This window comes from Streptomyces sp. NPDC002785 (assembly GCF_040295565.1).
In the GTDB taxonomy this organism is placed as follows: Bacteria; Actinomycetota; Actinomycetes; order Streptomycetales; family Streptomycetaceae; genus Streptomyces.
This window is the reverse complement of the sequence record NZ_JBEOVN010000018.1, coordinates 1-56,421: the sequence shown is the minus strand read 5'-3', so window position 1 is coordinate 56,421 and position 56,421 is coordinate 1. Positions and strand designations below refer to the sequence as shown.

Annotated in this window: 52 protein-coding genes and 1 pseudogene (1 of these 53 only partly in view); 20 read left to right on the top strand and 33 right to left on the bottom strand. The window is 69.1% G+C overall.

Annotation, left to right across the window (positions count from 1 at the left end):
• Positions 1 to 758 carry the 3' portion of a LuxR C-terminal-related transcriptional regulator gene (locus ABTZ94_RS07805; protein WP_351198576.1) on the top strand. Its footprint begins 229 nt before the window's first position, so only the last 758 of its 987 coding nucleotides appear in the window; its start codon lies off the left edge, out of view; the stop codon is at positions 756 to 758.
• Positions 759 to 872: 114 nt separating this feature from the next.
• On the opposite strand, the gene ABTZ94_RS07800 is transcribed toward ABTZ94_RS07805, so the two are convergent.
• Positions 873 to 2,564, bottom strand: a complete 1,692-nt coding sequence (locus tag ABTZ94_RS07800; RefSeq protein WP_351198574.1) for a fumarate hydratase — start codon at positions 2,562 to 2,564, stop codon at positions 873 to 875.
• Positions 2,565 to 2,750: 186 nt separating this feature from the next.
• On the opposite strand from ABTZ94_RS07800, the gene ABTZ94_RS07795 reads away from it, so the two are divergent.
• On the top strand, positions 2,751 to 3,413 hold the full coding sequence (locus ABTZ94_RS07795; protein ID WP_351198572.1) for a DUF1707 SHOCT-like domain-containing protein: 663 nt from the start codon (positions 2,751 to 2,753) through the stop codon (positions 3,411 to 3,413).
• 223 nt (positions 3,414 to 3,636) lie between these two features.
• Positions 3,637 to 4,020 (top strand): WhiB family transcriptional regulator, encoded by a 384-nt coding sequence (locus ABTZ94_RS07790; RefSeq protein WP_351198570.1) that lies wholly within the window; start codon positions 3,637 to 3,639, stop codon positions 4,018 to 4,020.
• Between the two features lie 129 nt (positions 4,021 to 4,149).
• Here ABTZ94_RS07790 and glpX read toward each other — a convergent pair whose 3' ends face one another.
• Complete coding sequence (gene glpX, locus ABTZ94_RS07785) at positions 4,150 to 5,181, bottom strand: class II fructose-bisphosphatase (protein WP_351198568.1); 1,032 nt, start codon at positions 5,179 to 5,181, stop codon at positions 4,150 to 4,152.
• A gap of 142 nt (positions 5,182 to 5,323) precedes the next feature.
• On the opposite strand from glpX, the gene ABTZ94_RS07780 reads away from it, so the two are divergent.
• Complete coding sequence (locus tag ABTZ94_RS07780; RefSeq protein WP_351198566.1) at positions 5,324 to 5,842, top strand: DUF4245 domain-containing protein; 519 nt, start codon at positions 5,324 to 5,326, stop codon at positions 5,840 to 5,842.
• Positions 5,843 to 5,920: 78 nt separating this feature from the next.
• Here the strand turns inward: ABTZ94_RS07780 and ABTZ94_RS07775 are convergent, their stop codons facing one another.
• From ABTZ94_RS07775 to xseA, 3 genes are all read right to left on the bottom strand, one after another.
• Positions 5,921 to 6,511 carry a malonic semialdehyde reductase gene (locus tag ABTZ94_RS07775; RefSeq protein WP_351198564.1) on the bottom strand — a complete coding sequence of 197 codons (591 nt, stop codon included), beginning with the start codon at positions 6,509 to 6,511 and terminating at the stop codon, positions 5,921 to 5,923.
• A gap of 318 nt (positions 6,512 to 6,829) precedes the next feature.
• Positions 6,830 to 7,096, bottom strand: coding sequence for an exodeoxyribonuclease VII small subunit (locus tag ABTZ94_RS07770; protein ID WP_351198562.1), 267 nt, complete (start codon positions 7,094 to 7,096; stop codon positions 6,830 to 6,832).
• Between the two features lie 110 nt (positions 7,097 to 7,206).
• Positions 7,207 to 8,418: an exodeoxyribonuclease VII large subunit gene (gene xseA / locus ABTZ94_RS07765; RefSeq protein WP_351198560.1), complete on the bottom strand. Its 1,212-nt coding sequence runs from the start codon at positions 8,416 to 8,418 to the stop codon at positions 7,207 to 7,209.
• A 205-nt stretch (positions 8,419 to 8,623) separates the two neighbouring features.
• Between xseA and ABTZ94_RS07760 the strand changes: the two genes are divergently transcribed.
• Positions 8,624 to 9,613: a 4-hydroxy-3-methylbut-2-enyl diphosphate reductase gene (locus ABTZ94_RS07760; RefSeq protein WP_351198558.1), complete on the top strand. Its 990-nt coding sequence runs from the start codon at positions 8,624 to 8,626 to the stop codon at positions 9,611 to 9,613.
• Positions 9,614 to 9,680: 67 nt separating this feature from the next.
• On the top strand, positions 9,681 to 10,421 hold the full coding sequence (gene ppgK, locus ABTZ94_RS07755; RefSeq protein ID WP_351198556.1) for a polyphosphate--glucose phosphotransferase: 741 nt from the start codon (positions 9,681 to 9,683) through the stop codon (positions 10,419 to 10,421).
• Between the two features lie 83 nt (positions 10,422 to 10,504).
• Here ppgK and ABTZ94_RS07750 read toward each other — a convergent pair whose 3' ends face one another.
• The gene (locus ABTZ94_RS07750; protein WP_502967202.1) at positions 10,505 to 11,101 is read right to left on the bottom strand and encodes a DUF6542 domain-containing protein; all 597 of its coding nucleotides are present in this window, start codon (positions 11,099 to 11,101) and stop codon (positions 10,505 to 10,507) included.
• 241 nt (positions 11,102 to 11,342) lie between these two features.
• On the opposite strand from ABTZ94_RS07750, the gene ychF reads away from it, so the two are divergent.
• Positions 11,343 to 12,431: a redox-regulated ATPase YchF gene (gene ychF / locus ABTZ94_RS07745; RefSeq protein WP_351198554.1), complete on the top strand. Its 1,089-nt coding sequence runs from the start codon at positions 11,343 to 11,345 to the stop codon at positions 12,429 to 12,431.
• A gap of 108 nt (positions 12,432 to 12,539) precedes the next feature.
• On the opposite strand, the gene ABTZ94_RS07740 is transcribed toward ychF, so the two are convergent.
• Positions 12,540 to 12,815, bottom strand: a complete 276-nt coding sequence (locus tag ABTZ94_RS07740) for a tyrosine-type recombinase/integrase (RefSeq protein WP_502967201.1) — start codon at positions 12,813 to 12,815, stop codon at positions 12,540 to 12,542.
• Between the two features lie 102 nt (positions 12,816 to 12,917).
• Between ABTZ94_RS07740 and ABTZ94_RS07735 the strand changes: the two genes are divergently transcribed.
• Positions 12,918 to 13,601, top strand: coding sequence for a maleylpyruvate isomerase family mycothiol-dependent enzyme (locus ABTZ94_RS07735; protein WP_351198592.1), 684 nt, complete (start codon positions 12,918 to 12,920; stop codon positions 13,599 to 13,601).
• Positions 13,602 to 13,627: 26 nt separating this feature from the next.
• Here the strand turns inward: ABTZ94_RS07735 and ABTZ94_RS07730 are convergent, their stop codons facing one another.
• The 8 genes from ABTZ94_RS07730 to ABTZ94_RS07695 all read right to left on the bottom strand — a co-directional run bounded on the left by ABTZ94_RS07730 (position 13,628) and on the right by ABTZ94_RS07695 (position 23,251).
• A complete protein-coding gene (locus ABTZ94_RS07730; RefSeq protein ID WP_351198550.1) occupies positions 13,628 to 14,089 on the bottom strand; it encodes a hypothetical protein in 462 nt (153 codons plus the stop codon).
• Positions 14,086 to 16,287, bottom strand: coding sequence for a site-specific integrase (locus tag ABTZ94_RS07725; RefSeq protein WP_351198548.1), 2,202 nt, complete (start codon positions 16,285 to 16,287; stop codon positions 14,086 to 14,088). Before ABTZ94_RS07725 ends, ABTZ94_RS07730 begins: the two co-directional genes overlap by 4 nt.
• On the bottom strand, positions 16,284 to 17,999 hold the full coding sequence (locus ABTZ94_RS07720; protein ID WP_351198546.1) for a hypothetical protein: 1,716 nt from the start codon (positions 17,997 to 17,999) through the stop codon (positions 16,284 to 16,286). The genes ABTZ94_RS07725 and ABTZ94_RS07720 overlap by 4 nt, the downstream gene beginning before the upstream one ends.
• Positions 17,999 to 19,462 (bottom strand): site-specific integrase, encoded by a 1,464-nt coding sequence (locus ABTZ94_RS07715; RefSeq protein WP_351198544.1) that lies wholly within the window; start codon positions 19,460 to 19,462, stop codon positions 17,999 to 18,001. The genes ABTZ94_RS07720 and ABTZ94_RS07715 overlap by 1 nt, the downstream gene beginning before the upstream one ends.
• Positions 19,463 to 20,244: 782 nt before the next feature.
• Positions 20,245 to 20,802: an HAD domain-containing protein gene (locus tag ABTZ94_RS07710; RefSeq protein ID WP_351198542.1), complete on the bottom strand. Its 558-nt coding sequence runs from the start codon at positions 20,800 to 20,802 to the stop codon at positions 20,245 to 20,247.
• Positions 20,803 to 20,817: 15 nt separating this feature from the next.
• Complete coding sequence (locus ABTZ94_RS07705; RefSeq protein ID WP_351198540.1) at positions 20,818 to 21,510, bottom strand: class I SAM-dependent methyltransferase; 693 nt, start codon at positions 21,508 to 21,510, stop codon at positions 20,818 to 20,820.
• Entirely contained in the window at positions 21,511 to 22,422 is a 912-nt protein-coding gene (locus ABTZ94_RS07700) for a phosphotransferase family protein (RefSeq protein ID WP_351198538.1), read from the bottom strand.
• 79 nt (positions 22,423 to 22,501) lie between these two features.
• Complete coding sequence (locus tag ABTZ94_RS07695; protein WP_351198536.1) at positions 22,502 to 23,251, bottom strand: hypothetical protein; 750 nt, start codon at positions 23,249 to 23,251, stop codon at positions 22,502 to 22,504.
• A gap of 194 nt (positions 23,252 to 23,445) precedes the next feature.
• Here ABTZ94_RS07695 and ABTZ94_RS07690 point away from each other — a divergent pair, with 194 nt between their 5' ends.
• Complete coding sequence (locus ABTZ94_RS07690; protein WP_351198534.1) at positions 23,446 to 24,801, top strand: NsdA family TPR-like regulatory protein; 1,356 nt, start codon at positions 23,446 to 23,448, stop codon at positions 24,799 to 24,801.
• 1 nt (position 24,802) lies between these two features.
• On the top strand, positions 24,803 to 25,333 hold the full coding sequence (locus tag ABTZ94_RS07685; RefSeq protein WP_351198533.1) for an NUDIX domain-containing protein: 531 nt from the start codon (positions 24,803 to 24,805) through the stop codon (positions 25,331 to 25,333).
• Between the two features lie 187 nt (positions 25,334 to 25,520).
• On the opposite strand, the gene ABTZ94_RS07680 is transcribed toward ABTZ94_RS07685, so the two are convergent.
• The 6 genes from ABTZ94_RS07680 to ABTZ94_RS07655 all read right to left on the bottom strand — a co-directional run bounded on the left by ABTZ94_RS07680 (position 25,521) and on the right by ABTZ94_RS07655 (position 28,815).
• Positions 25,521 to 25,844 carry a hypothetical protein gene (locus ABTZ94_RS07680; protein WP_351198531.1) on the bottom strand — a complete coding sequence of 108 codons (324 nt, stop codon included), beginning with the start codon at positions 25,842 to 25,844 and terminating at the stop codon, positions 25,521 to 25,523.
• A gap of 41 nt (positions 25,845 to 25,885) precedes the next feature.
• Positions 25,886 to 26,824 (bottom strand): coiled-coil domain-containing protein, encoded by a 939-nt coding sequence (locus ABTZ94_RS07675; protein WP_351198529.1) that lies wholly within the window; start codon positions 26,822 to 26,824, stop codon positions 25,886 to 25,888.
• A gap of 64 nt (positions 26,825 to 26,888) precedes the next feature.
• Positions 26,889 to 27,275, bottom strand: a complete 387-nt coding sequence (locus ABTZ94_RS07670) for a CPCC family cysteine-rich protein (protein ID WP_351198527.1) — start codon at positions 27,273 to 27,275, stop codon at positions 26,889 to 26,891.
• Between the two features lie 288 nt (positions 27,276 to 27,563).
• Entirely contained in the window at positions 27,564 to 27,827 is a 264-nt protein-coding gene (locus ABTZ94_RS07665; RefSeq protein ID WP_351198525.1) for a type II toxin-antitoxin system RelE family toxin, read from the bottom strand.
• The gene (locus tag ABTZ94_RS07660; protein ID WP_072483971.1) at positions 27,820 to 28,089 is read right to left on the bottom strand and encodes a type II toxin-antitoxin system Phd/YefM family antitoxin; all 270 of its coding nucleotides are present in this window, start codon (positions 28,087 to 28,089) and stop codon (positions 27,820 to 27,822) included. The genes ABTZ94_RS07665 and ABTZ94_RS07660 overlap by 8 nt, the downstream gene beginning before the upstream one ends.
• Before the next feature lie 219 nt (positions 28,090 to 28,308).
• The gene (locus ABTZ94_RS07655; RefSeq protein ID WP_351198524.1) at positions 28,309 to 28,815 is read right to left on the bottom strand and encodes a DUF2004 domain-containing protein; all 507 of its coding nucleotides are present in this window, start codon (positions 28,813 to 28,815) and stop codon (positions 28,309 to 28,311) included.
• A 310-nt stretch (positions 28,816 to 29,125) separates the two neighbouring features.
• Here ABTZ94_RS07655 and ABTZ94_RS07650 point away from each other — a divergent pair, with 310 nt between their 5' ends.
• A complete protein-coding gene (locus ABTZ94_RS07650) occupies positions 29,126 to 30,544 on the top strand; it encodes an ATP-binding protein (protein WP_351198523.1) in 1,419 nt (472 codons plus the stop codon).
• Positions 30,545 to 30,718: 174 nt separating this feature from the next.
• On the opposite strand, the gene ABTZ94_RS07645 is transcribed toward ABTZ94_RS07650, so the two are convergent.
• The 8 genes from ABTZ94_RS07645 to ABTZ94_RS07610 all read right to left on the bottom strand — a co-directional run bounded on the left by ABTZ94_RS07645 (position 30,719) and on the right by ABTZ94_RS07610 (position 38,044).
• Positions 30,719 to 32,059 carry a hypothetical protein gene (locus ABTZ94_RS07645; protein WP_351198521.1) on the bottom strand — a complete coding sequence of 447 codons (1,341 nt, stop codon included), beginning with the start codon at positions 32,057 to 32,059 and terminating at the stop codon, positions 30,719 to 30,721.
• The gene (locus ABTZ94_RS07640; protein ID WP_351198519.1) at positions 32,056 to 34,044 is read right to left on the bottom strand and encodes a hypothetical protein; all 1,989 of its coding nucleotides are present in this window, start codon (positions 34,042 to 34,044) and stop codon (positions 32,056 to 32,058) included. The genes ABTZ94_RS07645 and ABTZ94_RS07640 overlap by 4 nt, the downstream gene beginning before the upstream one ends.
• Positions 34,041 to 34,832 (bottom strand): toll/interleukin-1 receptor domain-containing protein, encoded by a 792-nt coding sequence (locus tag ABTZ94_RS07635; RefSeq protein WP_351198517.1) that lies wholly within the window; start codon positions 34,830 to 34,832, stop codon positions 34,041 to 34,043. The genes ABTZ94_RS07640 and ABTZ94_RS07635 overlap by 4 nt, the downstream gene beginning before the upstream one ends.
• A gap of 293 nt (positions 34,833 to 35,125) precedes the next feature.
• On the bottom strand, positions 35,126 to 36,382 hold the full coding sequence (locus tag ABTZ94_RS07630; protein WP_502967200.1) for a helix-turn-helix domain-containing protein: 1,257 nt from the start codon (positions 36,380 to 36,382) through the stop codon (positions 35,126 to 35,128).
• 52 nt (positions 36,383 to 36,434) lie between these two features.
• A complete protein-coding gene (locus ABTZ94_RS07625; RefSeq protein ID WP_351198596.1) occupies positions 36,435 to 36,893 on the bottom strand; it encodes a hypothetical protein in 459 nt (152 codons plus the stop codon).
• Positions 36,802 to 37,026 carry a CPCC family cysteine-rich protein gene (locus ABTZ94_RS07620; RefSeq protein ID WP_351198590.1) on the bottom strand — a complete coding sequence of 75 codons (225 nt, stop codon included), beginning with the start codon at positions 37,024 to 37,026 and terminating at the stop codon, positions 36,802 to 36,804. Before ABTZ94_RS07620 ends, ABTZ94_RS07625 begins: the two co-directional genes overlap by 92 nt.
• Positions 37,027 to 37,400: 374 nt before the next feature.
• Positions 37,401 to 37,793, bottom strand: a complete 393-nt coding sequence (locus tag ABTZ94_RS07615) for a DNA-binding protein (protein WP_351198513.1) — start codon at positions 37,791 to 37,793, stop codon at positions 37,401 to 37,403.
• Positions 37,793 to 38,044, bottom strand: coding sequence for a hypothetical protein (locus ABTZ94_RS07610; RefSeq protein ID WP_351198511.1), 252 nt, complete (start codon positions 38,042 to 38,044; stop codon positions 37,793 to 37,795). The genes ABTZ94_RS07615 and ABTZ94_RS07610 overlap by 1 nt, the downstream gene beginning before the upstream one ends.
• Before the next feature lie 744 nt (positions 38,045 to 38,788).
• On the opposite strand from ABTZ94_RS07610, the gene ABTZ94_RS07600 reads away from it, so the two are divergent.
• From ABTZ94_RS07600 to ABTZ94_RS07590, 3 genes are all read left to right on the top strand, one after another.
• Positions 38,789 to 39,718, top strand: a complete 930-nt coding sequence (locus ABTZ94_RS07600; protein WP_351198509.1) for a GNAT family N-acetyltransferase — start codon at positions 38,789 to 38,791, stop codon at positions 39,716 to 39,718.
• Positions 39,719 to 40,495: 777 nt separating this feature from the next.
• Complete coding sequence (locus ABTZ94_RS07595) at positions 40,496 to 41,242, top strand: IPT/TIG domain-containing protein (RefSeq protein ID WP_351198507.1); 747 nt, start codon at positions 40,496 to 40,498, stop codon at positions 41,240 to 41,242.
• A gap of 242 nt (positions 41,243 to 41,484) precedes the next feature.
• A complete protein-coding gene (locus ABTZ94_RS07590; RefSeq protein ID WP_351198505.1) occupies positions 41,485 to 42,792 on the top strand; it encodes an IPT/TIG domain-containing protein in 1,308 nt (435 codons plus the stop codon).
• Between the two features lie 152 nt (positions 42,793 to 42,944).
• Here the strand turns inward: ABTZ94_RS07590 and ABTZ94_RS07585 are convergent, their stop codons facing one another.
• Together ABTZ94_RS07585 and ABTZ94_RS07580 are read right to left on the bottom strand one after the other, a co-directional pair.
• A complete protein-coding gene (locus tag ABTZ94_RS07585; protein WP_351198503.1) occupies positions 42,945 to 45,581 on the bottom strand; it encodes a discoidin domain-containing protein in 2,637 nt (878 codons plus the stop codon).
• Positions 45,582 to 45,659: 78 nt separating this feature from the next.
• Entirely contained in the window at positions 45,660 to 46,769 is a 1,110-nt protein-coding gene (locus ABTZ94_RS07580) for a threonine synthase (protein ID WP_502967199.1), read from the bottom strand.
• A gap of 329 nt (positions 46,770 to 47,098) precedes the next feature.
• On the opposite strand from ABTZ94_RS07580, the gene ABTZ94_RS07575 reads away from it, so the two are divergent.
• Positions 47,099 to 47,851, top strand: a complete 753-nt coding sequence (locus ABTZ94_RS07575; protein ID WP_351198499.1) for a GntR family transcriptional regulator — start codon at positions 47,099 to 47,101, stop codon at positions 47,849 to 47,851.
• An 86-nt stretch (positions 47,852 to 47,937) separates the two neighbouring features.
• On the opposite strand, the gene ABTZ94_RS07570 is transcribed toward ABTZ94_RS07575, so the two are convergent.
• Positions 47,938 to 48,174, bottom strand: a complete 237-nt coding sequence (locus ABTZ94_RS07570) for a hypothetical protein (RefSeq protein ID WP_351198497.1) — start codon at positions 48,172 to 48,174, stop codon at positions 47,938 to 47,940.
• A 263-nt stretch (positions 48,175 to 48,437) separates the two neighbouring features.
• Here ABTZ94_RS07570 and ABTZ94_RS07565 point away from each other — a divergent pair, with 263 nt between their 5' ends.
• From ABTZ94_RS07565 to ABTZ94_RS07550, 4 genes are all read left to right on the top strand, one after another.
• Positions 48,438 to 48,635: an SPOR domain-containing protein gene (locus tag ABTZ94_RS07565; RefSeq protein WP_351198495.1), complete on the top strand. Its 198-nt coding sequence runs from the start codon at positions 48,438 to 48,440 to the stop codon at positions 48,633 to 48,635.
• Positions 48,636 to 48,680: 45 nt separating this feature from the next.
• Entirely contained in the window at positions 48,681 to 49,109 is a 429-nt protein-coding gene (locus ABTZ94_RS07560; protein ID WP_351198493.1) for a (deoxy)nucleoside triphosphate pyrophosphohydrolase, read from the top strand.
• Positions 49,110 to 49,296: 187 nt separating this feature from the next.
• Positions 49,297 to 49,725: an ATP-binding protein gene (locus tag ABTZ94_RS07555; RefSeq protein WP_351198491.1), complete on the top strand. Its 429-nt coding sequence runs from the start codon at positions 49,297 to 49,299 to the stop codon at positions 49,723 to 49,725.
• 194 nt (positions 49,726 to 49,919) lie between these two features.
• On the top strand, positions 49,920 to 52,484 hold the full coding sequence (locus ABTZ94_RS07550) for a SpoIIE family protein phosphatase (RefSeq protein WP_351198588.1): 2,565 nt from the start codon (positions 49,920 to 49,922) through the stop codon (positions 52,482 to 52,484).
• 130 nt (positions 52,485 to 52,614) lie between these two features.
• Here ABTZ94_RS07550 and ABTZ94_RS07545 read toward each other — a convergent pair.
• Positions 52,615 to 53,349 (bottom strand): annotated as a pseudogene (locus tag ABTZ94_RS07545) (TPM domain-containing protein); the annotation flags it as partial.
• A gap of 324 nt (positions 53,350 to 53,673) precedes the next feature.
• Here ABTZ94_RS07545 and ABTZ94_RS07540 point away from each other — a divergent pair.
• Positions 53,674 to 55,989 (top strand): ABC transporter family substrate-binding protein, encoded by a 2,316-nt coding sequence (locus ABTZ94_RS07540; protein ID WP_351198489.1) that lies wholly within the window; start codon positions 53,674 to 53,676, stop codon positions 55,987 to 55,989.
• Positions 55,990 to 56,421: the final 432 nt, after the last annotated feature.

Genomic DNA, 56,421 nt, shown 5'->3' with positions numbered 1-56,421 from the left:
GGCCCATCGAGGAGGCGATCGCCCGCGAGCGCCGCACGCTGCGCTCGGCCCGCGCCGCGCTTGCCGTGTTCGAGGGCCTGTACGCCGATGCGCACCGGCTAGAACAGCCCGCCCTCACCCGGCTCCGCGGTGCGGCCGTCATCGGCAAGGCGCTCGACGCGGGCGTCGCGGGCTGCCGTGAGGAGGTCCGCACCGCCCACCCCGGCGGCGGCCGTCCCGCGCACACCCTCGAGGAATCGCTGCCCAGGGACCTGCGCAATCTGCGGCGCGGCATCCGGCAGCGGACGATCTACCAGCACACCGTCCGCTCGGACCGTACGACGCTCGCCTACATCGAGCGGGTGACCACCGAGGGTGCCGAGGTCAGAACGCTGGCCGAGGTCGTCGACCGGATCATCGTCTTCGACCGGAACCTCGCCTTCGTCCCGTACTCCGACGAGCCGCACAGCGCCCTGCGTATCCAGCACCCGTCCCTGGTCCGCTTCCTGGTCCGTCACTTCGACGAAGCCTGGGCCCGCTCGGTCCCGGTTCACCCGGAACGCGTGCCGCTGCGCACCCCGGTCGTCACCTCCGACCTGCAACGGACCATCCTGCAGGCGGTCGTTGGCGGCGAGACGGATGAGTCGATCGCGCGCCGGCTCGGGATGAGTCGCCGCAGCGTCGCCGAGCATGTGCGGAGGGTCTCCGGGCAGCTGGGCAGCAACAGCCGCGCCCAACTCGGCTATCTGGTCGCGACGTCGGGCTTGCTGGAGGAGTGAGAACGGCCAGCGGGGGCGCCCCGGCCGATGGAATGCGGCCGGAACGCCCCCGCAGGACCGTACTTGTCGTGCCCTCGGTACGGCTCAGAGGTTGCCCGACGGGCTCTCAGCCCATCAGGCGAGACCAGGACCCCGCACCGGAATGCTGGTGAACGTCGGTGCCGGGGCGGGCTCGGTGAAGAAGTCGTTGCCCTTGTCGTCGACGACGACGAACGCGGGGAAGTCCTCGACCTCGATCCTCCAGACCGCTTCCATGCCGAGCTCCTCGTACTCGACGACCTCGACCTTCTTGATGCAGTCCTGCGCGAGGCGCGCCGCCGGTCCGCCGATCGAGCCGAGGTAGAAACCGCCGTGCGCGTCGCACGCGTCAGTGACCTGCTTGGACCGGTTGCCCTTGGCCAGCATCACCTTGGAGCCGCCCGCCGCCTGGAACTGCGCCACATAGCTGTCCATACGGCCGGCCGTCGTCGGACCGAAGGAGCCGGAGGCGTACCCCTCGGGCGTCTTCGCCGGGCCCGCGTAGTAGACCGGGTGGTCCTTCAGGTACTGCGGCATGTCCTCGCCCGCGTCCAGCCGCTCCTTGATTTTTGCGTGCGCGATGTCGCGCGCCACGACCAGCGGTCCGGTCAGCGACAGTCGGGTCTTGACCGGGTACTTGGTCAGCTCGGTGAGGATCTCGTCCATCGGCCGGTTGAGGTCGATCTTCACACTGTGTCGTTGAGCGGCTTCGCCGCGGGCCCCGGACTCGTCCAGGTGCTCGTCGGTGGTGTCGGGCAGGAAGCGCGCCGGGTCCTTCTCCAGCTGCTCCAGGAAGACGCCCTCGGCGGTGATCTTCGCGGTGGCCTGGCGGTCCGCCGAGCAGGAGACGGCGATCGCCACCGGCAGCGAGGCGCCGTGCCGGGGAAGGCGGACGACACGGACGTCGTGGCAGAAGTACTTGCCGCCGAACTGGGCGCCGATACCGATCTTCTGCGTCAGCTCGAAGACCTTCTCCTCCAGCTCCTTGTCACGGAAGCCGTGACCGGTGGGGGAGCCCTCCGCGGGCAGCTCGTCCAGGTAGTGCGCGGAGGCGTACTTCGCCGTCTTCAGCGCGAACTCGGCCGACGTACCGCCGACGACGATCGCCAGGTGGTACGGCGGGCAGGCGGCCGTACCCAGCGAACGGATCTTTTCTTCCAGGAACTTCATCATGGAGGCCTCGTTCAGCACGGCCTTCGTCTCCTGGAAGAGGAACGATTTGTTGGCCGAGCCGCCGCCCTTTGCCATGAAGAGGAATTTGTAAGCGCCGCCGTCGGTGGCGTACAGGTCGATCTGCGCGGGCAGATTCGAGCCGGTGTTCTTCTCCTCCCACATGGTGAGCGGAGCCATCTGCGAATAGCGGAGGTTGAGCTTGGTGTACGCGTCGAAGATGCCGTGCGACAGGGCCTCTTCGTCACCGCCCTCGGTGAGTACGTTCTGCCCGCGCTTGCCCATGACGATCGCGGTGCCGGTGTCCTGGCACATCGGCAGGACGCCCGCGGCAGCGATGTTCGCGTTCTTCAGCAGGTCGAGCGCGACGAACTTGTCATTGGACGACGCCTCGGGGTCGTCCACGATCCGCCGCAGCTGCGCCAGGTGGGCGGGGCGCAGGTAGTGCGAGATGTCGTGCATGGCCTCGGCGGCCAGGGTGCGCAGCGCCTCCGGGGCGACCTTGAGGAACGTACGACCGTCGGCCTCGAAGGTGGAGACACCCTCGGAGGTCACCAGACGATACGGCGTGGTGTCCTCTCCCAGGGGGAGCAGATCGGAGTACGCAAACTCTGGCATTACGGCCATTCCTCACTCGGCAGACGGCGGCTGGCCTCCCTTGGGCAGCGCACCCACCAGGGTAGAGCGCCGCGCGGACACCGAAGCTGTGAGGTAAGGCTCAGTTCCGGCATCCACGAGGGGGCGACACGGCGGAGGCGTGGCGGGGGCTAGTCGCGATCTATCGCGTTTGGGTACCCTGGGTCGGTGGACCTCGAAAAGCAGCCCCAGCAGCCCGTAACCCCGGCGGAGCCGACCGGTATCCGCGCCTCCGACGCGGACCGGGACCGGATCGCGGACATCCTGCGCGAGGCCATGGCCGAGGGCCGGCTCACCGCCGAGGAACACGCCGAGCGGGTCGATGCGGTCTACCGCGCCAAGACCATCGGTGAACTGGAGCCGCTGGTACGGGACCTGCCCGCCCCTGGAGGCGCCTCCCGCTCGGCCGCCGAGTCCGGCGCCTATGGCCACGAGAGCCCCACGGGCCCGGCCGAGAACCTGGTGGCGATCTTCAGCAGCTCCACCCGCAAGGGTCGTTGGCGGGTCGGCGGCCGTACGAACGCCTTCGCGCTCTTCGGCAGCGTGGAGATCGATCTGACCGAGGCGCTTTTCGGTCAGAGGCTCACGGTGATCCATGCGACCGCCATCTTCGGAAGTGTCGAGATCAAGGTCCCCGAGAACATCTCGCTGCGCGGCAGCGGCACGGGCGTCTTCGGTAGTTTCGAAGTCGCCACACTGGAATCCGCGGACCCCGAGGCACCAGTGATTGTCGTCAACGGCTATGCGGTGTTCGGTAGCGCCGAGGCGAAGCCCAAGCGAGGGAAGTTCATTGCGGACCTCCAGGACCGGCTGCGCAAATACCTCGGCTAGTACGGCAATGTTGCAGTACCGGGACTCGGCAGGGAACGGCGTGGTCCGCCCTCCCGTGAACTCTTCCGAACTGCTCTGAACTCCTTCGAGAACAAGCCATATTCCTGAACTGCCACAATTCCGCAGCACGGAACCAGGTGCCACTCAGTGCATAGGCGCGCGCACAGCGGGTAGGGAGTGCTGCATCGTCTCTCGCTCGCGAAGCCGTCGTCAGGAGTAGACCGTGCTGCAACTGCCGCATCAGCCCCTGCAGGTCGCCGCCGTCCCTCCCCAGCGCACCTGCGCGCGGGAGGGCCAGGCCGGCCCCTGGCACTCGGAGGCGGTGTGCCGCCGGGACGAAGCCGGGCTGTTCTTCGCCCCGTCGAAGGAGCCAACTGCTGCCAGACTCGCGCGCGAGGAGTCCGCGAAGCGGGTCTGCGCGCGCTGCCCGGTGATGGTCGAATGCCAGGAACACGCCCTCGTACAGCCGGAGCCGTACGGGGTGTGGGGCGGCCTCACCGCCGCTGAACGCCGGGTGGTGCTCGCCCGTCGCAGACGGCGCGAGATGGAGCTCAAGGCATCATCCGCATCCTCCGCCGCGACGAGCCGCATAGCCGCGGCGGGCTGACCGTCACCGTCCGGCTCGGTGCCCGGTGCCTGAACCGGCGCCCCCGCGTCCGTACACGCGAAGAGGCGCCCCCACCGCACACGGGGGCGCCTCTTCGCGTGTCGCTCCCCGAACCCCGGGGGGCGGGGCCTACTTCGCGCGGTCGAAGTCGATCGCGCTGTAGGCACGCAGCTTCGACAGCCGGTGGGTCGAGTCGATCTTCCGGATGGTGCCGGACTTGGACCGCATGACGATCGACTCGGTGGTCGCCGTCTCCGCGCGGTAGCGCACGCCGCGCATCAGCTCACCGTCCGTGATGCCGGTCGCGACGAAGAACACGTTGTCGCCGCTGACCAGGTCGTCGGTGGACAGGACCCGGTCCAGGTCGTGCCCGGCGTCCAGCGCGCGCTGCCGCTCGGACTCGTCCTTCGGCCAGAGCTTGCCCTGGATGACACCGCCGAGGCACTTTATGGCGCAGGCCGAGATGATGCCCTCGGGGGTGCCGCCGATGCCCATCAGCAGGTCGACGCCGGTCCCTTCGCGGGCGGCCATGATCGAGCCCGCGACATCGCCGTCGGAGATGAATTTGATCCGGGCGCCGGTCTCCCGGATCTCCTTGACGATCCCGTCGTGGCGGGGGCGGTCGAGGACGACGACGGTGACGTCCTCGGGGGAGGAGTTCTTCGCCTTCGCGACACGGCGGATGTTCACCGAGACGGGCGCATTGATGTCGACGAAGTCGGCGGCCTCGGGGCCGGTGACCAGCTTGTCCATGTAGAAGACCGCGGACGGGTCGAACATGGCGCCGCGGTCGGCGGCGGCCAGCACGGCGATCGCGTTCGGCATGCCCTTGGCGTTCAGGGTCGTACCGTCGATCGGGTCCACGGCGATGTCGACCTCGGGACCGGTGCCGTCCCCGACGCGCTCGCCGTTGAACAGCATGGGGGCTTCGTCCTTCTCGCCCTCGCCGATGACGACGACGCCGTTCATCGAGACGGTGGAGACGAGGGTCCGCATGGCCTTCACGGCGGCGCCGTCGGCGCCGATCTTGTCGCCGCGGCCGACCCAGCGACCCGCTGCCATGGCGGCGGCCTCGGTGACCCGGACCAACTCCAGGGCGAGGTTACGGTCGGGGGCCTCCGGGGAGACCTCGAGCTGAGACGGCAGATGATGCTCGGACATCGGAGCGCACCTTTCTGTACGGCGACGACCGGAAGAGGGTGCTGTGACTCTATCGCCAGGTCGACAAAATGAGCAGACCGGGTCACGTATGAGCGGGCTGCCCGCGGATCGGGTCCCTCGGGCCTAATGCGACCATGGACCCGTGGCTAGCAAGCGAGGCAAGCAGACAGTGCGGGACATGTTCCTGTCGATGGCGGTGATCTCCGCTGCGGCAGGGGTTGTTTACATCTTCGTTCCGCACGACGAGAACGCCAACCCGGTCAAGGCGGTCGACTACCGGGTGGAGCTCCTGACGGCGCGGCGCGCGGCGCCGTACCCGGTGGCAGCCCCGGACGGACTGGCCAAGGAGTGGAAGCCGACCTCGGTCAGTTACGACCGCAAGGCCGGTAACAGCTGGCACCTGGGCTTCATCGACCCGGAGGGCAAGTACGTCGCGGTGGAGCAGTCCACGTCCCCGGCGAAGAAGTATGTGACCGAGGTCAGCCAGGACGCCAAGAACACCGGGCGTACGCAGCAGGTCGCGGGCGAGACCTGGCAGCACTGGAAGGGCGAGAAGTACGACGCCCTCGTGCGCCAGGACAAGGGTGCGACCACGGTGGTCACGGGTTCCGCCTCGCCGGATCGGCTGGCGGAGATGGCGGCCGCGCTCAAGTCGGCCTGATCGTCGTACACGACATACGGCGAAGGCCCTGGGGCAGCACACAGTGCTCCAGGGCCTTCGCCGTACGCGTGGAGACGATCAGACGGTCGTGACGACCTCGTCGTAGGCGAGGCGCGGCAGGCGCGGGAACCAGGCGTCCTCGCCCGGCTTGCCGATGTTGACGACCATCAGCACCTTGTGGTCGCCGTCCAGGAACTCCTTCTCGATGCCCGCGGCGTCGTAGCCGGTCATCGGGCCCGCGGCCAGGCCGGCGGCGCGGACGCCGATGATGAAGTACGCGGCCTGCAGCGAACCGTTGAGGGCGGCGGACGACTCGCGGACCGGGCGCTCGGAGAAGAACGCGTCCTTGGCCTGCGGGAAGTGCGGCATCAGGGCCGGGAGCTCCTCGTGGAACTCGTTGTCGGCGACCAGGATGGCGACCAGCGGGGCGGTCGAGGTCTTCGGCCGGTTGCCCTCGGCCATGTGCTTGACGAGGCGCGCACGGGCGTCGTCGGAGCGGACCAGGACGACGCGCAGCGGCGACTGGTTGAACGCGGTGGGGCCGTACTTGACCAGGTCGTAGATCGCCTGGACCTGCTCCTCGGTCACCGGCTCGTCGGCGAAGGTGTTGGCGGTGCGGGCCTCACGGAAGAGGAGGTCCTGGGCGGCGGGGTCAAGAGCGAGGGACATCTTGCGTTTTACCTTCCGGGCGTACACGGGGATCAAGCAACGACGGCCACGGTACGGGAGAGGTAGGTTAACTTTCAACTAAACCTGGAGCGGAGTGACCTGTTCCACAGTCCGGGCCTCTTGCGCCAGTCGCGGGCAGGGCTCCGATCGTGGGCGCCACCTGCCCCGCGCCCGCCTCGCCATGGTCGGCCTCGTCCGAAAAGCCGGGAAGCCGAGGAAGCTGGGAAGTCGGGAAGGCCAGGGAAGCCGAGGAAGCTGGGAAGTCGGGAAGGCCAGGGAAGCCGAGGAGGCCGGGAAGTCGGGAAATCCGGGGCGGCCTCAGCCGCTGTCGGCTGTCGTGCCGCCGCCGTTCTCCTGGGGGTCGGCCGGCCCCGCGAGGGCCGCGTCCAGCCGTGCGCGCGCGCCTTCCAGCCAGTGCCTGCACACCTTCGCCAGCTCCTCGCCCCGCTCCCACAGCGCGAGGGACTCTTCCAGCGTCGTACCGCCCGCCTCCAGGCGGCGCACCACCTCGATCAGCTCGTCACGGGCCTGCTCGTATCCGAGCGTGCCCGCGGCACCAGCTGTCGTAGTCCCGTCGTCCGTCATGCGCCCCACCCTACGTTCCGGCCCACCAGGAGCCTGAGACTTCGCCCGTCATCACCTTCGAGCCGCCGCGGCCGCCCGTCCGCCCCCGTATAGAACCCCCGCTCGCTCACTCACTCGCCTACCCGCACCGCGAACTCGCCCCCCGAAACCCGCGCCCGAAGCACATCGCCCGGCGCCCCCGCGTCCGCGGGAGCCCGCACCACATGGCCGTCCGCCCGCTGCAGCACCGCGTACCCGCGCTCCAGCGTCGCCGCGGGCGACAACGCGACCACCCGCGCCCGGGTGTGGGCGAGCTCCGAGTCCGCCCGGTCCAGCAGATGCCCCAGCACCCGCCGACCCCGCCCGATCAGCGCATCGATCTCCGACGCCCGCTCGTCCACCATCCGCCGGGGATGCTCCATCGCGGGCCGGCCCAGCGCATGAGCCAGTCCCCGCTCCTCCCGGTCCAGCAGCCCCCGTACCGTCCGCAGCGCACGGTCCCGCAGCTGCTGCACCCGGTCCAGCTCCTCGCCCACATCGGGCACGACCTTCTTCGCCGCGTCCGTCGGAGTGGAGGCACGCAGATCCGCGACCAGGTCGAGCAGCGGCGAGTCCGGCTCATGACCGATCGCCGACACCACCGGCGTACGGCACGCGGCGACCGTACGGATCAGCTGCTCGTCCGAGAACGGCAGCAGATCCTCCACGCTGCCGCCGCCCCGCGCCACGACGATCACGTCGACGTCCGGGAGGTCGTCCAGCTCCTTCACGGCCTGGACGACCTGATTCACCGCGTGCACCCCCTGAACCGCCGTGTTGCGCACCTCGAACCGCACCGCGGGCCACCGCCGCCGTGCGTTCTCCAGGACGTCGCGCTCGGCCGCCGAGGCCCGGCCACAGACCAGTCCGATCAGCTGCGGCAGGAACGGCAGCGGCTTCTTCCGGTCGAGCGCGAAGAGCCCCTCCCCGGCCAGCGATTTCTTCAGCTGCTCAAGGCGGACCAGCAGCTCACCGATGCCGACCGGCCGTATCTCCGTGGCCCGCAGGGACAGCTGGCCACGCGGCGCGTACCACTCGGGCTTGGCGAGGACGACGACCCGCGCCCCCTCCGTCACGACATCCGCGATCCGGTCGAAGACCTGGCGGAAGCACGTCACACTCACCGAGATGTCCTGTGACGGGTCGCGCAGCGTCAGAAACACCACGCCGGCGCCGGGCCGCCGCGACAGCTGGGTGATCTGCCCCTCGACCCAGACGGTGCCGAGACGGTCGATCCACCCCCCGATGAGCCGCGACACCTCACCGACGGGCAGCGGAGCTTCCGCGGACGTTTGGAGAGCCATGCGAGCGAGCGTATCCGCCCCCACCGACAATCAGCCGCCCACGACAGCCGCCACGTCCCGTCGGCGGTCTTTACCCCACCGCTCCTTCGGACCGTGCGCCGCCCCACTGCAGCGCCGGCACCACCAGCCGACAACCCTCCGTTGATCGCATACGCATCAATCTCGCGACCCGGCCGATCTTCTGCGCGTTCGGCTCGGCCTTACGATGGGACGCATGACTGCTACGACACCCCGCCGCGTCCTGCTCGCCGCTCCCCGTGGCTACTGCGCGGGCGTGGACCGTGCCGTGATCGCCGTGGAGAAAGCCCTGGAGCAGTACGGCTCCCCGGTGTACGTGCGCCACGAGATCGTCCACAACAAGTACGTCGTACAGACCCTGGAGAAGAAGGGTGCGATCTTCGTCGAGGAGACGGCGGAGGTTCCCGAGGGCTCGATCGTGATGTTCTCCGCGCACGGCGTCGCGCCGACCGTGCACGAGGAGGCGGCGGAGCGGAAGCTCGCCACGATCGACGCGACCTGCCCCCTGGTCACCAAGGTCCACAAGGAAGCCGTCCGCTTCGCACAGGACGACTTCGACATCCTTCTGATCGGCCACGAGGGCCACGAGGAGGTCATCGGCACCTCCGGCGAGGCCCCCGAGCACATCACGCTGGTCGACGGCCCCGAGGACGTCGCCGATGTCGAGGTGCGCGACCCGTCGAAGGTCGTCTGGCTCTCCCAGACCACGCTCTCCGTCGACGAGACGATGGAGACCGTCGGCGCGCTCAAGGAGAAGTTCCCGCTCCTGGTCTCGCCGCCCAGCGACGACATCTGCTACGCCACGCAGAACCGCCAGATCGCCGTGAAGCAGATGGGCGCGGACGCCGACCTCGTGATCGTCGTCGGCTCCAAGAACTCCTCCAACTCGGTCCGCCTGGTCGAGGTCGCCCTGGGCGCCGGTGCCAACGACGCCCATCTGGTCGACTTCGCCGACGAGATCGACGAGGCCTGGCTGGACGGCGTCTCCACGGTCGGCGTCACCTCGGGCGCATCCGTCCCCGAGGTCCTGGTCGACGGCGTCCTGGCGTGGCTCTCGGAGCGCGGTTTCGAGGACGTGGAGATCGTGAAGGCGGCCGAGGAGTCCATCACGTTCTCGCTGCCCAAGGAACTCCGCCGCGACCTGCGCGCCGAGGCCGCGGCACTTGTGGAGAAGTGACGGCTTCGCGTCGACGGCTTCCCGTTCCGGGAAGTGAGCCGGGTCACCTGCCCGTACCGTGGATTGCATGCAGATCTTCGGAGTGGACATCGGCGGATCCGGGATCAAGGGGGCCCCTGTGGACCTGGACCGCGGAGACCTGGCGCAGGAGCGCCACAAAGTCCTGACACCGCACCCGGCCACGCCCAAGGACGTGACCGATTGCGTGGCCGAGGTGGTCGGTCATTTCGACTGGTCGGGCCCGGTGGGCATCACCTTCCCAGGCGTTGTCACCGGCGGCTGCACACGCACCGCGGCCAATGTCGACAAGGGCTGGATCGACACGGACGCCCGCGGACTGCTCGGCGACAGACTCGGCCTGCCCGTCACCCTCCTGAACGACGCCGACGCGGCCGGCATCGCGGAGATGGCGTTCGGCGCCGGCCGCGGTCGCGGGGGGACGGTGATCGTACTGACACTCGGTACGGGGATCGGCAGCGCCCTCTTCATCGACGGCAAGCTTGTTCCGAACACCGAGCTGGGCCACCTGGAGCTGGACGGCCACGACGCGGAGAAGCACGCCTCCACCAAGGCCAAGGAGGACGAGGGGTTGAGCTGGCACCACTGGGCGCACCGGGTACAGAAGTACCTGACCCATGTGGAGATGCTGTTCTCGCCCGAGCTCTTCATCATCGGCGGCGGAGTCAGCCGCAAGGCTGACAAATTCCTGCCGCTGATCGAGCATGTACGGGCCGAGATGGTGCCGGCGGAGCTGCAGAACAACGCGGGCATCGTGGGAGCGGCGATGGCGGCGGCGAACACGGCGTAGGGCCCACCCGGCCGCCCCGCCGCCCTGTCCTGCGGCCCCCGGCTACCGCCGGGGGCGACGCCTCCGCCCTTCTCGGTCCCCGGTCAGCGCTGGGGGCGACGGGGCGACTGCGCGGGCCGCGTGGCGAGCAGCATCCGACGCTGACGTTGCCTCTGCCGCATCAGCCGTACCTTGCGTACGGTCGCGACGAGCCCGGCGATGAGCGTCCCGCCGTACAGCCACCCGGCATGTACGGCGAGCGCGGTGACGAGCGCCATGGTCTGGCCGCCGAAGCCGCCGGTGCCGCCGGAGATCGGGATGACGCCGACGGCGAATGCGATCGGCACGATGATCGGCGCGGTCACCAGGTCCACGGGCCGTACCCACAGGGCGGTCAGCGCGCTGACCGGCAGGAACAGCATCCCGAACACGGTGGATGAACCGTCGAGGAGCAGCTCGTCGAGGCACGCCAGTACGAACATGGAGGCGACGGCGAAGAGTCCCGCACCGATGCCGGTCAGCCGCGGATTCGGCAGCCTGCGCAGCGCGAGAACAACGGGTGGCACCGGCCGGGACCGGCCCCCCGGCTTCGCGTCCATCACCCGATAGACGGCGGCGGCTTCGTCGATGGTGCTCTGCGGGGACAGCGGGGCCTGCCGAGACTGCCTGCGCTGCGGGGGTCGTGTCCTGTGCTGCTCCACCGGGACAACGTAGGTCGCCGGGCGGGAGGAAACAGGTGCGGGACACGCGCTTTGGGCGACCTTGGGGGTGAGTTCGATGCCACACGGCCGAACGGGAACCGGATCGACGCCCGACCGGACCCGTGGTTACCCGGTTGCCCCCGCCCGTAAACTGGAGAATCGGCCCACCCGGGCCCGATGTATTTCCGCCCGTCCCACCGCCTGCTCATTCCGCCTCCTCACTCTTCAGGAAGTCGCCAACGTGTCGCTCACGATCGGAATCGTCGGCCTGCCGAATGTCGGCAAGTCGACCCTGTTCAACGCCCTGACCAAGAACGACGTGCTGGCGGCCAACTACCCGTTCGCCACGATCGAGCCGAACGTGGGCGTCGTCGGCGTCCCGGACGCCCGCCTGAACAAGTTGGCCGAGATCTTCGGCTCGCAGCGCCTGCTCCCGGCCACCGTCGACTTCGTCGACATCGCCGGCATCGTCCGAGGCGCTTCGGAGGGTGAGGGCCTGGGCAACAAGTTCCTCGCGAACATCCGCGAGTCCGACGCGATCTGCCAGGTCATCCGCGCCTTCAAGGACGAGAACGTCGTCCACGTCGACGGCAAGGTCTCGCCCAAGGACGACATCGAGACGATCAACACCGAGCTGATCCTCGCCGACCTCCAGTCCGTCGAGAAGGCCGTGCCGCGCCTCACGAAGGAGTCCCGCCTCCAGAAGGAGAAGGTCGCGGTCCTCGCGGCGGTCGAGGAGGCCCAGAAGATCCTCGAGTCCGGCCAGACCCTCTTCGCCGCGGGCATCACCGCAGGCACGGAGAAGGGCAAGCTCCTCCACGAGCTGCACCTCCTCACCACCAAGCCCTTCCTCTACGTCTTCAACGTCGACGAGGACGAGCTGGTCGACGAGGACTTCAAGAACGAGCAGCGCGCCCTGGTCGCCCCCGCCGAGGCGATCTTCCTCAACGCCAAGATCGAGTCCGAGCTGATCGAGCTCGACGACGACGAGGCCCTCGAGCTCCTCCAGTCCATGGGCCAGGAAGAACCCGGCCTCGCCACCCTCGGCCGCGTCGGCTTCGACACCCTGGGCCTGCAGACCTACCTCACCGCAGGCCCGAAGGAAGCCCGAGCCTGGACGATCAAGAAGGGCGCCACGGCCCCCGAGGCGGCCGGTGTGATCCACACCGACTTCCAGAAGGGCTTCATCAAGGCGGAGATCATCTCCTTCGAGGACCTGGTCGAAACGGGCTCGGTCGCCGAGGCCCGCGCCAAGGGCAAGGCCCGCATGGAGGGCAAGGACTATGAGATGCAGGACGGGGACGTGGTGGAGTTCCGCTTCAACGTCTAATACGTCCGGCGAAAGGCCGTCTGACCTGCGGTGGAGCGGGTTGGGCGGCCTTTGCGGTCCGCACAGAGTCCGCAGCGTGCTGGATGAGTCCGGCACGCGGGGGAGCGGCTACGCCGCTTCGTCGACCTGCGGCTGGGCATCGGCGGACTGGTCCGCGTACGCCTTGTCGACGGCGGCCCGGGTCCGCTCCTCGGAGTCGGGCCACAGGTGGGTGTAGATGTTCAGCGTCATGGCCGCATTGGTGTGGCCGAGGCGCTCGGAGACCGTCTTCACGGACTCGCCGTGCTTGATCAGCAGGCTGGCGTAGTAATGCCTTATGTCCGCAGAGGCCGTGTGCGGTGGAGTCCGTGTCGCGATTGAGCAGGCGTCCTCGCCGAGGGGCAATTCGCGACGCTCATGGTCGGTGGTGTTGCAATCAAGCCTCGCTAAGGTGATGCAGATCACCCTCGCGGGTGCGAGGTAGAGGCCGCTGATAGCTTGATCGACATGGATCAGGGTCGTGTGCTGGAAGCGTTCCGCCTCGAAGCCGGGGAGCTCACCCAGGCGGTTGCCGGGCTGTCCGAGTCGGAGTGGGATCGTCCGACGCGGTGTGAGCCCTGGTCCGTGCGCGAGTTGTTGGGTCACGTCCGAGTTGTGATCGCGTGGCTGCCGCAGATGCTGGACGGTCCTGCTCCGGACAAGGCCGAGGTCAGTGCAACGGAGTACTACCGGCCCGACGATCGGTTCAGCCCGCAGACCAACGCTGCCCGCATCGACCTGGCCCGGAACCACGCGGCCGAGCATGCCAACGGCGCCGTCCTCGCTGCCGACTTCGCTGTGACGTGGCAGCAGGTGGATCAGATGTGCCGGGACGAACCGGAAGACCGAGTCGTGCGTACTCGTCACGGTGACGCGATGCTCCTCTCGGAGTTCCTGCTCACCAGAGTGGTGGAGGTTGCGGTTCACGGCCTGGACTTGGCAGACGCGCTGGGACGCGATGCGTGGCTGACTCGAGAGGCCGGTGCGGCAGTACTGGAACTTCTGCTCGGGGCGGACCAGTTGGACGCCGCGCGTGAACTTGGCTGGGACGGGCCGACCTTCCTGCGCAAGGTCACCGGTCGCGCGACGCTTGACGCGACGGAGACCGCCCAGGTCGAGCGGCTCGGCATTCGGTGGATCACGCTGGGCTGACACCGCGTCGAGTGCGGATCCTGCGGTCAGCTGCATGAGCCGATCACAGTTGTTCGCGGTGCGGGGAGGCGGCTGACGCGACTGGTTCCGGTGGCGGCTTCGCGGAGCCGGACGATCTCTTCGTGCTGGGCGGCGAGCCGGGCCAGCGCCTGGGTGCGGAATTCCGTGAGCTCGTCGATCGTTTGCTCTGATCTGACCAGTCGCTCCTTGAACTTCGCGTTCGCCGCCTTGAGGCGGGCGATCTGAGCCTCGCGAGGGTCGGGAATGTCGCCGGCCTGCTGCAGGTCCTGCAGGCGTCGTTCGAACTCGACGCGGAGGTGCGCGTAGGGGCGGGTGCCGTAGAAGGCGGTGCGGTCGACGCCAGCTTCGTGGGCGAGGGTCTTGATGTCGCACTTGCCGCCGGGCGGGAGTTCGCCGCGCAGGAGGCGGTCCATGGCGGCCCGGATGCGGTTCTCGTTCTCGGTTCGCTGGGCTGCGGAGATTCTCATGCGGATGCCTCGTTCATGGTGCTGGTGGCGTCGATTTCGGCGACGACGCGGAGGGCTCGGTCGCGGTCGGCTTGGAGCCGGGTGTGTTCGGTCTTGCGCGTCGCGCCGAGCTGGCCGAGGAAGATCTCGGTGCGTTCGGCGTGCTCGGCCCAGACGGGCCGGTGGCACGGGTGGTGGGTAGCCTGCGGGCAGCGGGCCGAGTCACACATCCCGATCAGCGGCCGGTCCGCGCTGGGGGTGCCCGCGAGTTTGAGGCAGAGCGCCCTGGAGGGGTCAGTGAACCAGCAGTAGTTCGCCGGTCCGAGGTGCAAAGTTTTGGCGCGCTTGGTCAGCAGGTTGAGGACGTCGCGGTCGTTGCGCTGGACTTTTGGGGCTGCGGTCGAGGACGTATCGACCTGGGCGTCGATGCTGGCGAAGAACTCCGTGAGGCTGCGGGCGCCAGGACCGGCGGGCAGGACACCCTGCTGGTAGTTTCGGAACTCCTCCAGGACCAGCTGGAGGTTGCGTTCGCTCTCGTGCTTGTTGACCTCGGCCAGAAGTTCGGCCTGAGCCCCGCCAGGACGCGAGGCGTAGCCCTCTGTCGTGGCCACGGCGATATGTTTCATGTGGATCTTGGTGGCCAGGAGGCCGCCGGGCCGGTAGGCCATTTCCAGGGACAAAGTGCGCCGTAGCATCCGCAGGTTGATCGGCCCCTCGGGGATCGATGCCAGGCCAAGTCTCTTCCCGGCCTGGGAGTTGACCCAGTTCTTGAACCACTTGAAGCGGACGTTGAAGGAGAACCTGCCGATCAGCAGGGCCCCTTCTGTTGGGGCGTCGTGCAGTTGCTCGAGGAGTTCGATCGCGCGATAGACCGGTTCGATGACGACCCACTCGTCATGGGTGCCGCCCAGCGGCTGCCCTTTGACGATCTTGCTTGCGATCCGGTAGCGGGTCAGGCCCGGGACGGATTCTTCGGGCGGTCGTCGGCAGCCGATGCGCAATTCCATCAGCTCACTCGCGCGCATGCCCGAAATGGCAGCCGCGGTGATGATCGCGGCGGTGCGGACGATGCCGACCAGAGCGACGGCCTGGAGCCGGGAGAGCGGCAGGGTCCAGGGCAGTGACGCTGTTCCGTCGGCCGTGGGGATCAAGTCGGCATCCCGGCCGAACGGTCTCTCGACGCCGACCTGGGCGAGGGCATCTTCCAGCGCCGGCCGCATGGTGGGCAGCCAGGGATGGCAGAACTGGCTCAGCCCGGCCCGGCGGGCGAGGGTGCCCATGGCCACCGGGAGAAGGGGATCGTCCTCGGCCCAGCCTTGTTCGAGGCGTTTCGAGATGTAATGGTCCTCCAGCATGGGCAGGGCTGTGCACGTTCGTGTGTACTCGGCAAGGATTTCGCTGAGCTCTCGGACCGGGACGCGGTTCTTGGGGCCGACGCGCCGTAGTCCTTGGGCTCGCCGTGCCGAGTGAAGGTCGGATTCGCGGACCTTGTCGGCGAGATCGACGGCGTGCGGGCCCAGTGTGGACATCAGGTAGAGGGCGGCCGCGAGCACCGGTTGCATGATGTCGTCCGTGACTGGTTGGGTCTTGTTCTCCTCTCGGCCGCTGGGCATCTCGGCGACGGCGGAGGCGGTGGCGCCGCCCCAGGGCCGCAACTCGGCGGAAACGCGGTCGGCGGTGAACAGGTCGCGGTAGTTCACCAGGTCGACGACGACCTGGGCAGCCGATCGCCTGGTCGCGTGGCTGTTCTCGCCGATCACGGCTCCGTTCTCATCGAGCACGTAGCGGCGGTGAGCCAGGTATGCCTCGCAGTCATGGGTGGTGATCTGCTGCAGGCTGCTGGTCGCCCGGCCGTTCAGCCAGTTGAAGAAGCGGACGAGTTCGTCGAGACGACCGCGACAACTCGTCACGTGGAGCGGGTTGCGGAAGGCACGGGGCAACGGGGCGACCGTCTGGTGGCGTGGTGCGAGCATCGCCAGGACCAGTTCCTTGGCCACCAGTCGCCAACGCGAGTCCGTGATCGGCGTGAAGTCGAAGCGCCTCACCGAGGGGCTCAGCTGGGTCGGCAGTCCGATGACGTGGGTGAAGTCCCAGATGTCGTCCTCCAACACCGGGCGAGCGGCATTGCCGGGCAGCGTCAGACCCGCTTCGCTGCAGATATCGGCGCCAGCAAAGACGGCCGAGCGTCCGTCGAAAGCGGGCGAGAGAGCGGTGCTCATGCAGTCATCTCCTCGGGCCGCAGGGGAAGTTCATCGTCCCGGTCGGTGACGTGGGCGGCGGCCGCGGCGACCACGGCCGGATCGAAGCGCTCCAGGACCTGCTGGATGCGGGTGGCGTAGGGGCCGAAGACCGCCATGAAGTGGGCGGCGGGCATCTGCTGCCACTGCCGGGAGAAGAACGCCTTCAGCCGCAGCAGGCTGACCGCATGCCGTGGTGCGAACACCGCCAGGGGACACAACAGGCAGACCCAGGGGCGGGCCGGACAGGGCTTGCCTTTCGGGCCATGCAGTCCGGACAGCTGATCGCCGCAGGCAGCAGTGAACACATCCCGCTGTCCGCCGACGAGCTCGGCGATCACGTCGTCGTCCAGTGCAAGGTCCGTCACCAGCTGCGGATAGCCCTCGGCCAGGGCGGCGGCCTCCTCCTCGGTGATTACCGTCGGCGGATGGGACCTGCGCAGCAGGTCATGCTGGGCGTCTTCGATTACGGCCTCGACCGCGCGGTGCTGAGCCGGTGTCGTGGCTGTCAGATAGTGGTCGCCTTCGACGGCGGGGGTGTGGTTCGGGTCGATGGTTGCCCGGCCGCTGCCGGTCCACGTGCTCTTGTCCCGCATCGCCGCGTGCGTGGTGCGGATCCTGGACCGGTGGATCTTCAGGGGCTGCCCGTCGTCCCCGATCAGCTGGTGCCGCTGGACCCATCGCTGGATGGCGACGCGGTCGAACTGTCTCACCCGGCGGTCACCGCCGGCCCGGCTCAGCCCCAACCACAGTTTGCGGCCCTCGTCCGGCGGAACGAAGCTCCGCAGCAGCGTGGTGTGGGCCAGCCACTGCTCCAGCAGGCGCACGGCCCTGCGTGGCAGATTCAGGCTCTCGGCCGCGGTGCGGCCCTTGACGTAGGAGAGCAGGATCGTGGAGTCCCCGGCCCAGTCGACGTCCTGCGTGACCAGGTCCTCGATGCCGTCCGGCACGATGCCGGAGTAGATGCCGAACAGCAACCGGTAGGCGATCAGGACTTTCAGGTGCGGGAACAGGGCCTGCGTCGCGTCGTGGAAACCGCCGCGGCGGTGGACCACAACGGCCGAGATGCCGACGTTGCGGCCGAACTCGGAGATGTTCACCGGCCCGATGGTGGCCAGCAGCCAGCGAAGGTTCTGGGGAGTCCATCCGCCCTCTGCGGGGTGCTGTCCGTGAGCGACAGCGGTCAGGGCCTGCCGGTGGGCCGTGTACGACTCCTCGACGAGCCGTCGGCAGAGGTCGCCCAGCCGCTGCCACTCGGTCTCCGAGTAGGGAGGCAGAGCGTGGTGGTTCGGCTGAACGTTGAAATTCCGTCCGGCCGCGAGCTCCAGCACGCCATCCGCCAGCGAGCCGCCGACCTGGCCGAACGCCTCGACCATCGCGCGGGTGCACGCCTCCCGGCCGCCCGAGCATCCCATCAAGTACTCGGCCAGCCTGCCCCGTCTGAGCTGGTCAAGGCCACCGGTGAAGCCCTGCTCAGCCAGGGTCCGCACCATGCCCCGGATCGCCTGGACGTAATGGTTGACCGTGCCGGCGGAATCCGCGGTGCCGTGCGGGTGGATCAGATCCACCAAGCCGGTGGCCAGCTGCCGGGCCAGCAGCGGGTTCGGCAAGCCGTCCAGCGAGAACGCCGCACGGCTTCCATCGCTGAACACGCAGGTGATCCCCAGGGGTTGGTCGATCAGCATCGTCGGCATCAGAAAGCCCCGTCCTCGGTGAACTCGGCGGCGGCTTCCCGGTCGGCGCCTGCGTCGTCGGTCAGTCCGGCCGCGGCGCCTGCCCCCTCGTATGCCTCTCGGAAGATCCGGGTGGTGTCCAGGCGCCGGAGATACTTTTCCGTGGTGAGGACGGTGCTATGGCCGAGCAAATCTCGGAGCACCAGCAGTGGGTCGGCCTTACTGAGGTAGAAGACCAAGGCGGCATCGGTATCGGTGTCCCGCACCAGCTTGGCGGCCTGCCGGTAGTGCCCGGTGACCAGGTATTCCAAGGTCCTCATCGAGAAGGTGTGGCGACATCGATGGGGCCAGACGTGCGGGAACCGCGGTTCGAAGCGGGCACGGATCCGGTCCGAGGTCCGCTCGAAGACCGTCGCCCACGCGGTGAACGGACCGCCGCCGTTCTTCACCGCCAGCAGGGACGAACCGCCCTCCGGCGCGACCAGCCGACGGCGTTCTGCCGCGGTCAGCGATGCCCAGGGCCGCCGGATGCCGTTGATCAGCCCGCCCCTCGCGTCGGGCTCGGTCACCATCAAAGGCTCGCCCCACCGTCGCGGCGGCCGCCACCGGGTGCCTTCCGCGGTGGCGGCCCGGTCCAGCTCCACGTAGTCGTGCACCGTGGCGAGGGCCTCGTAGGAGACCCAGGTGGTGCGGAACTTCTTGCCCTTGGTGATTCCGGCTGGCACTGGGAACGGGATCGGAACCACGGTCGGCTCGGGCGGCAGCGCGGGGATCTCCCACGGCAGCAGGTAGGTGAACTCCTGCAGTCTCAGTCCGGTGGCCAGCGCGAGGTCCCCGACGGCCGCGTTGCGGGTCATCTCTCGGCCGTGGAAGCCGGTGTCCTGCGAGCCGTCCGGGGCCAGTCCCCGCAGGCCCTTGCGGAACAGCTCGGTGAAGTCCGGTTCCAGGTACTTGACGGTCACGTGCGGCTTCGGGGTGCGGCGGACCGCCAGGTTCACCTTCACCTCTCGGCCGGTCCCGGCGAACAGGGCCCGCGCGGAGCGGTAGGTGAACGGCTCGGCCGTCGCGTGCCCCTCGTCGATGGCCCACCGGTAGAACAAGGACAGGATGCTCATGTGCTGGCCCCAGGTCGTCGCCGCGAACCGGGCTTTGAGTGGGCCTGCGGCTCGGTGTTCGGCGTACCGGCTCAGCCCGGCCTTTAACCGTTCCCGCGAGTCGAACAGTCCCACGCCGTGTACGGCCAGGAACTCCATCCACTCCTTGAGGACTCGCGCGTAGTTCTCCCACGAGTTCGGTGCAGGCGCCCCGCTGGCCGGGAGCTCACGCAGCCACCGGTTCACCACCGCCGCCGGGCGCGGCGCGGCCGGACCGTCCTCGAAGCGCAGGTCGTCGTCGACGAGCACGGGCATCCCCTCGGGGATCAACGGCCGGTGCTCGACGTCCCAGGACTCCCAGCCCCGGGACGAGAAGAAACTCAGGATCATGGGCGCCGACAGTAGAAACAGCACACGGCTCAGCGCAAAGCCCAAACCCCCAGGCCACCGGCTCGGTTGAAGCCAATCGCCACACGGAAACTAAGCAGAGACAAGGTGCCGGAGGGCGTGAGGTCCGGTGCCCTTCGGTATGCCGGCCTTCGCACAGGCGGGCCGCCAGGACCCGTCCATGAAGTGCGTGTAGACCACGGGCCCGCCTTGCGGCGATCTACCTCACCGTGGCGGCAGCGCAATGGCACGAGAAACGAGGTCACGAACAGCAAGCCGCGTCAGCCGAACAGACCCTGCGACACCTCCGCACCGCCTACGACAACGCAGCCCAGCCGGCACTCGCTGAACTTTCGCGCCGGGCCCCATGCCAGAAGAACGCCGACCGATACGAAACCGCCGTACGACAAGCTCTCCCCGAGTACGCCGACCGCATCCTGACCGACCGGGCCTGGCCCGCCCTCACGACCGTTCTGGCCCGCGCGGAATCTGTCGGACATCGGCCCGTCCGTGTGCTGGCCGAAGCCGCAGCCGAGCGGGAACTCGGCAGTGCCCAGTCCGCAGCTGAGGTCTTGAGCTGGCGCATCTCCAGCCAGCCGAACCGGCGAGCGCAGGCCGCCAGGGCCCGCGTCGGAGCCGGCAGGGCGACTGCGATGCCAGCCATGGCAGCTCAACCGCTTACGGACACTGCCGGGCATCGCCCGCGAAGGCAGGCCATCACAGGTGAGGCGGGTCCACAGGGCAGGACGCGGGCCCGCCGCCGTACCGTTGCGCCCTTGGCAGCTCTATACGGCGTCCATGGCTTCATTCGTGCCCGAGTGCCGAGCTGCCCACTCCCGTACCTCCGCGAGGTGGTCCGTATGGAGGCCGACGTACGGGTCGGGCTGGATGAGGAGAGTGGGCAGCCCGCGGGCGGTGCGTTCTTGTGCCCACGCGTGGTCGAGGGTGGTGAAGTCGTCGTCGATCCAGACGACGGGAGCTCTGCCGAGCCAGATGTCGACGTGGTCGCGTTTCCATAGGTAGCCGTCGGGGTGGCTGGTGCTGATCTGCGGGCGAGGCAGGTCGATGTAAGGGAAGTCGGGCAGCCCCAAGAGGGGGCCGATGATCGTGGTGGCATCCTTGCGCCAGCTCGTGCACCACACGGGGGTGATGAGCCCGCTGGTCAGGAGGTCGGTGAGAATGCCGCCCTGGCTCGGATCGAGCCAGACCGTGACGGGGTCGTCGGGGTGCCTGCCGGTGGGCAGGACGGTGTGGCGGACGTGGGTGGGCGGGGTGCTGCCGTCGGCGGCCGGGAACGGTATGAGGACGCCGTCGATGTCCAGGAGCAGGTAGGGCAGGGGCATCGTTGCCTCCGTCGGTCAGCGTTTGCGGGCGGTGATCAAGAGGGTGGTGGGCCACAGGTCGCGGCGCGGGTGCCGCAGCTCCAGCGTCGAGGTGATGCGCAGGCCGGTCCGGGAGAGGTGGGCGTCCCAGCGGCGGGCGTCGAACTCCCATCGGGCGAGGGGCAGTCGGGTGCGGTCGGGCATGGTGACGTAGTCCTCGCGCGGACAGTCGTCCGTGGATGGATGTCTTCCGGCCCGTGCCGGGTGAGGGACGGAGAAGGCCAGGGCACCGCCCGGTTTCAGGCGTCGGGAAATGGCGGCGAGGAGGAGCTCGGGGGCGACGAGGCCGACGGCGCCGAAGACGGAGTAGATCGCGTCGAAGGTCTGGCCGGTGGCCTGCAGGTGGTGCAGTGCGTGGCCGGCAGCGAACGTGGCGCCGTCGATGTGGCCGTAGTGGGAGCGGGCCCGGCGTACCTGGATGCCGACCAGGTCCACGCCGGTGACGCGGGCCTGGTGGTGCTTCGCGAGGTGGGCCACGTTGTGGCCGGGGCCGCAGCCCAGCTCCAGGACGCGCTTGCCGCACAGGTCCCGGCCCAGGATCTCGGCGCCGGGACCGATGCCCGCGTGGGTGCTCCATTCCATCCGGGCAGGCGCGGTGAGGGCGTGCGCGGGGGCAGTGGCTGTGCGCTGGGCTGCGTGGGCGTACCAGGGGGAGACCTGGGCGAGCACCTAGACCTCCAGGAGTTGGACCACGTCGTTCAGGTGGCGGCGGACGACGGGGATGTACACGGGGTCCTTGGCCGGGTCGTCGATCCACCGGATGGACTGCTCCATGAACCACTCCACGGCCCACATGCGGTGCCAGCCCAGGGCCCATGCCTCGGCGGCCAGGCCGCCCCGGGAGGCGAGGGCGTCCTCATGACCGCCTGCGGTGACGTACTGCTCCAGGAAAACTCGCAGTCGGAAGGGGCTCGGCACGTCGGTGGTGCCGTGGTACGAGGCGAGGTCGATCAGGCCGGGTCCGGTGAAGGCGCGTGCGAAGTCGAGGAGGTGCCAGCCGTTCTCCCCGATGTGGACGCTCGTGGGGTGGAACTCGGAGTGGACCCAGCCGAACGGGTCGAGCGTCGCACCTTCGACACGGGCCTCGGCCGCGGCGGAGATCTTCCCCAGTGCGGTCTCGACGTCGTCGCAGTCCGTCCATCGGTCGGCTTTCCGCAGCCGCTGGAGGTGATCGAGGGCTCGGCCGGGCAGGGCTGCGAGGCCCGCACCGTCGAGGAGGGGCAGACCGCCCGCGGGGCGGGCGGCGTGGAGCATGACGGCGGCGGCGACGCCGTCGAGGTCGTCGGCGTCCCGTACGGGGGTGCCGAGGTCGTCCATGAGCATCCCGAGCCACTTGTCCTGCATGGCGGTGGCGTGGAGCGCGGGGACTGGGAGCCCGCGCTGGTATGCCATCCGCAGGGCCTGGGCCTCGCGGTCGAAGGGCTCCGTGGCGTACTTGAAAACGGCCGTGGTGCCGTTGGGGAAGGTGACGCGTTCGACGCCGGACATGCCCCAGACACGAATCTCGGCACGTTCGGGGAGGGGCTTGCCGACGAGGGTGCACAGGTCGTCCAGCAGGGTGGCGGACAGGCTCTGGTCCATGGGGGTCTCCAGGGGGCTGGTGGGCTCCGGGGCGGGCGGGCGCGAGCTGGCCCGCCCCAGAGCCGTACTGGGGGCGGGGTTACTCGGCTGCGGTCACGCGGTGGGCGTAGACCTGCTCGATCCAGCCCGCCTTGAACTCGGCCAGGTCGTCACGGAAGTTGGCCATCGAGGCACCGTAGGGCGCGACGACGCCGCCGGACTGGTCCGGCACGGACTGGCAGCCGTGCACGAGCCGGCCGCCGAGCGCGGCGTGGGCCTTGATGGACTCGATCCGGCGGTGCTCGTTGAACCAGCCGCCGTGGTAGACCTCGTCCAGCATTCCGCCCGTCGCGTCGTCCAGGTCGAAGACGACGGAAGTGGCGGCGGGGAAGAACCAGCACGGACCGACGTTGGAGATGTGCCCGTCCAGCTCGACCTTGTTGAGCGCCATCAGCGTGGCCGCCTCGCTCAGCATGCGCAGGTGGTCGGCTGTGATCTGCGGCAGACCGAGGCCGGCCAGGTGCCCCTCGCGGAAGAGGTACGAGTACACCCCGTACGCCGTCGCCAGCACGCGGGCCGCGTCGGAGGTGGACTCGCCGTGGTTCTTGATGAAGTCGAGCGCGAGCTGCTCGACCGCACTCTCGGTGCTCTCGTCCACGTCGAGGAGCTGGGCCTTCACCAACTCCCAGTCGGCGACGAGCCAGGTGCTGGACTCGAAGCGGAAGAAGTACTCGGCCGGGTCGATCGTTATGCGCCGGCCGTCCACCTGGATGCCGGGCAGGCGGTTCCAGCGCGGGTCGAAGGCGTCGGGCAGCTCGACAGTGATGGTCGCGGTGTCGATGGTGGTCACCGTGTCTCCGTCTCTGATCGTCCGGGCCGGGGCACAGGAATGCCCGAGCCCGCTGGGGCGTACGGAACTTGGAGGCCGCCCGGCCCAAGAGCGGGGCGGCTGTCGATAAGTGAACCGTCCGCTACGCAGAGTGGGTACGGTGTGACCGAGGTCAAGCGGTATACACGGTTTACGGATCCGGAGCGGAGGCGATCGTGTCGGCACCGACCAGCGCCAACTCCCGCCTGCGCGACACGATCAACGCCGCCGGGTGCACGTACGACGCGCTCGCCAAGGACGTACGCCGCATCGCAGCCGAGAACGGCGAGCTGCTCCAGACCAACAAGTCGGCCATCTCCCACTGGGTGGGCGGTGCCCGCACGCCGTCCGGCCAGGCAGGCCAGTACCTCGCCGAAGCCCTCTCCCGCCGGTTGGGCCGCGTCGTCACCCGAACCGAGCTCGGCCTCCACTCACCCGACACGGAATCGCCACCGGACACCGACCCCATCACCGAGGTCACCGACCTCGGCCGCGCGGACGTCGAACGCCGCCGCTTCCTCGCCATCGCCGCCTTCACCACGGCCGGCGTGGCCATGCCGCTCCTGCACGACCACGAAGCCACCTCGCGGATGCTCCGCGCCCGCACCGCCCGCTCCCTCGTTGGCAGCGACGACATCGACGTCGTACGGCAGATCACGGCAGCCTTCAGCGCCGCCGACGAACGGCTCGGCGGCGGGCACGGCCTGACCACGGTCACCGCGTACCTTGCCGACACGGCAGCCCCTATGCTCCGCGGACGCTTCCCCACAGAACCCTTACGCCAGGCAGCCTTCGGCGCCGTCGCCGAACTCGCCTACCTCGCAGGCTGGAAACACCACGACCTCGGCCACGAAGGCGCCGCCCAGCGGTACTACCAGGTCGGCTACCAACTCGCCTGCGAAGCCGACCCTCACGGCCACGCGGGCTGGATGATGCGCGCCCTCGCCCACCAGGCCCTCAGCCTCAAACAGCCCCACCACTGCGTCGACCTGGTCGAAGGCGCCCTCACCCGCGGCCTCGGCCACGTGGACGGCCAGACCGAAGCCCTCCTGCACATCACGCACGCCCGCGCCTACGCAGCGGTCGGCGAGAACCCATTGGCCGCCCGCGCTCTCCTCGCCGCCGAAGACGCCCTCCTACGCGAGGACGGGCCCCAGCCCAGCTTCTCCCGCGTCAGCGGCCCCGCCGCTGGCACCGTAGCCAGCCACACCGCCCGCACGTTGACCGACCTCGCCGACCACATCGGCACCGAACAGCAGCACCGCGACGCCCTCACCCGTTGGGACCCGGAGAAGTACAAGCGCGTCCACGCCCTTACCCACGCCGACCTTGGCGACAGCCTTGCCGCCCAGACCCGAGCCGACGAAGCCGTCGCCGCCTGGACCCAGGCCCTCGTCCTCATGGAAGGCATGACCTCCGACCGCACCCGCAAGGCGATCACCTCGATCCGCTCGACGCTCGCGATCTACCAGCGCCGCCGCGTCCCCGGCGCCGCAGATCTCGCCCGCCGAGCCCGCGAGGCCCTCGCCTAACATGCCCAACAACCCGCCCGACGAAGGGAACCCCATGGCTCAGCAAACCGATGACCGCTCCCAAGCGCTCAAGCCGGCGCTCGACTCCATGACCCTGCTGGTCGCCGCCGTCATCGTCCACGACAAGGCCACGAACCGAGTCGTCCTCCTCCAGCGCAGCGAGAACGCCAAGTTCGCCCAGGGCCTGTGGGACCTCCCCGTCGGCAAGAGCGAGCCGGGCGAGCCCATCACCGAGACCGCCGTACGCGAGCTCTACGAGGAGACCGGCCTCACGGTGAGGGCCGAGTCCCTCAACGTCGCCCACATCATCCACGGCGCCCGGGGCGTCGAGGCCCCCAACGGCTTCCTCACCGTCGTCTTCGTCGCCCACGAATGGACCGGCGAGCCAGAGAACCGCGAACCTCGCAAGCACTCCCAGGTTCGCTGGGTCAAGGCCAATGCCATTCCCGAGGCGTTTGTCGATACAACCGCCAATGCTCTCCACAAGTACCTGAGCGGCAGATTTCAGGTATCGCTTGATGGGTGGAATTAACCTCGATCTTGCATGATGGCTTTCGGGCGACATTTGTCGCACCCTGCGCTGGTTTCGTCAAAACTCCGTGGATCGTGGCGCGAGGGGTGTCGAAGAATGCGTGAGACCCAGGCGGATGCAGTGCCGAGATCGGAGACAAATAGGTGGCGCAAGTGATGCTGATCCCGCCGTGCGCTGTACCGCTTTGTTATGCGGAAACCAATGGCTTCACACCTCCCTTTCCGGGATGCTTGACGGAGCTGATACTTGGCTTCGTGTAGTTGAAGAAGATCTCGGCGTAATCTCTCCTATATTCAGTCGGCAAAGCGTGATCGGCAATGATCATCTGAAGCCGTCCAGCGTTCGCCTCGGCCAGCGTCACTAGCCTTCGGTAAAGCCCGGAGCTAAGGTCCTGCTCATTCAGTGCTAGACGCGGACTGTCGATGAGGAGGAAAGCCGGATAGGGGACATCCCTTTCCCGCAGTGCTACTGCGATCAAGGATGTCCAATAGGCAACCTGAGTGGCGGTCACGATGCCGCCGCCTCTGGAAAATTGCTTGAATGATTTTCCATTTAGGAGGGGGAGGTAGTTGTTTCGTGAATGCTGGCCTCTTCGACCCCCGGGATTTGGAGATCTGCCACGACCCGATTAAATTCTTTGGAGATTTCGCGCACAATGTAAGCGCGGCGGGCCTTTAGCTCGATGTCCCGCTGGTCAATCTCTCGAACGAGCCGCTCGTAACGCTTCCTCACCTCCTCCTCTGTTCTAGCGAGATCGGATACCCGATCCCATTGCTGCAAGACATTCTCAAAGTGCTTTTGTGCCGTGCGTGCTGCGGCAATCTTCTCGGATATGTCACTGTAGGCTTGGAGGCGCGGACTTACGCGATCAGCCGTCCGGGAATCGATTGCCGTTTCCAAATGGCGGACGAGTTCTTGCCGGTCCAGGATTAGTTGGCGTGCATTCTGTGTCTGGTGTTCAATGAATGCCAGTTGTTTTTCCATCTCCTCCAATTGGTCCGTGAGCTGTACGCTCTCATACTGGTCGAGTTCGTCTGTCGATGCTGCCTCATCAGGCAAAAGGCACAGCCGGCAGTGTCCATGCGGCACCTCGCGGCTCTTGAGTGCCTGCATACAGCGAGGGCAGGTGGTGAACTCGATCTGCGCCAGACGCTCTCCTGCGTCACGCATTCGATTTAGCCGAGCAATATCTGAAGTGACCCGGCGGCGCTCACCTGTAAGTTCCTCTATCTGCCGGCGCAGACTAACTTCAGCGCTACGAGCATCTGCCAAGCTTCGCTCGGCCTCATTGAGGAGGTCTCGAAGCGCTTGCGTTTCCCTATCGGTGACAGGGTCAATGTCATCCCTGAGTTGCGCTCTTTGCTCTTCTGCCTCTCGTTGCGAGGTGAGCGCCCTTTCGAGTTCTTGCTGCGCTTCTTCTCGACTTTGAGTGTTACTGTCGCGCAAGAATTGTAGAATTTTGGCGTGGTGATCTACGGCTTCGTCGACCAAGCCCCGTCGTAGGACTCGCCGGACTCGCCGTCGAGCTGCTGGGCGAGCCTCTCGATGTGGGTGGTCATGACGCCGGGTGGTCGCGGCGCCAGAAGATGGGGAGCCACCAGCAGAGCACCGAGCGGTCGCCGGGCCACGGGGCGCGGTCCTCGGCTTCCCAGTCCTCGAAGGAGTCGCGCGTCAGGTCGATAGGGCGCCAGGCGGGGTCGAGTGGCTCGTCAGCGGCTGGCGGGCGGACGTACTGCCGGCCGTGTTGGTCGCAGGCCCTGAAGTCCTGGTAGTTGCGCTGGGCCTCGATCAGGGAGACCTTGTTCGCTCCGCCGTCCATGGTCGGCCAGCGGAACTGGACCCCGTCGTCCTCCCAGAAGCAGACGGGGCAGATCTCGTAGGAGCCGGGCATGGCGTCGAGCACGCGGTGCCCGCAGCAGGGACAGGGGTAGCGGTCGCTCACCTGCGCAGTCTCGTTGCAGGTCCGGCCTGTGCGCCATGGATTTCTCTGCCACGGCGCCCGGCCAGTCCGCAGCCAGTCCGCAGGACACTCGTAATCGGTCATCGGGAGCCAACGCATACCAACGGAGAAAAGGCTGGTCAGAGCCCTCTATGGGGCTCCGCCGCAGGTCAGGATCAGCCCGCAGACATTCCGCTTCAACGTCTGATTGGACGTGAATAACGGCCTGACCTGCGAGAAGGTAGGTCAGGCCGTTGTGCCGTCCGCAGTAGTCCGCAGAACCTGAAGCGGCTACGTGTCGTAGACCGTGGAGCGGTGTCCGAGGTGTACGACCCACACCACTAGTTCCCCGTTGTCGATGGTGTAGAAGACGCGATAGTCGCCGACTCGTAGGCGGCGGCGCTCAGGCTGGGATACAAGTGCCGTGGTGTTGAAGCCGAAAGGGTCGCTCTCCAGCTCTGTCAGTTTGGCCAGGATACGAAGCGCCATGTCGCGAGGGATCTTGCGAAGCTCGGCCTGGGCCTCGGGTCGGAACACCGTGCGGTAGTCACTCACTGCGTGCCAGCGTCTCCCTCATCACGTCCTCGATCGGGACGCCGGCGGCCGGGCTCGCCATGCGTTCGTCGATGATGCGGTTGATCTCGCGCTCTTCCCACTCCTGGTACTTGCGCAGCACCTCGATCGAGACCACGGCGGCGACCTGCTTGCCGCGGCGGGTGATGACAGTGGGCATGTCGTCGCGGTCGGCCCGTTCGACGACTTCGGCCAAGTGAGCGCGTACGTCGCGGATGGACTCTATGGGCAGCGGCTGAGTCATGCCCCAAGGGTACCGAGTGTGCCATGTGTACACAATCTGAGTTGCATGCACTCGTTGGGATGAGCTGCCGATTGGGTGGCTGATTCCGGGACAGAGATCCGGGAGCAGTTCTTTCTATTACCCACGCCGGCGCGGTCCGGGTCTTCAGCGCCCAGGATCGATGCGCCGTGCTCCGTTCGGTGCTGCCGGGTTGCCACCACCGAGGCGGGGCTGACGCCGTCAGCTTTCCCAGTCGACGCAAACCACGGCCCCGTTGCGGGCCACCTTGACGGCGAGGAGTTCGTCACTGGTCGCAGCGTCGATCGTGTAGTCCATGACGATCCGGGCCTTGGCCTCGCCGATCAGGTGCCACAGCCCGATCCGAACGGGGTGCATGGCCGCAGTGAACGCGTCGGCGCTGATCGCTTCGCCGTTCGCTTCCCGGGTGAGGCGTTTGATCACTTCGGCGTCGTCGAGTTCGTCGGCGTGGTGGTCGATGAAGTAGCGATCCTGCTGCAGGTCCTCACGGATTGCTGTGCGAGCCGCGGTGTCCAGAGCCGGCAGGTGGGCCAGGTGCGTCGCGAACGCATCCAGTTCTCCCGCATCCAGCCCGGAGCTGGGGTCGGCCCACAGCCGGACTTCGACCTCTCTGCTTCCCAGTGCGGCTGTGCCTTCCCAGATGACTTCCGTCTCGTCCACCGGCGGAACCTCAAGGTGCCCGAAGTAGGGGTGATCGATACTCTTCATGGGGCCTGTCATTTCGATGGGCGGGGACGGCTTGAGAAGCAGTGAACGTTCCTGGTCCAGGTTTACGACCTCGATCATTCCGTGCGCGGGTACCGGTTCTGTCGGTGCAGCGCCTCCGGTGTCACCTGCCCGTACGCGATGCGCACGCGCGCGGCCTGCTCGAAACGACAACCCTGAGTGCACACCGGTGCGCAGACTGCCACCACGTCTTAAGGCTCAGTCGACACGTCTGCCGAGGGTCACGAAGGCAATCACTAACCTCTATGTTGCTAACATTATTGTTAGTGTCATGGGTGGAGGTCGATCAGACGTGGTGGATTTTGTAGGACGTCGCCAGGAGCTGGCGACGTTGGAGCGAGAGCTGCAGAAGGTGGCGGCAGGGATCGGCGGGGAGCGGCCCGGTCGGTGCGTGATGTTGCGTGGGCGGCGCCGGGTGGGCAAGTCGCGGCTGGTCGAGCGGTTTGCGGAGCGCTCCGGAGCCCCTTTCTTGTTCTTCGCTGCGACTGGTGCATCCCCCAGGGATGATCTGGCACGGCTGGCCAGGGACGCCCAAGTGTCGACGCTGCCGTTGGCGGGGCTGGTGGCCGCCGCGCGGCCGGAGAACTGGGATGCCGCGTTCGATGTGCTGGCCGCGGCGCTGCCTGCCGACCGGGCGAGCGTTCTGATCATCGACGAAGTGCCGTACCTGATGGATACCGACGGCGCCTTTGAAGGGATGCTGCAACGGGCCTGGGACCGGGTGCTGGAGACCAAGCCGGTGCTGCTGGTCCTCATCGGCTCCGATCTGTCGATGATGGAGGCACTGAACAGCTACGGACGCCCCTTCCATCAGCGCGGCCGGGAGATGGTGCTGGGACCGCTCAACCCCGCCGAGGTGGGGCAGATGCTTGGGCTGGATCCGGCGGAAGCCTTCGACGCCGCACTGGTCACCGGCGGGCTGCCGCTGATCTGCGCAGAGTGGCCGCGCGGCGCAGGGCTGTGGGACTTCCTCGGCGAGGCGCTGAGCGATCCGGTCTCGGCCCTGCTGGTGTCGGCCGAGCGTTCGCTGGCCGCCGAATTCCCCCCGCAAGTACAGGCGCGCAAGGTGCTGACGGCCATCGGGAGTGGCGAGCGGACCTTCACCAATATCGCCCGTGCAGCCGGCGGGATCGGGGCCACGCCGCTGCAGCGAGCTCTGGAGCTGCTTACGGACAAACGGATCGTCGCCGGCGAGCTGCCTGTATCGCTGCGCCCGTCGAAGGACCGCCGCTACCGGGTGACAGATCCGTACCTGCGGTTCTGGCTGCACCTGCTCGGCCCGTCGATGGAGGAGATCGAGCGGGGGCGGGGCGATCTGACCTTGGCGTGCATCCGGGAGAACTGGACCAGCTGGCGTGGTCGGGCCGTCGAGCCTCTTGTCCGTGAGGCCCTGGCACGGATACTGCCCGACGACCGGCTGCCCGCGGCCCCCGCAGTGGGCGGCTACTGGACCCGCACCAACGACATCGAGATCGATATCGTCGGGGCCGACCGCGCCCCCATCGCCAAGGAGCTGTTCTTCGTCGGCTCCATCAAGTGGCTGGAGCAGTCGCCCTTCGACCGGTATGACTTGGCCGCTCTGCATCGGCACCGGGCTGCCCTCACCGACGAACCTGTTCCAGTCGTGGCGGTTTCGCGTAGTGGAGTCGACTGTCCGGGGCTCGACGCCACCTACGGCCCCGGCGATTTGCTGACCGCCTGGCCGCTGTGAGTGGCGGATGTCAGGTGAGGTACGGGAGTCGGTGAGGCCTCGGTCGCTTACCGGCGCTGTTGTGCAGCGTTGGCGGTCCTGAGCCTCCTCGTGCCCAGGTCCCGGGACAGGAAAGGCTCCCCCGCCGCGGTGTGCGGTGAAGGGGGAGCCTCGGAGGACCGACCGTCTACGGGATCAGCTCCTGTCCTCGTCGTCCTCGTCCTGTGCGCGAGGTGCGGCGGGCCGGTGCGGGCTGTGCGAGGTGTCCCAGAAGTAGGGAGGCGCCATGTCGTCCTCGCTTGTCTCCTGCCGGTCTTGGTTCCGTTCGCCTGCGCCGCTCTCCGCGGACCCCGGCGTGAACGTGTCCGCGTCGGCATCCGGGTCCGCGGCCGCGTCGGTGAACGGCGCGCCCTTGGGGGCTTGGAAGCGCGGCGACCAGGGCCCGGTGGTGTCCCCCTCGCTCGGAGGCTCACCCTCCGGCCCCTCGTCGGGCGCCGGGAGAAGGGTCCGCCTGATCTCCTCGGCGGCCTCGTCCAGCCCGGCCGCCTCCAGGCTCCGCACCACACGGTGCACGAACACCGTGTACTCATCCATGTCCGGCTTCAGGCCCACCGCCGCCAGCAGCAGGAGCAGCCGATCCGAAACCCCCACTTCCTCCTCGCGGTCGAACGTCCCTCCTCCCTGGGCGTGTCCGTCCCACAGCGGGCCTCCGACGGTTGCTTCGGTCCGCGCGTCCACGGGCGGGACGAGCAGGTGCCGGAAGATCTCGGGCACCTCCTCGTTCTTGGCCGCCGCCGAGATCTGGGCGAGCGGACCGATCATGTCTACTGCCTTCTCGATGTCGTCCTCGTGACGGGCCAGCCACCACACCACGGCGCTGCCCGTGCTCTTGAGCACGTCGTCACCGAGGTAGCCCCGCTTGTTGCGCTCGTGCTGACGCTCGTACTCCCAGAGCTCCTCGTCCTTGCGAAGGTCGTTCAATTTCCGCAGGCGCTCGCGGTCGGCGGGGGCGAGGGTCAGTGTCACATCGGCCGCCAGGGCCTTCACCCGTCCGCTCCGGTCCGGGAGCGGGGCGCCCAGCTCCCCTTCCAGGAGATACCGTGCGAAGCTCGCCCGGCCGGGCTCCTCGTGGCGGACGACCTGCAGGGCCCGGCTGACGACCGAGGAAACGGCGAGGGCTGGGGAGGCGCCGTCGGACCAGTCGGCGTGGTCGGGGACCGGCCTCCACCACACGGTGGCGGAGAAGAGGAAGTCGTAGCCGGCCGTTGCGCTCGGCAGCGCCGCGTCGACCACCCGAGTCTCCTGGTACGGCTGCTCCGTCGGCGCCGCGGGCGGCTCAGCTTCCTCGGGCTCGTACGGATCGGCCGACGCGCGGCCACCGCTGAGGACCGTCATCACGAGCAGCAGGGAGCCCGAGGATGTGACCATGGACATGAAGCCCCACAGCCACGCCGACCAGTGCAGGAGGTTTCCGAGCACAGCCGGTGCGAGGCCGCAGAGAGCGACGAACAGCAGGCTGGGAAAGCGGTGTTTCATCGTGCCTCTTCCGTGGTCCGTGGTCCGGCGCCCGCACGCTTCGCACTCTCCGTGCGGACGTACTGCGCGTTGTCGATGTGCTGCCAGAAGAGGGCGGCGACGGCCGCCCGGGACGGGTGGTGCCTGGGCCCCGCCCAGTCGCAGGCGATGGCGTAGAGGCGGTGCAGAGCGGCCGTGCGGCCGTGTGTCGCCCCGACCATCACGCCCAGCGCCATCTCCCGCGTACTGTCGCCGGCCGCGGCGTTCAGCCAACTGCTCACCAGCGGGTTCCAGAGCTTCGTCGGCGGATGGGAGAAAACCGTCTCCCAGCCCAGGAACAGGTCCGGCCACGGCGGCGGCTCCGGTGCCCGGTCGCTCCTCAACAGTTCAGCGAGCAGCTGGAGATGGAGCTCTGCCCCGCGCGGCTCCCGACGCGTCCGGTCCCGCAGGCGGTCGATCAGTAGCCGGTAGGGCCGACGGTCGCGGCCGGCCAGGTCGAGAAGTACTTCCCGGGCCCCGCGTGCCGCCTCCCCCTTCCGTACGGCGAGGTAATGGAGCCGCACCATCGCCTGATCCGGGTGCGTCGCGCCGAGGCTCTGGAGGCAGGCAGCGGTCAGGACGCGAACGAGACCATCCGACAAGGGGCCGGACCTCGCGCACTCGTACATCCGTCTGCGGAACCATCCCCCGAACCTCTCGTGGCTGAGACCGAGTTCGAGGGCCGCCACGGCTCGTGGGTCGCAGGACGCCCCGGTCGCGTGGTCCGCCCAGCGGACCACAAGGTCGAAGAGGTGGTCGGGCCGCCCGACGGCCAGGGACCGCTCGCCGAAGCGGACGACGACGTTCACCCGGTCGTCGGTGGTCAGACCGCGGAGCCCGGCGGCATGGCCGATCCAATTCCTGAGGTCGTCGCGCGTCCCGGGGAAGTTCGCCCAGAAGTACGTCCGTACCGCGTCGGCGTAGGCCAGCCGCCCGAAGTGGAGCCGCCCTTCCAGGTCCCGCTCGATCCCGAGCGTCGCCAATCGCTCCCCGAAATCCGTCCGTGCGAGCTCGGTTGTCGTCTCTTCCTCGTGCCTCACCGTCCTCATCAAGCCGTGCCACGCCTCGTAGACGGTGTCGGCGCGGGCCTCCTCGAACACTGCCGCCGCAAGCAGCAGGGCCCGCTCGGGCGTGGTGCGGACCGTGGCCACCTGCCGGCCCACCTCACCGGCACGGTCGGTCACCGCGTGCATCGCTTGGTCGAGCCATCCCGCGAAGTCGACGCCGAACCGGCCGCTGTCGCGAGCAGACCTCACCAGCCCCGCGAGCCGCGCCAGTTCCCGCATGGGGGAGCGTTCGCACAGGCGCTGGAGGTCGTAGCTCCCCAGGTCCGTGGAGTGGAAGGCCATCCGGTCCATACGGAGGTACCGGGTGACGACGGCGATCCCCCGAGGGCGCCCCAGCGCCACCGTGTGCGGTTCGAGCTCCGGCGCGTGGGCGTGCTCCATGCCCGACGGCAGGACGACCACCATGTGGGCCCCCGCCTCCTGGACCTGTGACCGGCGCACGACCAGGAGGCGCTGGGCCTTGGCATACGCCTCCACGTCGGCGATCCCGGAGAGGTCGAGGAGGAAGCGGTCCCCCTCGCCGGGGGCGAGAGTGGCCTCGTCCTTGTCCGTGGCGGGAAGCTCCTCGAACCGGTCCTCCTCCTGCTCCTCTTCAGCGCCTGCGTCCTCACCGAGCTCGTGCAGCAGCATGATCGCTGCGGCGCGCCGGCCGCTGCCGGGCGCAGCCTCCAGCAGCACCACCGATCCGGGCTTCTCCAGGCAGCCGGCGGCGATGCGATAGCCCACCGGCCGAACGAACCGGTCGGCCAGGCGCACCCGGTCCTCTCGGACGATCCGGAGGGACTCGACCCCTTTGCGGATCATCCAATCCGCGCCGCCGTAGAAGACGTACTGGGGCCCTACGCCATTGTTCACCGGGCCACGCGGATCGTTGACGGTGACGCGGTCCTGCTCGGTCATCGTCCGTCGTCCGAGCGCCGACGCTCGCGCTCGAAGCGTTGGTGGACCGTACCGCTGTTGTCGCCCGCGGTGAACTGGACCCCGGTGTTGTCGCCCTCGAAGTGGGGAGCGTTGTACTGGTGCCCCCCACCGGTGTTCACGGGCCCCTGCGGTTCGTTGACGAAGGTGCCGGACAGATCTCCGTTGAGGTTTCCGATGCCGCGCACGCGCTGTTCGACGTCGCGCGTCCGCATCCTGGTGTGCCTGGCATCCTTGGCCGACTTCTTGCGGGACTTCGCCTCCGCCCGCTCCCGCGCCGCACGGGCGTCGCGGTCCACCGCACCCAGCTCGGGCAGGAGCCGGGCGAGGGTGTCGCCGAGCGCCGCCAGGTCCGATTCGGCGTTGCGGTGGTCGAACCGCCTGTACTGGCAGTCCGCCAGCTCCAGAAGATCGTCCGGAAGGACGGAGCGGTCGATCCTCGTGGCCTTTCCGACGAGCACGGGGATCACCAGGACCCCGCGGTCGAGCGTGGTCTGGATCTCGCGACGGGTCCAGTCCTGCTCGGCTTCGAGGGCGGGGCGGCCGTCGGCCCCCCGCACCTCTGCCCAGCGCGGGCCGATCACGGCGAGGAGAGCCTCGCACTCCTCCACCGCCCTGACCAGTTCCACCGGGAAACGGCGTCCGGGCTCGATCGAGTTGCTGGCGAAGAAGATCCGCTCGTCGCCGAACCGACGGGCGAGTTCCCGAGCGATCATGGTCGCTGCGGACTCCTCGTCGCCTGTGCGGTAGTTGACGAAGACGTCGGGCATGAAGGTTCCCTTCGTGAAAGGAAGACGGGGTGAACGGGCACGGGGCTGTGGACCGGGGCTCCGGTCCGCCCGGGCCATGAGGTCCCGACCGTGTGGACGGCATGGCGCATCCACGGGAGGGCGTGCGGATGGAGGGGCGCCGCCTGGTGCGTCACTGGTCGCGGGCAGCCCGAAGAAGCCGGGGGCGCGATGCGACGCGTCGAGCGGTGATCAGAGGGTTCCGCCGGGGATCGTGGGATCCGGAGGGCCGGAGGGGCCGGGTAGTCCGGCGAGCCGGGCGGCTCGAGTCTGTGTCAGCCGTGCGCGGGGGCGAGTACGCGTGCCAGCGCGGGCTGCAGATCACGTACGGCGCGGCTGCTCCGGAACCGGGAGAGTTCCCGTGCGAGACGCCGGACGTCGCTGTTCACCGTCGCCGAGGGCACGGCCGGCATCACTCCCAGAAGATCCCCGGCGATCGCGCACGCGTGCTCGACCTCCCCGGAGGCGGCATGGGCCAAGGACCGGCGGAAGCCGTACCGGGCGCGGGTACGCAGCGCGTGCGGCGGGAGGCGGCGGTACTCCCGGTCGAGTACCTCGGCGGCGGCCTTGGGGCGGCCGAGGTCGTGCAGGCACCAGCCGGTCGACATCGCCGCCGGATCGCTCACATGGGAGGTGCCGATCACGGGCTCAGCGCCATTGCGGGCGTCGTCGCTGGCGAGCAGTTCCCGCGCCCTGTCGAGGCTGCGGAGGCAGTCGACTTCGTTGCCGACGAGCGCGTGCCCCTGGGCCTCCCGCTGGGCCGCGAGTCCCCGGATGCGCGGCGGGAGTTCGCTGCTCTGGGCGCGGCGGGCCAGGGCGACGGTGCCAGCGGCGTCCCCGCCGTACATTGTGACCAGGGCGCGTCGCACCAGTGCGTAGGAACCGAGGTACGGGTCACCCCCGGCGCGCGCCAGTTCGGCGGCCTCGCCCGTCCAGCCGAGTGCCGCGTCGCTGTCCCCGGCCTCCTGGGCCATCCAGCCGGTGAACTCCGCGAACCGCGAGGCGAGCAGGAGCGCAGGGGCCCGAGAAACGGACCGGGCGTCGGCGGCCAGCCCGGCGATCATGCGAGTCTGCGTCTCCAGCAGGGGCAGCAGGACCTTGGGTGCGGTGGACTGACCGAGCTTCCGCAGTTGGTCGAACTGCATGCGGAAGGAGGGCAGGAGGGGGGCGTCGGCGGAGGACAGCGCCTGACTGCCGAGTTTCAGGCCGAGGTCGATCAGCGCTCCCGTACCCGCCGAGAGGACCGCCCGGCGCCCGACGAGCCAGCGGCTCGGACCGGCGGGGGATTCGGCGGTGCCCGAGTCCGAGTCCGTCTCGGGTCGGGTGACCAGGCGCTGCAGCTCGCCGTCCGCGCCGAGGAAGGCGTCGCACCGCCGGGCTAGTTCGGGGGACGCGGAACGCTCCCCGCGCTCGACCTTGCTTATGTGCCCCTTGTCGTAGTTGAGCGCCACGGAGAACTCAGTCAGAGTCAGCCCCGCTTCTACTCGTAAACGGCGAAGTTCCGGGCCAAAACGTAAAGTCGTGCTCATCATCAACCTCCCCTTGAACAGTGACCGCGAGAGCCGTCCGCCCTCACGGGAGCCGTCATCCGACGATCACCGGTCGACACGGAACCCGACGGCGAACACCTGCTGTGACGGCGTCGTTTCGGTCCGCATCCGAAAGTGAGTCTGGCACGACGCGCGCCTGGAGAATCGGGGTTCGGCGGTGTTGCCCGTTGCCTCTTTCGTTCTCCGTTGTTTCCCGTCTGTTTCTTGGAGTGACCGGGGTCGACCGCGATCGGTACATAGCGATCGAGAATGACAGGATCACGGGCGGGGTCCAGTCGTTCACGAAGTCGCAGCGCTCGTCGATCCAGGTGGGGGCGACGAAGATGTTGTCGCCGGCGGGAGCTTCGGAGGCTTCCAGCAGGGGCCAGGTGCGGGACTCTTCGACCAGGTGCTCCCAGGGCTCAGTCCAGTCGAGTTCCCAGTCCAGGCCGGTGCCGGAGACGCCGTACGTGCGGCCGGCGTCCACCTGCCAGAACTGGGAGTGGAGGATCACTTGGGCGTGGTCGGCCAGGTCGTTGATGGATGAGGGAGACCTTGTTCGCCCCGCCATCCATGGTGGGCCACCGAAACTGGATGGCGTCGTCCTCCCAGAAGCAGACAGGGTAGATGGCGTACGCGCCGGGCATCTCGTCCAGGACGAGACGCCCGCAGCAGGGACAGGGGTAGCGGTCGCTCACCTGCGCAGTCTCGTTGCAGGCCCTGCGGGTGCGCCATGGATTTCTCTGCCGCGGCGCCCCCGGCCAGTCCGCAGTCAGTCCGCAGGACACTCGTAAACAGCCATCGGGACCCAACGCATGTCAACTGAGAAATGGCTGGTCAGAGCCCTGGACGGGACTCCGCCGCAGGTCAGGATCAGACCGCAGACATTCCGCTCAACGTGTGACGAACCATCAGGAAATGTGCCCGGCCCGCTTGTTGGCGGGTCGGGCACGGGTGTCTGTCCGCGTGGAGCCCCTGCCCCGCGAGGTGCTGTGGCATTGGCGCGACTGCGGCCGGCGTTTTAGACCTTGACGACCTCTACGGAAGGGCCACACAAGAGCGTCAGGTCCTCGGGGTCGGAAGTGAGGACGGTGACCGGCTGGGGTGCGGTGCGGGCGATGACGGCGAAGGCGGCGTCGATGGCGTACTTGTGGCCGTGGAGATGGTGGGCCCGCAGGAGGGTGGCAGCCTGGTCGGTGATCCCCTTGGTGACGTCGTGAACGTCGACGCGGGAGAGGACCCACTTGATGCGGGCGGGGTGGATGCGCTCGTAGTCCGCCTCGAGGGTGGTCATGGCGCTTGTGGCCACGCGGACGCCTTCTTCTGATGCCGCTTGGACCAGGGCCACGACGGCACGGTCCTTGCGGTAGAGCTTCGAGAGGCCTTCGCTGTCGAGCAGCAGGGTGCCAGGCATCAGGCGGCGGCCCCGCCGACCTGTCGGTGGTCATGGCGCAGCAGCGCGCGGGCGGCCTCGACCTCCTCGTGGGTGAGCTCGTCATTGTCGGTCTCGAAGTCGGCGACGATCTCCCGGAGCTTGTCCATAGCGACCCGTTGTTCGAGGGCTTCGGCAACGTAAGCGGAGAAACCGCCGGGTCCTACGTGGGCGCGTGCGGCCTCAGCGAGGTCCTCGGGCAGGCTGATCGAGTATTTCTTGCTACTGCTCATGGTTCCGATGCTACCGGCGGTCGTAAGTCTTCGGGCGTAAATGGTCACGGCCGCGCAGGCTGTGCAGATCGACGCTCTCTGCCCTCCTCCTTGCCGGGCGTCCGCCCGGTCCGCAGACAGTCCGCAGGACACCCGTAAGCGGCCGTCGGACACCAACGCATGCCAACGGAGAAACCCCTGGCCAGAGCCCTGGATGGGGCTTCGCCGCAGGTCAGGATCAGCCCCCAGACGTGCCGCTTCAACGTGTAGCGGGCGAAATACCACCACGTCGCTGACCTGGCAAACATGCAGGTCGGAAGGGGGCCGACTTTTCGGAGTCGGGCCCCTGGTTTTTTTCCCGTGCTGGGATGGCGCCGGGAAACCTGACCGTACGTCACCTCTCAGCACCCCTGCCCGGGGCCCGCGGGTGGGCAGGTTCCACACACGGACACCGAGGAGCTGGCCCGCCTGGAGATCCGCGAGCCAGTGGCACCCGGAGGACACCGCACGCCATGACCTCTCCCAGCAGAACCTGTTCGACACCCTGGTACGTCATGCCCGCTCCGGCTGAGCAGCCCGGCCCGGATGGCGCTCCGGCAGCCCGCCGTCAAGGCCGGGACGTGAGGGGCCGGTGGACCGCATCGACTTGTCCCGACGCGCATTCGACCGCTGCCCGCAAGTCCTGTGGGTGGTAAGCGAGTTATGGGGCGCATCAACACCGAAAACACAAGCCCAGGTCCATGACAACGTGGTTAGTGTGATCAGGTGACGGAATTCAACGCCCTTGGTGACAGCACGGAATGGCAGAAGGACTTCGAGCGGCGGCTACGCGCCTCGTACACCGCCGCCGGGCTCGGTGCGGCTGCGGCGGAGCGCAGGCTCGAGGAAGTACGCGATCGCATCGGTGACTGGACCGTCGCCGAAATCATGGACGCCGGGACCCGGGTGGGATACGTCGCCGTGGCCGTGGCCGACAAGAACGGCACGCTCGCAGGCGATATCGGCGACCTCCGGGTCGACGTGTCCCGCGCCGGCCGGAGGCATGAACAGGCCGCCCGCGCATGGGCCGAGGCCTGGTGCGCGGAGCGCGGCGCACGTCGGCTGGACGTACGGCTCACCGAGCCCGCGGACGAGCTGTTCGACGGCTACTCCGTCCGGGGCCAGACCAGGATGCGCCTCATCACTTCCCTGCCGGAACCCCTCGACGGCGTCACGGCGCGGCCGATGACCGAGGCCGAATATCCCCAGTGGCTCGCCTCCGAGAAGGCCGCCTACGTCGGCGACATCGTTCGGGCGGGCGCCCTGAGCCCCGAGGAGGCCGTACGCAAGTCCGACCGCGACTTCGCGGAGCTGATCCCCGAAGGCCTGGCGACACCCGACAACACCTTCCTGGTGCTCGAGGCAGCGGGCGAGCAGGTCGGCACCGGCTGGTTGAAGCACGGCTTCCTCCCCGGCGTCACCTTCGGCTACGCGCTGTACGTCCACGAGCAGCACCGCGGCAAGGGCTACGGCCGGGCCGCGATGGCGGTCGGCGAGCAGGCCACGCTCGCGGCCGGCGACTCGGCGCTGATGTTCACCGTGTGGGGCGGCAACGAGGTGGCGATGAACCTGTACACAAGCGCCGGCTACCGGGTCGTGGAGGAGAATCGTTCCATCGGCCTTCCCCGCACAGCCGACCCCGGCTCCGCGGCCTGACGCGGCGGCCTCCGCGCGCTCGGAGGGGATCTTGTACCCAGCGGCGTGGACGACTCGCTCCTCGATGTACCCGGGTGGCGCGACGGCCCCGGCTGACGACCGGAGCAGTTCCCCCACCCGCCCGGCATCGGGGTACCGACCCGGCCGCCCCCACCAGAAGCCGTCCGGCTTCACGGCGGCTCGGGTCCGGCCCGCCGCCTCGACGGGAGCGGACAGGGGGCGCCTGATGCGACAGGCAGCGGATTCGGGTCCCCTCGGCGTGCCGATCGTCCCGCCCCTGTGCGCTCGCCTGTTCAGGTGACTGGCCGTCAAGACACTTGTCTCATATTCGATTTGTATGGGTCACTTGGTATCCGAACCGGTGGGCCGCCCATCCCTCTCCGGGGGCGCGCAACCGTTCTGTTCGCCGACCGTCCATGCGTGACGGACCTCGGCATCGTCTGCTCCGGACGGCCGCGGCGGGCACCCCTGTGGAGGACTTGGATCCGACCAGTCGCCTCTGCCGGATAGCGGCAGGGGCTGGTGCGACTGCCCCCGGCCTCTGCAAGGGAGCGGTGCGCGAGCCATCCGCGCACACCGAGTACCTCGTCACCGAGGCCACGAGCGTGGCCACCGACTCTGCGACCCGCGTGCGGTCATCGCCGCCGTGAGCGAGCCGCCATCAGTCACGTGAGCACGACAGCGCCCGGTGGCCCAAGTCATGGCCATGGGTCTTGACCTGAATCCGACTCAGCGTCAACTCCCGGACAGGTCAGTTCAAACACACGGAGGACGACCATGCCAATCAGTCCGAACCAGGGCTCCACCGGCGGCGGTACCACCGTCACCATCACGGGCACCAACCTCACGGGCACCAGCGCCGTGCTCTTCGGTACCCACCCGGCCACCGGTGTCACCAACGTCTCGCCCACCCAGGTCACCGCCGTCTCGCCGTCCGGCTCCGGCACGGTCGATGTGACGGTGACCACCCCGGGCGGAACCAGTAACCCGACACCGTTCTTCTATGTCGGCGCCCCGTTCAAGTCCGGTCTGAGCGTGAGCTCGGGCGCCACCGCAGGCGGCAACACCATCATCATCAGCGGCACCGGCCTGTCCACCGCCACGGGGGTGTCCTTCGGTGCCAATACCGTTACGCCGACGGTGCTTTCGGACAGCCAGATCAGTGTCGTCGTGCCCGCGGGTGCGGCAGCCGGGCCGGTGAGCGTCAGTGTAACGACCGCCGGAGGCACCAACAACGGTCTGTCGTACACGTACATCGACGCCCCGACCATCGCCGGGATCACTCCGACTTCCGGACCGACATCCGGCGGAACGGCGGTGACCATCACGGGGACCAACCTGACCTCGACGAACCAGGTCACGTTCAACGGGGTGGCGGCACCGTTCTCGGTCATCGACGCGACGACGGTGTCCGCAGTCACCCCGCCCGGCGCCGCCGGTGCGGTCGACGTCGGTCTCTCCAACCCTGCGGGCACAGCCACGGACGTCGGCGCCTTCACCTATGCGGCAGGCCCCGGCATCTGATCCGTCACGGCTGCGGCACCGACTGCCGGCGCGGAACAGCGCCCGGCGCCGGTACCGCCCCCGGATGCATGATGTCCGCCCCGGTCCGGGCATGACGAGCCCGGCCGGGCGGGCACCCGCTCGGCACCACTCGCTCGTCGCCGCCCGGCCAGGAGGTCCGGGCGGCGCCACGATCCCCGCATCCCGTCCACAACACCCCGATCACATCCCAGCGATCACGTCACCCGGACAGGAGAACGGCTGTGAAAAGCTCCGACAGCTCAACGCCCCACCCCAGGCAACCGTCGACAGCCGCGGCGGCCCCCGTCACCACCACGAGCAGCCCTTTCTCGGGGCCCGCCGGAACGGTCGTCACGCTGACCGGCACCGGATTCACCAACGCGACCGCGGTCGCCTTCGGCGGTACTCCCGCCGCTTCGTTCACCGTGGTGTCCGCGACCGAGATCACCGCAGTCGCACCGGCCGGTGCGGGCACCGTACAGATCACGGTGACCACGCCCGATGGAACCAGCAGCGGCAAGGGCTTCACTTACACGATCGCGACGCCCACGATCAGTTCCATCGCCCCCAACCAGGGGTCGGTGGAGGGCGGGAACACGGTCGCGTTGACCGGAACCGGCTTCACCGGCGCCACCTCGGTCCGTTTCGGTACCGTGGCCGCCGCGTTCATCGCGGTCTCCGAGACACAGGCCACCGCGGTCGCCCCCGCCGCGCCCGTCGGCACCGTGAATGTCACGATCACCACCCCCGGCGGCACCAGCGCGGGGATCCCCTACACGTATGTCGCCGTTCCGGTTCTGGGCAGTGTGGCTCCGGCCCAGGGGCCACTCGGGGGTGGGAACAGCATCACCTTGTCCGGGACCGGCTTCACCGGAACGACCTCCGTTCACTTCGGTGCGAACGCCGCGAGTTCGTTCGCTTTCGTCTCGGCGAATCAGCTGACTGCGACTGTCCCCGCCGGCGGCCCGGGTCCGGTTCCCGTCACGGTCACCACGCCCGGCGGTACCAGCGGCCCTGGCGTCTTCTACTACTACGTCGGCGCACCGGTTCTCAGTAGTGCCATCCCCGGGGCCGGGCAGGTGGGCGGTGGCAACTCCGTGACGCTGACCGGTGCGAATCTCCTTCAGGCAACGGCGGTTCGCTTCGGTGTGACGGCGGCGACCAACTACATCATTGTCTCGGCCACGGAGATCAGAGCGACGGCTCCGCCCGGTGTCGCCGGCACCGTCCAGGTCACCGTCACCACGCCCGGTGGCACGAGCAACGGTGCGCCCTACGTGTATCTGAGTGCGCCGGTCGTCGTTGGTCTGGTACCCAACCAGGGGCCGTCGGCAGGCGGGAACACGGTGACTTTCACCGGCGTCGGACTGACGTATACCACCGCAGTACTGTTCGGGAGCGTGCCTGCCGGCTTCACCGTGGTCTCCGACACCCAGCTGATAGTCACGGTACCGCCCGGTGCGGTGGGCGCAGTCACCGTCAGGGTCGTCACCCCTGGTGGCACCAGTGTCGGCGTTCCTTACACCCGACTTGTCCCACCCGGCATCTGAGCAGTCCGGGGGACCCGCAGGTGCACGTCCTGGCGAACGCACCTCCGCACGCCTTGAGGGGATACGCCGGCCGGTGAGTGGGCGAGGAAGCGGTTCGTCGGGCAGGCCGGCCGGCTCGGAGAACCGTTCCGGTCCCCCATGTGCCGGTCGGTCTAAGGCTGCGCGACCCTCAACTCCCGCACACCCACCGGCTTCTCCGTGTCCTGCGAAGTGACCGTCAGCCGCACCAGACGGGCCGTCGCCCCCGACCGGTACGGCTGCCAGTCCGTGCCGTTCACCGATGTCTCCAGGCGGTAGGAGGAGAAGCGTGCGTCCGTCCACTCCGGCTCGATCGAGGTCACCGGGGCCGCGCGCCCCAAGTCCACCGTCAGTGTGCCCGTCGCGCCGTTCGGGGACCAGGCCGTGGCCGGGCTGCCGTCCACCGCGGCGGCCGCGTACAGGCCGGGCGTCTCGGAAGTCGCTGTTGTCGGGCGGCAGCGGGCCGCGTCCGCCGTCCGGGCGAGATCGGGGCGGCGGGTGGGGAGGGTCAGCGTGCCGGTGAGGAGGCGGGGGCCGGTAGGGGTGTGGACGGTGAAGGGGGTGCCGAAGGTCAACCGGACCGTCGTCGTCAGGGGGCCGATCGCGATGTCGTACGTACGGCCCCGGTAGCGCAGCCCCGTCAGCGTGACGCCCTTGCCCAGCTGTGGCGGCAGCAACGGATCGAGGCGCACCCCGTCCTCCCGCAGCCGAAGGCCCGTCAGACCGTGTGTGAAGACCTGGAGGAATCCGCCCTTCCCGGTGAGGAAGTCCTGGGCGGGCGCGCCCGACAGCAGGTCCTGCGCGCCCGCTTTCGCGCCGCGGGCCTCGCTGAACAGGGCGTACGGGCCGCGCATGAACGGGCGCACGGCGCGCTGGAGATAGGTGTACGTTGCGCAGCCGGGTGCCCCGATAGCGGCCGCGGCAATCGCATGGACCGAGTCCGTCATTGCCGGACCGTCCGGATCGGTGTGCGCGGCGTAGTAGTCGAGTGTGGCCGCCCGGGCGCCCGGCTCCATCGGCCATTCGAGCGGGTAGATCAGCAGCACCGTGTCGGCCTGTTTGATCGTCGAGCCGTTGTAGCCCGCGTACTGAAGGAAGAGTTTCCGCTTCGGGTCGTACGGGATGCGCAGACCGTTCGCGACCCGCGTCCACTCGGCCGGTGCGGGGTGCCCGAGCAACTGCGCCGCGCGGGTGGCGTTGCGCAGGGCGGTGGCCGCGACCGCGTTGGTGAAGACCCCGTCGGTGACGCCGTTGCTGTACTCGTCGGGGCCCGCGACCTCCTTCACCGAGTAGCTGCCGTCGTCGTTCGCGGTGGCCCGCGAGGCCCAGAAGTCGGCGATCCCCTGAAGCAGCGGCCACCCGTGCCCGGCCAGCCAGTCGCGGTCCCCGGTCGCCAGGTAGTACTGCCAGACGGCGAGCGAGATATCGCCCTGGAGGTGGATCTGGGTGAGGCAGTGCGGGGGGTCCCAGCTCCGGCACTCGGTCCAGAGGTCGCCCTTGCTCGCGCTCGTCCATGGGTAGAACAGGCCCCGGAATCCCAGCTTCTGGGCGTTGCTGCGGGCTGCTTCGCGTGTGCGGTAGCGGTACTCGACGACCGAACGGGCCAGTTCGGGGCGGGTGGCGAGCAGCCCCGGATACATCCAGGTCTCGGCGTCCCAGAACACCATGCCGGCATAGTTGTCGCTGGTCAGACCGGCCGGTGCGATGCTGTCGCGGGACCCGGTCCGGGTGGAGGCGAGCAGCCCGTACTGCGCCGACCGCAGCCACTGCTGCAGCTGTGGCCTGTCCGGTACGGAGATGTCGGCCGCCCAGGCCTGCCGCCAGGCGGCGGCGTTCGCGGCGAGGACACCGGACCAGCCACGCCGGGCCGCGCGCCGGGATGCCTCGCGGGCGGCGGTGCGCGGGGCGGACGAGGTGAGCGCGGTGTCCACTGCGACGTACTTCTCGAAGGTGTACGTGCGCCCGTTGCGTACCCGGACCGTGCTGCGCACCCGGTCGGTGCCGCGTACGTGCGCCGACTCCGGTCCGCCGGTGCGCATCGTCTGGACGATCGCGCCCGCTGTCCCGGTGCCCTGCGTGCGGAACGTTCCGTCGTTGTTGAGCGTGATCCGGCGTGCGCCCCGCGGGTCGAGGCGGCCGGTGACGGTCGCCGTACCGCTCCAGCGCGGCGTCATGCGCAGCCGCACGGCGCCGGTGTGCACATCGGACCGGTCGGCGAGCACCTCGTACGTCAGGTCCGTCGCGCGCCCGTCGGCCGTGGTCCAGCGCAGCGACGTACGCACCAGACCGCAGCGCAGGAACACCGTCCGGCGGTAGCGCGAGATCCGGCCCGGAGGCGTGGCCGAGCCGTAGGTCTCGTTGCCGACGCGTACGTCGAGGGTCGTCCAGGCCGGCAGTGCGGCGGCCACCTCACGGCCGGCAGCGAGGTCCTTGTCGCGCCCGAACAGGCCGGAGACGAAGGCGCCGTCGTAGCGCGGAGTGAACAGCGGCCAGCCGGTCTTCTCGCCCGACGCGGCATATCCGGCGCCCCTGGGGGGCACTCGGTGGGCCAGATATCCATTGCCGGAGTAGGGGTCGTATCCGTCGGCCTCGCCGAACCGGGTGGAGGTCGGCGCCCAGGCGGGGTCGGTGTCCCGGCCGCAGGCCGCGGACGCGGGCGGGAGCGGAGCGGCCGCGTACGAGAGGGGCGGCAGCGGCGCGATCAGGGCGCCCGCGACGAGAGACGTCAGGGATGTCAGGGTCGTGAGGAGACAGACGCGCGAGAGGCTCACCGTACGAAGGTATGGACGCGCGCGCCGAGCGGTGGTGCACGGCGCGCGGCGCGCGGGTGAAAGGCCGGTGGCCGCCCGTCAGCCGGCGAGGCCGGTTTTGAGGCCTGCGCCGCACAGGGGTACGACGACGCTCCGGTCCGTCCAGCCACCGACCGCCGCCCAGCAGGCGACGCCCGTCGTCTCCACGTAGAACCCGCGGGCGGCCAGATCCAGCTGTGCCGTACGGATCTGCTCCTCGGTCACCGTCAGGAAGGTGCCGCCCGATTCCCGTACCGCGGCCAGGATGGCACGGGCGCGCGGCGGGCGTGGGATGGCGATGCCCTCGGCGAGGGTGGGGGTGGCTGCGCCGGCCGGTGCGTCGAGCAGCCCGTCCGCTTCCGCGCGGAAGGCGGCGGCCAGCGGTGATACGGCCTCGGCCTGTACGGCGATCAGCGCCGGGCGTTCGTCGATCAGCCCCTGGGCGTGGAGTTCGGCGGTGGCCAGGGCCGCGCCGAGGAGGAGGGTGCCGTTGCCGACCGGTACGGCGATGGCGTCCGGGAGGCGGCCGCCGAGGTCCTCCCACATCTCGTACACGTAGGTCTTCGTGCCGTGCAGGAAGTACGGGTTGAAGACATGCGAGGCGTAGAAGGTGCCGGGGGCGTCGGCGGCGGTACGGGCGGCCAGCGCGGTGGCCTCACGGTCGCCGGGGACGATCTCCAGGCGGGCGCCGTGGGCCCGTATCTGTTCGGTCTTCTTCGGGGACGTGCCTTCGGGGACGTACACCGTGCAGGGGAGCGAGGCGCGGGCGCAGTACGCGGCGACGGCCGTGCCGGCGTTGCCGCTGCTGTCCGCGATGACGCGTTCGGGCGAGAGACGGCGGGCCAGTTCGGCGAGCATCACGGCGCCGCGGTCCTTGAAGGAGAGCGTCGGCATCAGGAAGTCCAGCTTGGCCGTGACCGTGCCGGTGAGCGGGACGAGTGGGGTGCGGCCCTCGCCGAGGGTGGTCGTGGGTGAGGCGAGGGGCAGCGCCTCTTCGTAACGCCACAGTGAATTGACGCGTCCGGTCAGGGAGTTGAGCGAGATCGGCCCGGCGACCTCGAAATCGAGGTCCCAGGGGCCGCGGCAGACCGGGCAGCACCAGGTGAGGGTGGTGGTTTCGGCGCGGGTGCCGTCCTGCGAGCAGAGATACATGGCCATACCCGTCAGCATGTCAGGCGTGTGGTGGCTGAGTGGTGAAGGTATGGCACACCTCAACGCACCCTTGTGCGATTCTCGTGGGTCGGTCAATCTTTCGCTGTCGGCCGGGACGTCGGCAGTGAGGAATACGAAAGGAGAGATTGTCATGCCCATGTCCTTTCTGGCCCACTCGTTTCGGCTCGGCCCTGCCAACGCGTAGTGATGTGGGTGAACTTGGCCGCGGTGTCACTCGTGTCCAGCATGATGAATCATCACTTCGGGTGAAACCCTGGCCTGCACTTGCGATCCACAACCGACGGTTGCGAGGCTGTTGCAGACTGTCAACCTGTTGGGAGTGGCTTGTGACTTTCGGTGAGCAGCCCGCCTATCTGCGCGTTGCGGGCGATCTGAGAGAGAAGATCGTCAGCGGTTCGCTGCCGCCGCATGCGCGCCTGCCCTCGCAGGCCCGTATCCGCGAGGAGTACGGAGTCTCGGACACCGTCGCGCTGGAGGCGCGCAAGGTGCTCATGGCCGAGGGCCTGGTCGAGGGGCGCTCCGGCTCCGGTACGTATGTGCGTGAGCGCCCGGTCCCGCGCCGGATCGCTCGCTCCGGCTACCGGACCGGGGCCGGGGCCAGCCCGTTCCGCCAGGAGCAGACGGCGGAGGGGGTGCGCGGGACCTGGGAGTCCCGCAGCGAGCAGGAGGGCGCGAGCAGTGAGATCGCCGAGCGCCTGGGCATCGAGCCGGGCGACCGGGTGATGTGTACGAGATACACCTTCCGGGAGGCCGGGGAGCCGATGATGCTCTCCACTTCGTGGGAACCCCTCGCTGTGACGGGGCGTACGCCCGTGATGCTGCCGGAGGAGGGCCCGCTGGGCGGCTGCGGCGTGGTCGAGCGGATGGCCGCGATCGATGTCGTCGTGGACAACGTGGCCGAGCAGGTCGGCGCGCGCCCGGGGCTGGCGGAGGAGCTCCTGGCGCTCGGCGGCGTACCGGGCCATGTGGTGATGGTGATCGAGCGTACGTATTACGCATCGGGTCGCCCGGTCGAGACGGCTGATGTGGTGGTGCCCGCCGATCGTTTCCGGATCGCCTACCACCTTCCGGTCAGGTGACCGATGCGCGGAGGGCGCTGCAGGGGGTCGGTGACGACAAGTTGATGCTCTGGCGGGTCCCGTAACCGAGCGGCAATCACCGGCTGTCATGGCTTGTCATGTCCCGCCCCTGTCTTCCCGTTCGTACTCGCACACCGGGCGGCGAACGGGAAGTCACCGATGACGGACACGGCCGCACCGAAGACGGCCGAGGCGCCGACCGGGATGCCGGCGGCGCCGGCCACGGACTTTCCGGCCGGGCTCGATGTCCCGGCTCCCAGGCGCAGTTGTGCGAAGCTCGCGGCCGTCAACGAACTGTTGGGCTTCTGTTCGAACGTGGGCATCACCTGGACCGCCACCGCCGACGGTGCGCACGGCGGCGACGGAGGCGCCGTAGGGACCGGGGCAACGCGGCACCGGGGCCGGGGCGTAGCTGCCTGCGGGGGCGCATCCGACTGGGTGTGCCCCGTCATTTATGGCCGGATCGGTATCTCCTTGTGAAATTACGCATCCGTTGAGTGAAGGTCAGGCGTAGGGTCCGGCATATGCGTACTGCGGTTTCCTGGGGATCCTTAGAGACGTACATGCCGTTCGAGGGAGGGGTGCGATGCCGGGCAGGGGCGCGATGAGCGACAGCGGTGCCGAGCTCCTGTGGCTGGTGATACGGCAGGACGACAACGGCAATCGCTACCGCGTCGGCAGATATGCCACGCAGGGCGAGGCCCAGCAGATTGCCGACAAGCTCGATACCCATGGCCACAAGCAGCTGTACTGGGTGGAGCGCATCGGCCAGGACGCCCGTTAGGAGGGGGTCCGCCGGGAGCGGGGCGGGGGCGTTACGCTCCGGCTCATGAACGATCGTGTGGTGGTGGCCGGAGCCGTCTACGACCGGGGCCGCCTGCTGGCCGCGCGCCGGAGCGCCCCGCCCGAGCTGGCCGGCCGGTGGGAGCTGCCGGGCGGGAAGCTGGAGCCGGGGGAGAGCGGCGAGCAGGCGCTCGTACGGGAACTCCGCGAGGAGCTCGGCGTGGAGGCGGAACCGCTGGAGCGCATCCCCGGTGAGTGGCCGCTGAAGCCCGGGTACGTGCTGCGGGTGTGGACGGCCCGCCTGGTGTCCGGGGTGCCCGCACCGCTCCAGGACCATGACGAATTGCGCTGGCTCGGGCCCGGCGAGAGCGACGCGGTCGACTGGCTGGATCAGGACCTGCCCGCGGTCGCGGAGGCGATGCGCCGCCTGCCGGACGGCGCCCCCACTGATGCGGAACGCTGCGGCGAGCGATGACGGCGTGGATTACGGCGGCGCGCGCCGATTGCCCCGTGCGCCCCTCTCCCCGTCCGCAACGGTGCGTGCGCGCGGCCATACACCCGTACGCCCCACGTGTCGATCCCGGCGATAGGCCACCCCAAATATCGGGTATGTCCTGATTAACCCCCGTAAACAGGACGTTCCCCGTTGCTGGTCTTGGGAAGTGATCGGCGTGATCGACACCGAAGGCGACTGCGCCGAGTGGACCTTTCCGGCTGTGCCGGGCGCCGTGTGTTCCGCGCGGCATGCCGTTCATGAGGCGTTGCGCGGCTGGGGGCTCGACGCTGCCGTCGGGGATATAGCAGTTCTGCTGGTCAGCGAGTTGGTGACCAACTCCATGCAGTACACATCGGGCCCTATCGGCGTACGGCTGCTGCGCCCTCATCTCAACGGTCACGCCCCCGCCACCCGCCCCGGACTGCTCGTGGAAGTCTCCGATCCGCTTCCGGATCCGCCCACCGAACGCAGGGCGGGACCCGACGACGAGGGTGGCAGAGGGCTGCAGCTGGTGGCCTGTTCTGCTCGCCGCTGGGGGACCAGGCGCGGAAAGACCGGCAAGACCGTGTGGTTCGAGCTGGCCCTGCCTGGTTAGGAGTGGGGGTGGGACGCACAGCGATCACCAGAGGTCGGGCAGAACCTGGCTGAAAGGGACTGAGACCGTGCTGTGATCGTGAACGCCGTGTCGGTAGGGGCCGCAGTGCTGAATACTGCGGGCAGGACCGGTCCGGTGTGTGAGCTGGAGGGGACGGTCGCGTGAGCGAAATACCTGGGACGGCGGGCGGCATTGTGTGGCAGAGCAGCCCGCCCGGCTCGATCTATGACTACATCAGGGTCGCCTCCTTCTCGATCGGCCCCGACGGCCTGATCGAGCAGTGGAGCCGGCGGGCCGCCGGCCTCTTCGGCATTTCCGCAGACCAAGCGGTGGGCATGGATCCGGTCGAGGCGTTCATGCCTGCCGAACTGTGCACGGACGGCCACCGCCGGGTCCGCGAGATCCTCGACGGCAAGGAGTGGACAGGCCTCGTCCCCTTCCGGATACCGGGCGAGGACCCCGTGCACGGGCTCGCCGAGATCTATGTGATGCCGAGCGAGACGGAGACGGGGGAACGGGCCGCGCTCTGCATCGTCGTGGACGTCCGCGCGCTGCGCCGCATCGAGACGGACCTTGCTGCATCACAGGCCATATTCGGCCAATCCCCCTTCGGTTTCGTCCTGTTCGGTACGGACCTCACGGTGATACGGGCCAACCAGCGCTTCGCCACCGTCTTCGGCGGCCAGGCCGCCGACCACCGCGGCCGTACGGTCGACGACTACCTGTCCCGCCCCGAGGCCGACCGGCTCACCGCCACGCTGGAGCGCGTTCTGGAGACCGGCGCATCCGTCACCGATCTCCAGCTCGTCGGCACCGCGCCCGGCGACAGCGAAAGCCGCCACTGGTCCATGAACCTCTACCGTGTGCACAGCGGATCGGGCCGCCCCATCGGCATCGCCGGACTGGCCACCGATGTGACCCGCCGGCACATCGCCGCCCGCGAGGCAGCCAGCGCCCGCCGCAATCTCGCCCTGCTCAACGAGGCCAGTGCCAGAATCGGCAACTCCCTCGACCTGGAGACCACCGCCCGCGAACTCCTCGATGTCGCGGTGCCCGGCTTCTGCGACCTCGCCTCCGTCGACCTCTACCAGGGGCTGCTCACCGGCGACGACGCACCGCCCGGCAGCTGGGATTCGCTCCGTCAGGAGTCCGTCGGCGGCTCAGCCGAACTGCGCCGCGTCGCCCTTGCCAGCGCCGTGTCGGACGCCCTGCCCGTCACCGCCGCGGACGCCTTCGCACCCGACACGGGCACCGGTCCGCCCGAGCTCGGCGCCGTACACCGCTTCTCGTACAGCTCGCCCTGTGCCATTGCCCTGCGCACCGGTCATGTCGAGGATGTGCCCGGCGACGACCGGGGCTTCGTCCAGTCCACGCTCGCCGTACCGATGGTCGCTCACGACACGGTGGTCGGTCTCGTCCAGTTCTCCCGCACCAAGGGCAGCGAACCCTTCGGCGAGAGAGACCGTGCACTGGCCACCGAACTCGCCGCCCGCGCCGCGGTCTGTATCGACAACGCCCGCCTCTACCGGCGCGAGCACGAGCGCGTGCTGATCCTCCAGCGCAGTCTCCTGCCACCCGGTGACCCCGTGGCCGCCGGCCTGGACATCGCCTGCCGCTACCTCCCCGGCAACACCGCCACCGAGGTGGGCGGCGACTGGTTCGACGTGATCGAACTCCCCGGCCACCGGACCGCTCTCGTCGTCGGCGACGTCATGGGCCGTGGCCTGCGGGCCGCCGTGGCCATGGGCGAACTGCGAACCGCCGTACGGACCCTGGCTCTCCTGGACCTGGAACCGGCCGAGGTGCTCTCCGCGCTCGACGAGGTCGCCCGCGGGCTCGGCACCCCCGGCGGCAGCAGCTCCTCATCCGATGGTTTCGGCGGCGGCGCCCAGTGGCTCTCACGGGCCGCTCACAGGTCCCGCGAGGCAGACCTCTCCGAGGTGTACCTCGCGACCTGCGTCTACGCGGTCTACGACCCGGTCACCCGGCGGTGCACCTTCGCCAACGCCGGCCATCTCCCCCCTGCCGTGGTCGAGCCGGGCGAACCCGCCATGCTGCTCGACGTGCCGCCCGGGATGCCGCTCGGCGTCAGCGGCGAACCTTTCGAGGAGGTCGAGGTCGAACTGAAGGAGGGTGCCCTGCTCGCCCTCTACACGGACGGCCTCGTCGAGTCCCGCGACCACCCGCTCGACGAAGGACTGGATGCCCTGCGCAGCGCGCTCGTCGAACCGGAACGGCCGCTCGAAGACGTCTGCGACCACGTACTGACCACCCTCGACACCCGGCACGGCGAGGACGACATCGCCCTGCTCATGGCGCGCATCCAGGGGCTGCCGGCCGACGCGGTCGGCGACTGGCGGCTGCCCCGCGAACCCCGCTCCGTCGGCCGGGCCCGCGAACTGGCCCGTGACCAGTTGCTCACCTGGGACCTCGAGGAGCTGGTGGACACCACCGAACTACTGGTCAGTGAACTGGTCACCAACGCCCTGCGGTACGGGGAGGGCGAGATCCGGCTCCGACTGCTGCGCGACCGTACGCTCGTGTGCGAGGTGTGGGACGCGGGTCTCGTCCAGCCGCGGCGACGGCGGGCACGCGACACCGACGAGGGCGGGCGCGGGCTGCAGCTGGTCGGGCTGCTGAGTGCGGCCTGGGGGTCCAGACGGACACCGCGCGGCAAGACCGTCTGGTTCGAACTGGCGCTGCCCGACGGGAAGCCGGCCGCCGAGCGCACGGTCGAGCAGCTGCTGAGCATGTTCTGAGCGGTTCAGGAGGCCGCCGCCGGGGGCCCTGCCCGCCCTGAAACCGCCGGGGCGCGAAGACCCTGCAACACCACCCGGCGCAGTCGGGCGGGGCATCGCGTCTCCTCGTTTGGACGTCAGGCTCCGGCTACGGAGTCGGCGGCCGGGGCGGCCCGCCCGATCCGGACGTGCCCGGTCCCCAGCCGGTCGCACCGGGCGTGGTGCGGGTCGTGAACCGCCTCCTGCGCCGGACGTACGCACAGCCGGCGACCGCTGCCGCCCCGCCGACGACGACCACCGGCAGAATCAGGTCCACGGCGCTCGTCGCGCCAAAACCCCCGGTTCCGGGATCGGTGACGCCGGGTGTGATCGTCGGGGTGGGCACGGTCTTGCCGGCCAGCACGGCGGAGTACCCGTTCGCGGCGCCGATCGCCGCGCCGGCCCAGTCGTGCTCCCTGAGCGCGGGCTCGATCGCCCTGCTCGCCACGTCCTGGAGCTGGGCGTCGGTGAGGCGTGAGCCCTGTTCGACGGTGTACGCGTACTGCCGGTCGTGGGTGGCGACGGCGAGCAGGACGTCCTGGCGGCCGAGGCCGTTGCGGTGGGCCGTCTCATCGGCCCAGCTCTGCGCGGACCGGCCGGAGAAGTCCCGTACGTACACCACGAAGAGCTGGATGCGGCGGTCGGCGTACAGCCGGTCGAGTGCGGCCGTGACCTGGTTCCTGCGGTTCCCGAGCGCCCCCACCTTGTCGGTGATCTGCCCGTTCTTGGACAGTGTGACGGGATCGTCGGCGTGAGCGGTCGGCGCGGCGAGGAGGGCCGGCCAGCACACCGTCGACAGCACGGCGAGAAGGGCCCGGCCCGGTGTGGATATCCGGGTACGGCTCACGAGCGGCATCACATGGGTGAGGCTAGGTCCACCCTCTGTCACCCGCGACCCGGCGATCGGGCCCGGAACCGGGGACGATGCCGGCGGGAGTGTCGCGCGTCACGCCCCGGTTGTGACGAGTCCGGGCCTTCCCGGCCTCTTCGGGGCGTTCCGCCGCACGGGTGGGATTCGAGGGCGCTGACGCCGTGTCTGCGCCGCCTCGCGCGCGGGGGCGCCTTCAGTGGACGGACGGAACCAGTGTGATCAACTGCATATGCCACCAGAAACGCACAATCCGGCCCATTCGCGTGCGGGTGGGCCGGGCCGGCCCCGGAGGTATCAGCCATGTCCCACGTCGGCGTCCCGAGGGGGACGGCCCGAAAGCGCCGCTCGCTCGCGCTCCTCACGGCGGGTGTGCTGACGCTCCCCGTACTGGCAGGCTGCAGCTCCGACGACGGTGGCGGCTCCGCCGGGGCCGTTGCCCCCCAGGACATCGCGGTCGCGGCCCGGAACCTGGTCGCCGCGGGGGGCACGGTCAACTGGGCGATCGACGCCATGCCCACCACCCTCAACGCCTTCCAGGCCGACGCGGACAGCTCCACCACCCGCATCACGGGCGCCCTGCTGCCGACGCTCTTCCCGCTGGACGCCAAGGGCAGGCCGCAGCTCAATCCGGACTATCTGAAGTCCGCGAAGGTGGTCGAGCGCGAGCCCAGGCAGGTGGTGCTCTACCGGATCAACCCGCAGGCGGTGTGGAGCGATGGCCGGGATATCGGGGCGCCCGACTTCGTGGCCCAGTGGCGGGCGCTGAACGGCAAGGACTCGGCGTTCTGGACGGCCCGCAACGCCGGCTACGAGCGGATCGAGAAGATCGAGCGCGGCGCCGACGACCAGGAGGTCCGGGTCACTTTCGCCAAGCCGTACGCGGACTGGCGCTCGCTCTTCTCCCCGCTGTACCCGAAGGAGGTGACCGGCTCCCCCGGCGCCTTCAACGACGGCGCGCGGACCACCCTCAAGGCCACTGCGGGACCGTTTCGGCTGGGCAGCGTGGACACGGCGAAGGGCGAGGTCACCCTGGTCCGTAGTCCGCGCTGGTGGGGCAGCCGGGCCAAGCTCGACTCGCTGGTCTTCCGGGCCGTCAAGCCGCAGGACCGCACCGAGGCCCTGACCGAGGGGAAGGTCGACGTCGCCGGCATCGACGCCGCGGCGGCGCACCGGATCGTGCAGGCGGCCCGCGACAAGGGCGGCAACGGACAGCCGCTCGCCCATGGCCCCGGCTCCGGGGCCGGCCCGGCCGCCGCGCTGCGCTCCTGGGCCGAGGCACACGGCTCGGACGAAAAGGAGGCCGCGGCCGCACAGGCGGCCAGGGAGAAGAACCGGGCAGCCGCCCAGGCGTACGCCGCCGAGCAGGGCAAGCTGCGCGCGTACGCGGTCCGCAAGTCGCTGGAGCCCGCCTACACCCAGCTCGCACTGAACGGCGAGTCCGGGCCGCTCGCCGACGACCGGGTACGCAGGGCGGTCGCCCGGGCCCTGAACCGCCAGGAGCTCGTCGACACCGTACTCAAACCGCTCGGTCTGCCCGCCACGCCACTCGGCAGCCACTTGGCCCTGGTCGGTCAGCCGGCCTACAAGGACAGCAGCGGGGCACTCGGCGGCCAGGACACCGAGGAGGCGCAGGCGCTGCTGGCCGACGCGGGCTGGACGAGGGAGGGCGCGGTCAAGAAGCCGGACGGCGCCAAGGCGGGCAGCGAGGTCGAGAAGAAGGGCACGAAGGCGAAGGACACCACCGCCGGGAAGGGCGACAAGGCGGCCCCGTCCGAGAAGCCCGGCAAGACCGGCATCGGCGACGACAGCAAGCCCGGCGACGGCGACGGAGCCCGTGACGCCCCCCAGGTCCTCGCCCCCGCCCCCGCCGCCGCGATCCACAGCGCCGCTCTGCTGCGCCAGGCCGGCTACCTGGCCGAGCCCGGCGCCTTTGACGACGTCCCCTCCAAGGACGCCGCCCAGGACCAGCGGTCGGGCGGTGCCGCCGGTGCGTACGCCTCCGCGGGCACCGCGGCCCCCGCCCAGGCCCCCGACACGCACCGCGGCCCGCTCGGCAAGGACGGCAAGGCGCTGACCCTGCGCTTCGTCCTGCCGGCCGGGCCCGGGTCGGAACCGGTGCGTGCCGTCGGGGACAAGATCGCGGCGATGCTCGATTCGATCGGCATCCGTACGGCCATCACCAAGGTCTCCGACGACAGCTACTTCCAGGACCACGTCGCTTCCGGCGACTACGACCTGGCGCTCTACTCCTGGCCGGCCACCGCCTACCCGGCGACCGACGACCGCCCGATCTTCGCCAAGCCGGTGCCTGCCACCGACGGCTCCCTGCTGGTCGAGCAGAACTACGCCCGCGTCGGTACGGACCACATCGACCAGCTCTTCGACCAGGCGGTCTCGGAGCTCGACGAGGGGACCGCCCGGGACCTGATGAAGCAGGCGGACGCCCGGATCTGGGCCGCCGCCGGATCGATTCCGCTCTACCAGCGTCCGCAGCTCGTGGCGACCGACAAAAAGCTGGCGAACGTCGGCGCCTTCGGCTTCGGCGCGCCCCACTACCAGGACATCGGTTTCAAGAAGCCGCAGCCTGCCGGAGCCCCGGCAAACAAGAAGAAGTAGCAGGTCAGAACGGTCCCGGAAGCTCAGAACTGGCTCAAGTCCCTTGCCCGCCGGCATCCTCGGCGGGCAAGGTCATGGGTACCTGCTGACCCGGGCAGCTGCTCCATCCCCCACCTCCGAGCCCCCCACACCGGAGCCCCGGCTCCGGGCCCCACCTCTGAAGTCGTTCAAGACCCGCGTCCGCCCGCCCCGCCTGGCGGATCGTGGTCATGACCACCGGTGAAATTCACCGGAAGACATGGCCACGGGGGCGGAAACATGAAGCGGACACCGGCAGCCGTGGCTGCAGAGTGATTCGGGCAGGGGGACCATCGAACTGCGGCGAGCCGCTCCGTAACGACCTCCCCCACGACAGGGAGCGGGCTCCCGACGCCCTGCGACTCCGCTTGCGGCGTTGTCGTCAGTCAGCGACGCTCTGCGTCGCTTCCTTCC

Excerpts from the sequence above, each read along its gene's own strand:
- ABTZ94_RS07770 (WP_351198562.1), bottom strand. The coding sequence starts at position 7,096 with ATGACGGACGACGGGACTACGACAGCTGGTGCCGCGGGCACGCTCGGA.
- ABTZ94_RS07775 (WP_351198564.1), bottom strand. The coding sequence starts at position 6,511 with ATGTCCCTCGCTCTTGACCCCGCCGCCCAGGACCTCCTCTTCCGTGAG.
- ABTZ94_RS07725 (WP_351198548.1), bottom strand. The coding sequence starts at position 16,287 with ATGAGCACCGCTCTCTCGCCCGCTTTCGACGGACGCTCGGCCGTCTTT.
- ABTZ94_RS07630 (WP_502967200.1), bottom strand. The coding sequence starts at position 36,382 with ATGATGAGCACGACTTTACGTTTTGGCCCGGAACTTCGCCGTTTACGA.
- ABTZ94_RS07720 (WP_351198546.1), bottom strand. The coding sequence starts at position 17,999 with ATGCCGACGATGCTGATCGACCAACCCCTGGGGATCACCTGCGTGTTC.
- ABTZ94_RS07715 (WP_351198544.1), bottom strand. The coding sequence starts at position 19,462 with ATGATCCTGAGTTTCTTCTCGTCCCGGGGCTGGGAGTCCTGGGACGTC.
- ABTZ94_RS07620 (WP_351198590.1), bottom strand. The coding sequence starts at position 37,026 with ATGCCCGGCGCGTACGCCATCTACCCTGTCTGCTTCTGGGAGGACGAC.
- ABTZ94_RS07570 (WP_351198497.1), bottom strand. The coding sequence starts at position 48,174 with ATGCCCACGTTCGAACAGAAGCCCAACAGTTCGTTGACGGCCGCGAGC.
- xseA (WP_351198560.1), bottom strand. The coding sequence starts at position 8,418 with ATGGCTCTCCAAACGTCCGCGGAAGCTCCGCTGCCCGTCGGTGAGGTG.
- ABTZ94_RS07700 (WP_351198538.1), bottom strand. The coding sequence starts at position 22,422 with ATGGACCAGAGCCTGTCCGCCACCCTGCTGGACGACCTGTGCACCCTC.
- ABTZ94_RS07685 (WP_351198533.1), top strand. The coding sequence starts at position 24,803 with ATGCCCAACAACCCGCCCGACGAAGGGAACCCCATGGCTCAGCAAACC.
- ABTZ94_RS07710 (WP_351198542.1), bottom strand. The coding sequence starts at position 20,802 with ATGCCCCTGCCCTACCTGCTCCTGGACATCGACGGCGTCCTCATACCG.
- ABTZ94_RS07655 (WP_351198524.1), bottom strand. The coding sequence starts at position 28,815 with ATGAAGAGTATCGATCACCCCTACTTCGGGCACCTTGAGGTTCCGCCG.
- ABTZ94_RS07540 (WP_351198489.1), top strand. The coding sequence starts at position 53,674 with ATGTCCCACGTCGGCGTCCCGAGGGGGACGGCCCGAAAGCGCCGCTCG.
- ABTZ94_RS07560 (WP_351198493.1), top strand. The coding sequence starts at position 48,681 with ATGAACGATCGTGTGGTGGTGGCCGGAGCCGTCTACGACCGGGGCCGC.
- ABTZ94_RS07565 (WP_351198495.1), top strand. The coding sequence starts at position 48,438 with ATGCCGGGCAGGGGCGCGATGAGCGACAGCGGTGCCGAGCTCCTGTGG.
- ABTZ94_RS07730 (WP_351198550.1), bottom strand. The coding sequence starts at position 14,089 with ATGAGAATCTCCGCAGCCCAGCGAACCGAGAACGAGAACCGCATCCGG.
- glpX (WP_351198568.1), bottom strand. The coding sequence starts at position 5,181 with ATGTCCGAGCATCATCTGCCGTCTCAGCTCGAGGTCTCCCCGGAGGCC.
- ABTZ94_RS07595 (WP_351198507.1), top strand. The coding sequence starts at position 40,496 with ATGCCAATCAGTCCGAACCAGGGCTCCACCGGCGGCGGTACCACCGTC.
- ABTZ94_RS07610 (WP_351198511.1), bottom strand. The coding sequence starts at position 38,044 with ATGAGCAGTAGCAAGAAATACTCGATCAGCCTGCCCGAGGACCTCGCT.
- ABTZ94_RS07635 (WP_351198517.1), bottom strand. The coding sequence starts at position 34,832 with ATGCCCGACGTCTTCGTCAACTACCGCACAGGCGACGAGGAGTCCGCA.
- ABTZ94_RS07660 (WP_072483971.1), bottom strand. The coding sequence starts at position 28,089 with ATGACTCAGCCGCTGCCCATAGAGTCCATCCGCGACGTACGCGCTCAC.
- ABTZ94_RS07640 (WP_351198519.1), bottom strand. The coding sequence starts at position 34,044 with ATGACCGAGCAGGACCGCGTCACCGTCAACGATCCGCGTGGCCCGGTG.
- ABTZ94_RS07645 (WP_351198521.1), bottom strand. The coding sequence starts at position 32,059 with ATGAAACACCGCTTTCCCAGCCTGCTGTTCGTCGCTCTCTGCGGCCTC.
- ABTZ94_RS07760 (WP_351198558.1), top strand. The coding sequence starts at position 8,624 with ATGGGACGCATGACTGCTACGACACCCCGCCGCGTCCTGCTCGCCGCT.
- ABTZ94_RS07580 (WP_502967199.1), bottom strand. The coding sequence starts at position 46,769 with ATGCTGACGGGTATGGCCATGTATCTCTGCTCGCAGGACGGCACCCGC.
- ABTZ94_RS07800 (WP_351198574.1), bottom strand. The coding sequence starts at position 2,564 with ATGCCAGAGTTTGCGTACTCCGATCTGCTCCCCCTGGGAGAGGACACC.
- ABTZ94_RS07615 (WP_351198513.1), bottom strand. The coding sequence starts at position 37,793 with ATGCCTGGCACCCTGCTGCTCGACAGCGAAGGCCTCTCGAAGCTCTAC.
- ppgK (WP_351198556.1), top strand. The coding sequence starts at position 9,681 with ATGCAGATCTTCGGAGTGGACATCGGCGGATCCGGGATCAAGGGGGCC.
- ABTZ94_RS07735 (WP_351198592.1), top strand. The coding sequence starts at position 12,918 with ATGGATCAGGGTCGTGTGCTGGAAGCGTTCCGCCTCGAAGCCGGGGAG.